This is a genomic window from Shewanella chilikensis, from assembly GCF_002836945.1.
In the GTDB taxonomy this organism is placed as follows: Bacteria; Pseudomonadota; Gammaproteobacteria; order Enterobacterales; family Shewanellaceae; genus Shewanella; species Shewanella chilikensis.
This window is the reverse complement of record NZ_NIJM01000002.1, coordinates 57,672-115,342: the sequence shown is the minus strand read 5'-3', so window position 1 is coordinate 115,342 and position 57,671 is coordinate 57,672. Positions and strand designations below refer to the sequence as shown.

The following is a 57,671-nucleotide window of genomic DNA, read 5'->3' as shown; positions in this document are numbered from 1 at the left end:
TGAATCACACTTTTCCGGGCCCGCTTGGCCTGGGTTCATTGACACAACCCGAGATTCGCAATGCGGCCAATACACAAGCTTTATCTCTATCCCAAGCCACAGTGGCTTGGGCGGGGATAATGACCTGAACTTCCCTCTCCTGTGAGCCATTGTGGCTTTGTTGTCAGGTTTCGTTACCGGTTATCCGGCTCTCTTGGGGCCCCCTCAAACCAAAACCCTGGGGACCCAGTACGAAAATGCTTGTTGAGAATGTAATAAAATGAAGAATAACAAAACCTTCGGTAGCATGCTGATCATTGCAGGCACCACGATAGGCGCCGGGATGCTGGCGCTACCGCTGGCTTCTGCCGGTCTGGGTTTCGGGGTCGCCTCGATACTGATGCTACTGCTCTGGGGATTGATGAGTTACACGGCGCTGTTAATGCTGGAAGTGCATCAACATGCCCCGGCTCATGCCACTCTGCACACCTTGGCACACAAACTGCTCGGCCGTAAAGGGCAGTTACTGGCCAGCCTGGCAATGATGTTTCTACTATATGCCCTGTGCGCCGCCTATATTGCCGGTGGTGGTGCCCAGCTCCACGATAAATTGGTTCGCTATGCCGATCTGGCGCTGCCGCCACAGGTCGGCGCCATTGGTTTTGCACTACTTATCGCCCTGGTGGTGGCCATAGGTACCCACTCGGTCGATATGATTAACAGGGTGTTATTTGCCTTGAAGATTATTGCCCTGGTCATCATGCTGACACTGCTGTTACCTCATGCCCAAGGGGGATACCTGTTGGAGCTGCCGTTGCAGCAAGGTTTGGTCATCTCGGCGCTGCCGGTAATCTTTACCTCTTTTGGTTTTCACGGCTCTATCCCCTCTGTAGTGCGCTATGTGGGACTGGATCTCAAGGCGCTGAAGAAGATCATGCTAGTCGGCTCGGCTATGCCCTTGTTGGTCTACCTGCTTTGGCAACTGGCCAGCCAGGGGGCCTTGAGCCAAAGTGAATTGATGGCTTCCAAAGAACTGCCCAAACTCATCAACAGCCTGGGACAACTGCTGCATAACCCCATGATAGGCCAGACAGTATCCATATTTGCCGATTTGGCACTGGCCACCTCCTTTTTAGGAGTCAGCCTGGGACTATTTGATTTTATGGGTGATATTCTGCGCCGCAACGACAGTACCCGTCACAGACTACAAACCGCGGCCATCACCTTTTTGCCGCCATTGGGATTTGCCCTCTTCTACCCTCAGGGCTTTATGGCCGCCCTGGGTTATGCGGCGATAGCCTTGGTGATACTGGCGGTATTCCTGCCTGTTGCCATGGTCTGGAAACAACGATGCCAACCTATGCCGGCGGGCAGCTACCGGGTCGCAGGGGGAAAACCCGCTCTGGTATTGGCGGCGCTGTGCGGGGTGGTGATCATCCTCAGCCAACTGCTGCAGATGGCCGGAATTCTAACCAAGGTCGGCTAACCAAGGGATTGTACGGAGTAGGCAAACTGGCCGCCGTCCATTCTTAAAGTAAAACGCAGCGCTCAGTCTGCGTTTTTTCTTGGTTCAACATTCAGTTGATTGGTTCCAGCGACACCCTAAAGCGACTGGCTGACAGCTGGGAAAAAACCAGGTCAAACCCTTCGGGGATCTCTTGCTCACTGATAACGACACGCTGATCCAGCTGCTGCTCCAGGGCCTGTTGGCGCCGTTGCTGTCTTAGCTGCATTGCGCTCCTGCCACTGATAAAACTGGCACCACCCAGCAAGACTCCAACCAGCACCAATATGTTGAGCACCATGGGATTGCCTATTTGCAGCGCACTGGCGTCATCCAGCAGCCACCAGAGAATGGAGGCACTCAGCAGTAATACCCCCAAGGCCAACTTGGCTATTGCGCTCAACGCATTATCTGTCGGCAATCTCAATTGAATATCGGCGGGTAAGTCAGCAAGGGTCACAGTCAGGAACGACGGCTCATCCTGTGCTGAGGCACTCTGGGTATCGGGCATAAATCATCCTTAATTTGAATGGAATAGGCTAAGCATGCGGGTCGGTATAGAACCAATTTAATGACATCCTGTCCTTATGTCAGTGAGCACTGAGGTTACAATGCGTCAATTCATTATACGTAAGCATAAATAAGCGCTGCAAACTCAATATATTATTAACTCAAACTCTGCTGAAGTTCTGTGCATTTTGTGACCCTCATAGTGCCAGCTGTACTCTTGACCCTGTCAGGGACCGCAGACACAATAGCGCCGGAGATCCATTTGACGGAGCCCGTGGTGAGCGGTCAGCAACAGATACCAGAGCTGAAATTGGGACTGGCCATGTGGTCCCATAACCAGTGGCAGCAAAGCCTTTATGGAAAGGGGACGCCTCAAGCCGAGCGTCTGGCGCGCTACGCCGAGGTTTTCAATACGGTGGAGGGCAACACCAGCTTTTATGCCACCCCGTCAGCAAACAGCGTCAGTAACTGGCGCGATGCCGTGGGTGAGGACTTTCGCTTTACCTTTAAACTGCCACAGGAGATCACTCACAAGTTGCAACTGAGGCACTGTAACGATGAACTCAGGCAGTTCCTGCAGGTGATGTCGCCACTGTTTGCCAAGACAGGTCTGTGGAAGATTCAGTTGCCCGGCTATTTTGGCCCAGAAGCCCTTGGGGCACTGGACGCCTTTCTTGGCAAACTGCCAACCGAGTTGCCTCTTGGGGTTGAGGTGCGCCACCCGGCCTTCTTTGCCAAAGGGGAAGCCGAGCGTCAACTCAACCGCTTGCTGCTGCGGCGCTCGGTCAACCGCATCATAATGGACACCCGACCGGTATTTGCCGCACCGCCAAACAGTGCCGCCGTCATCGACGCCCATGAAAAGAAACCCAAAGTACCGGTACATGCCATAGCCACCGGCCGCTATCCCACAGTGCGCTTTATCGGCCACCCTGAGCTTGAGGCCAATCAGGGCTTCTTCAAGCCTTGGCTGGACAAGCTATGCCAATGGCTGGAGGAGGAGCGCCAACCCTATCTGTTCATCCACACCCCGGATAATGCCCTGGCACCTGAGCTGGCCATCTGCTTATATCGTCTGCTCAGTGGCCGCTGGCAAGCCAAACACGGCCAACCTCTGCCGGTGTTACAGATGCCTCAAGATGCAAGGAATCACAACAAGCAACTGGGCCTGGAACTCTGAAAAGCAAATTTGTTATCCCATAAACATAAAAATGCCGTTCAATCAAAATGAACGGCATTCAACACCATAGGCATCATTTTCTGGCGCCGATCGGGATCATTATGTGGGCATAGGGTGTGCCCTTCCACATCACATAGGGACCACCTTGAGCCGGGTCGGTCGGCAAACTGTCGAGCATGGCGGGATCAGGCACCAGAATCATTAGGTGCGGGCCTTCGACTATCCATTGATTATCCGCGGTTTCCATTTCGGCGTAGGGGTCGATATTACTGGCCCCACCATCACCGGCCAACATGTAGGAAATACCGATCTCTTTTGCCTGAAAAGGTTTTTTCTCCATCCATGCATTAGCCCATTCCATCCAGGGACCGTCCATACACATGGGAGCCGTTCCCTTAAGCTGCGGTGGCGTAGGAAAGCAAGTGTAATTGCCATCCCCTTGTTGCAGCACGTTTTTATCCCAGTCGACAACGGTAACATTGGCGCGTATGGTGGGCGGCGCAGCACTCAGGGCGTCATCCAACATCACCTGCTGTGCTTCAGTGAGTGCGGCATGGGTGACGCTGGCGAAGGAAGATAGAGTCAAAGTTAACATTAGAGCTGAAGTTTTCATCAAACCAGCCTCCAGGTTGAACTCGGATACAACAACACCGAGATCTCCAGTATAGTTTCTGCAGAAAAAATCGATTTTGCCCCGTAAATTCAATATATTGGACTAAGATAAAATCAAAATCCCAGGAGGAGACAAGATGTTTTCTCTGTCCCAAACCTTATCTATCTTCGCCGCTTTACCGGATCCGGTATTTATTCTGACCCGCAGTGGCCGTTATGCCGCGGTACTGGGAGGTGCCGACAGTCGCTACTATCACGACGGCACAGCCTTGATAGGACAATACATCTCCCAAGTCATCCAACACCCCAAGTGCGAGTGGTTTCTGGGCCAAATAGCACAAGCCTTGTTGAGCCGCCGTCTCTGTGTTGTGGAATACAGCCTTGGCAGCAACGACGTCAAGGGACTCACAGATCATGGCCCCGCCGAGCCCATCTGGTTTGAAGGCCGGATCCAAGCATTGGATTTCCAAGTCGATGGTGAAGATGCCGTGGTATGGGTCGCCAGCAATATTACCCGCCGCCATCATTTGGAGCTGGAACTCAGGGAAAGATGCGAGCGCGATCCGCTTACCCGACTTTACAACCGCCGTAAATTACTCCAATTACTGACAGAAAATTTGGCCCGATTTCAACGTTACCGAACCCCGACCAGCATATTGATCTTCGATCTCGATAACCTCAAGAAACTCAACGACAGCTCGGGTCACCTAATGGGCGACAAGGCGATAGTTACTTTGGGAGAGGTCTGCCTGGCCGGTCTCAGAGCCCAAGATAGCGCCTCCCGTTACGGCGGCGATGAATTTGTCATTCTTATGCCCCACACTGCTGCCGAGCAGGCACAACCGATTGCTGAACGTTTGCGAAACGAATGTGCCCGGCGCCTCAGAGCCTTGGGAATTGCCGCTGAATGCGCCAGTATCAGCGGCGGCCTGAGCGAATTTCAGTGCAGTGATACCGATATAGATGCCGTGGTTTCCAGGGCCGATGGCGCCCTTTACCAAGCCAAAGCACAGGGCCGCAATCGGATTGTGTTGGCCAAGGGGCCAGAGTGCACTGAATCCCCCTAAAAAACATGGGCAAACAAAAAGCCGGCACTTGGCCGGCTTCTTCATTGCATAGACTCGTCTAATTCGAGCGACTGAACTTAAGCCTGTGGGCGCATGGCCGGGAACAGGATCACGTCACGAATGGTGTGAGTGTTGGTAAACAACATCACCAGACGGTCGATACCTATGCCCTGACCAGCTGTCGGTGGCAGGCCGTGCTCCAGCGCCGTGATATAGTCTGCGTCATAGAACATGGCTTCATCGTCACCGGCATCTTTGGCTTCAACCTGAGCCTTGAAGCGGTTGTCCTGATCTTCGGCGTCGTTAAGCTCGCTGAAGCCGTTAGCCACTTCACGACCACCGATGAAGAACTCGAAGCGGTCGGTGATGAAGTCGTTGTCATCGTTGCGACGAGCCAGTGGCGAGATGTCCGCTGGGTAGCCGGTGATGAAGGTAGGCTGCATCAGTTTAGGCTCGGCAGTTTCACCAAAGATCTCTTCCAGCAGTTGACCACAGGTCCAGAAAGATTCGATTTCCAGCCCTACGTCTTTGGCCAGCTTACGCATAAACTCAAGATCCTTGACCTCTTCATAGGTCATGGCCTGAATCGTGGCGTTGTCTGGGTTGTAGTGCTGAATCGCTTCCAGCATGCTCATGCGGGCGTAAGGGCCGCCAAAGTCTATGCTGTGCTCGCCGTAAGGCAGCTTGGTGTCACCCAGCAGATCCTGAGCGATGGAAGACAGCATCTCTTCGGTGAGATCCATCAGATCGCGGTAATCTGCGTAGGCCATATAGAATTCCATCATGGTGAATTCTGGGTTATGGCGTGGCGACAGACCTTCGTTACGGAAGTTACGGTTGATTTCGAACACTCGTTCAAAACCACCGACAACCAGACGCTTGAGGTACAGCTCAGGCGCAATACGCAGATACATGTCGATATCCAGCGCATTGTGGTGAGTGATAAATGGACGCGCGGATGCACCACCCGGGATGACATGCATCATAGGGGTTTCCACTTCCATAAACTCTTTTTTCACCATAAAGTTACGTATGGCTGAAACCACTTTGGAGCGCATGACGAAGGCGTCACGGGAATCCTGGTTGACGATCAGGTCAACATAACGCTGACGGTAACGGGTTTCCTGATCGGTCAGACCATGGAATTTCTCAGGCAGCGGGCGCAGCGCCTTGGTCAGCAGCTGATACTCCTCCATATTAACGTACAGGTCGCCCTTACCGGACAGGTGCAGAGTGCCTTTAACACCAACTATGTCGCCGATATCCAGGCCCTGATAGCGTTCTTTCAGATCAGCCTGTACTTCTTTGCCGGCATAGGCCTGAATGCGACCGGATACGTCCTGCAGAACCAGGAAGGGGCCACGCTTGGCCATGATCCGACCGGCAATGGCGGTCTTGAAGCCCAGAGACTCGAGCTCTTCTTTGCTCTTATCGGCGAACTGCGCCTGCAGCTCGGCAGCCTTGTGGCTGCGACGGAAAGTGTTAGGGTGACCATTGGCCGGGCAGCCCTGGCGTACATGTTCCAGCTTGGCGCGACGTTCCGCGATCAGCTTGTTCTCATCCAATACTTGTTCAGTCATTTTCCGCTTCTTCTCTGTTACAGCCCGGACTTCAGGCTGGCTTCAATAAATCTGTCCAGATCACCGTCCAACACGGCCTGGGTATTACGGGTTTCCACCCCGGTGCGCAGATCCTTGATGCGGGAATCATCCAGCACGTAGGAGCGGATCTGACTGCCCCAGCCGATATCCGACTTGGCATCTTCCGCGGCCTGCTTCTCGGCGTTTTGCTTTTGCATCTCCAACTCAAACAGCTTGGCTTTCAGCTGTTTCATTGCCGTGTCTTTGTTCTTGTGCTGTGAACGGTCGTTCTGGCACTGCACCACGGTATTGGTCGGAAGGTGGGTAATACGCACCGCAGATTCGGTTCTGTTAACGTGCTGACCACCGGCACCCGAGGCGCGGTACACGTCGATACGCAGATCGGCCGGATTGATGTCGATCTCGATGGAGTCGTCAATCTCAGGGTAAACAAACACAGAACAGAATGAGGTATGGCGACGGCCACCCGAGTCGAAGGGCGACTTACGTACCAGACGATGCACGCCGGTTTCGGTTCTCAGCCAGCCATAGGCATATTCACCGCTGAACTTGATGGTGGCACTCTTGATACCGGCCACATCGCCGTCTGAGACTTCGATAAGTTCAGGATTGAAGTCATGTTCTTCACCCCAGCGCAGATACATGCGCAGCACCATGTTGGCCCAGTCCTGAGCTTCGGTACCGCCGGAGCCGGACTGAATGTCCAGATAGCAGTCGGATGCGTCCTGTGGACCCGAGAACATACGGCGGAATTCCAGCTCTTCCAGGCGCTTTTCCAGATCGCCCAGTTCACTGTTGGCATCATTGAAGGTTTCTTCATCTTCCTCTTCAATGGCCAGCTCCAGCAGTCCCTCGACATCTTCGAGGCCCGCATCCATATCGTCTATGGTCTTAACCACAACTTCCAGCGCCGAGCGCTCTTTACCCAAGGCCTGAGCGCGCTCTGGCTCATTCCATACTTCGGAGCTTTCCAGCTCGCGGCTTACTTCTTCCAGACGCTCTTTCTTGGCGTCATAGTCAAAGATACCCCCTAAGGAGCATTGTGCGGTCGGCAAGCTCCTTGATTTTGTTTTTTACCGGATTGACTTCAAACATGCGATTTCAACTTTCTTTGGTGTTAAGGACGTAGCAAACGAGGGATTTTAACCCAAGCAGCCGCTGAAACCTATGCCACTGCGGGCAGAAGCTTGATTTTTTTTCGCCGGTACTGCATTCAGAGCCGGTTCCGGTAAAACATCTGACACACTCTAGCGAATTCCGCGGTGAAAAAACTGTGACAAAAAATCAAATATGCCAACTTAATCAACAAATGAATCAGGTGATCATGCCGAGCAGCAGCCTTCAATGACAAACGATACCTGCAGCCATCTATTTGAAATTTCCATTGTCAGGGAGTCAATGATTTTTCAGCAAAAACTAGGCCTTCGAGCCAATGATGCGTACCCTTTTCAAGAGCAAATCATCTCGAATCTGCTACCGGTATTCTTCATACCTCAACCAAATAGCAACATACTCCAGCGTGCTTTTCCCGACTGACGCATTGAAATCCCAAGCGACAACTTCACCTCAGTTTAGTGCGCAGATATCTGTCAGCAAGATCTCCTGCCGAGCCAGATCACACTGAGTAAAATCCATTTTTCAGACAAGTGCACAGACTCGCCAAGCTTTGTGAATTCCCCGGCAAAAGCCTGTTCCAGCTCAATGAAGCAACTCACTCGATCGATATACTGCATAGTTATCAGCTTAATTAGTCCCTACTTCACCGCCATCAAGGTGAGCAAATAACAAGGCTGCCCATGTTTGAGATCTATATCGACGGCCAGGCCGTCAGCGCCTTTGAGGGCGAGACCCTGTTGCAGGCGGCCCAGCGGGCCGGCATCGACATTCCTTGTCTGTGTCACCATACAGACGCCCACGCGGCTACCACAGAAGGCGCTGATGAACACCTGTGCCAACTGACCCGGCTCGACCAGATAATGGCCGACGGTGACAGACCGCTGCTGGCCTGCTCGACTCCGGCGATTGCCGGGATGCAGCTCAAGAATCATACCCAGGCAGTGCACAGCCATCGGCAGCAGACGCTGAAACGGATATTGAAAGATCACTTCGCCGATTGTGAAGCCCCCTGCCAGCAAGCCTGCCCGGCAGGCGTTGATGTGCAGTCTTACCTGTATCACATAGGTCAGGGCAACCATACAGAAGCGGTGCGGATCCTCAAGCAGACCCTGCCTTTGCCACTGTCTATCGGTCGGGTCTGCCCGGCATTTTGTGAAAGTGCCTGTCGCCGCGCCCTGATCGATGAGCCACTGGCGATACGTCAGCTAAAACGCCACGCCGCCGATCTGGACTTGGCCGATACCGAACCCTATCAGCCGCCCAAGGCCGCCCCCAGCGGTAAGAAGGTGGCCATAATCGGTGCAGGTCCCGCCGGGCTCAGTGCCGGTTTCTTCCTCGCCAATCAGGGCCATGAAGTGGACATCTTTGAGGCCGCTCCCAAGGCCGGTGGCTGGCTAAGATACGGCATTCCAGAATATCGCCTGCCCAAGGCGATACTCGATAAAGAGATAGCGCTGCTGGAGCGCAGCGGCATTCGCATTCACACCAACACAGCCATAGGCGAGCAGATACGGCTGCCGAAACTGGTCGAGGAGTATCATGCCCTCTGTCTGGCGATGGGCGCGCAAAAGGCTGTGCCACTCAACTATCCCGGCAGCGACCTTCCCGGCTGCTATCTCGGGGTCGACTACCTTAAAGATCTGGCAATGGATCACCAGTTGGTCACTGGTAAGAAGGTCGCCGTTGTCGGCGGCGGCAATACTGCTATCGATTGTGCCCGCAGCGCCAGACGCCTCGGCGCCGAGGTGACACTGATCTACCGGCGTACCAAAGAGGAGATGCCGGCCGAAGCCTTTGAAATTCATGAAGCTGAGCAGGAAGGTATCCACTTCCTGCTACTGACCAATCCTGTGGCCAACCATGCCGCCAGTGACGGCCGTCTTGCACGAGTCACGCTGGAAAAAATGTCTTTGGGTGAACCGGATGCCTCCGGCCGCCGCCGACCTCAGCCCAGCGGCGAAACCTTCGACTGCGAGTTTGATACCCTGATCGCCGCCGTGTCCCAATCACCGGATCTGGCCTTTCTGCAACAGGCCGAAAACCGTCTGCTGCAAGGTGCTCCGGCGCTCAGCCGCTGGAATACGATCAACGGCTGCGACATCAGCATGAGCACTGGGCTGGAAAAACTGTTTGTTATCGGTGATGTGCGCCGCGGCCCCGCCACTGCGGTGGAAGCGGTCGCTGATGGTCGCCGCGCCGCCGAGGCCATAGACGCCCTGTTCAATAAGGGGCTCAGTTGCCCACTGACGCCAGTGGAGTTCAATGCCAGCAAGGCGATAGGGCTCAAGTCCCAACAGGATTTACCCAAAGATCTTTTCCCCTCACAGGTGAAAAGTGCCAGAGTCAAGATGCCGGAACTGCCGGTGGCCGAGCGCCTGAGTAACTTTGCCGAAGTAGAGCTGGGACTGACGCCGCAAATGGCCGAAGCCGAGGCCAAACGCTGCCTCGAATGTGGCTGTCAGGCCAATATGGACTGTCGCCTGCGAGACTACGCCAGTGAATACAAGGTCAGCAGCCAGGGCTTGCTAGAGCAAGATAGCAGTGGCGAATCGGCACTGCTGGCCAGACACTTTGCCCAAGACTTGAGTGCGCCCTTTATCCGTTTCGACGCCAACCGCTGCATCAGCTGCGGTGCCTGCGTTGACATCTGCCACCGCCGCAGCGGCCACAAGGCGATCAGCTTTGAGGCCGACCAATTCTCGGCGCTGCCAGGAGGCAATAGCGAACGCCGGGCCCCCAGAGCCGGTTTCAGCGTCTCCATGGCCGACAGCGATTGTGTTCAGTGCGGCAACTGCCTGCAGGTATGCCCGACCGGCGCCTTGGTAGATGCCCGCCACAAGACCCAAGGACAAGCCCCCGACATCAAGGTGACCAGCACCATCTGCACCTATTGCGGCGTCGGTTGTCGCATCCGCTTCAAGGTAGACACTAGCCAGAATCGTATCCTTGCGGCCGAAGGTGATGTGCGCTCACCTGTGAACCAGGGCATGCTCTGCGTCAAGGGTCGCTTCGGCTTCGACTTTATCAACAGTAAAGAGCGCCTAACCCAGCCACTGATACGCCGTAACGGCAAGTTGGAACCCTGTAGCTGGCAAACGGCCATCAGCTATATTGCCGCCCACTGGCAAGAACAATTGGAACAGTTTGGCCCGAGTTCATTCGGCGCACTGGCATCCGCCAAGGCCACCAATGAAGAAAACTTCCTGCTGCAAAAGCTGTTCAGAGCCATTATCGGCAGCAACAACATAGATCACTGCGCCCGCCTGTGCCATGCCTCCACTGTGACCGGGCTCTACGATGCCCTCGGCAGCGGCGCCATGACCAATGACATTCCCGGCATAGAGGATTCAGATCTCATCTTTATCCTGGGCTCGGACACCGACTGTGCCCACCCCATCATTGCCTCGAGGATCAAGTCGGTCGTCAATCGCGGCAAGGCCAGACTCCTGGTCGCCGATCCCAAGCGGGTCAGCATAGCCGACAGCGCCGAGCTGTTTGTGCGTCATCGCCCCGGCACAGATGTGATGCTGCTCAACGCCATCATGCAGCAGATACTGCTCAACGACTGGCATGACAAGGCCTATATCCGCAGCCGCACCACAGGCTTTGAGGCCTTGCGCGAAGAGCTGTTGCGGCCGGATTACAGCCTGGAGCAGGCCGCCAGGGTGACAGGCGTCAGCAGCAGCGAAATAGCGGCTATGGCCGAAATGCTGGGCACCGCCAAAAAGACCGCCCTCTACTACGCCATGGGGATCACCCAGCACACCACTGGCCATGACAATGTCACCGCCATTGCCAATTTGCAGCTATTGCTGGGTAACCTCGGGCTCGACGGCGCCGGGATCAACCCTTTGCGCGGCCAGAGCAATGTCCAGGGTGCCTGTGATATGGGCGCCCTGCCCAACTATTTCAGTGGCTATCAACGTCTGGATGACGATGCTGCGCGGCTGAAACTGGCGCGGGCCTGGGGCACTGACAAGCTGAGCCCTGAGACAGGCATTCCGGCCTCTCATATGATGCAGGCGATTTTGGATGGCCGGCTGCAGAGCCTGTTTGTGATGGGCGAAAACCCGGTACTGAGCGACCCCGACCAGGCCCATGTGCTCAAGGCACTGAATAAGCTGCCATTTTTGGTAGTGCAGGATATATTTCTCACCGAAACTGCCGAAATGGCCGATGTGGTATTGCCGGCAGCAGCCTTTGCCGAAAAGCGCGGACATTTCACCAATACCGAGCGCCGGGTTCAAAGGTTGGAAGTCGCCTTGCAATCGCCAGGTAGTGCCCGCCCGGACTGGCAGATACTGCAACTGCTGGCCAATGCCATGGACGCCGACTGGCACTATGGCGATGAACAGGCAATTTGGCAGGAAGTCACGGCCCTGACTCCCAGCTACGCCGGGATCAGTTGGCACAGAACCACGGATAACCCAGCCGGGTTGCAATGGCCCTGTCCAGATGAGCTGCACCCGGGTACCCGGGTATTGCACCGCAACAGCTTTACCCATGGCAAAGGGCGACTGCAGCCGGTCAATTATCGTTTACCGGCTGAGCTGCCGGATGATGACTATCCCTTGATGCTGTCGACCGGACGCCTGCTGGAGCAGTTCCACACCGGCACCATGACCCGTAAAACCGCCGGACTGGACGAACTCGGCTCCCCCAGAGTGATGATCTCGGTTGAGGATGCCGAGCGTTTGGGCGTCGGCAAGGGCGACTGGCTCAAACTGGAAAGCCGCCGCGGTGAAATCTTGATTCAGGCCTTTGTCAGCCGCCGGGCACAACCTGGCGTCTTGTTCCTGCCGTTCCATTTCGTTGAGGCGGCAGCCAACAAGCTGACCATCAATGCGCTGGATCCCGTGGCTCACATTCCCGAGTTCAAGGTATGCGCCGTAAAGGCTGAGCGCGCCGAGGCGCCTTTGGCTTCCTAAACTTAAACTGAGTTCCATAAAAAACGGCGCCTGATTGGCGCCGTTTTATTTTTCTTTAGTTGCTCATTCCTGCAACTGAGCTCTCAAGCAAGATTAGACTCTGAACTGATTGACCAGTTGTCCCAGGTTATCGCCACTGTGGGACACTGTCTGGCTGACTCTGGCCGCTTCTTCGCTGGAATGCAACAGCTCGGCGACTATCTCCTGAATCGCATAAACGTTGCGGTTGATCTCCTCGGTCACCGAACTCTGCTCTGTGGCAGCGGTGGCAATTTGAGTACTCATATCATTGATGGAAGTCACCGAGCTGGTCACCGCCCCCAGACTTTCGGAAATCAGCCTGGAAGATTCGACACTGCGATGGCAGCTTTGCTGGCTCTCTTCCATGGCCGCCACCGCCTGACTCACCAGACGATGCAACTCACTGAGCATCTCGTTGATCTCCAACGTACTGGCCTGAGTGCGGCTCGCAAGACTTCTCACTTCATCGGCCACCACGGCAAAGCCGCGTCCTTGCTCACCGGCACGGGCCGCTTCAATGGCTGCATTGAGTGCCAACAGGTTGGTCTGTTCAGCGATGCCGCCTATCACAGACAGCACGCTATTAATTTTCTGCGACTGTTCATTAAGCGACTGAATATGATCGGCGGCGCTGTTGATCTCTGCCATCAAGGTGGAGATTTCGGTCAGCGAAGTATCGACACACTCCTGAGCCTTAGCCACTTCATCAGTAGCCGTGTGAGTCGCTTCTGCGACCTGAGTGGTGTTCATCGCCACTTCCTGAGCGGTGGAAGACATCTCGGTAATGGCGGTCACCACCTGATCGGTTTCATTGTTATGGTTGGCCAACTGCGCCGCTATCGCCTGAGTCTGGGAGTGAATCGAGCCAGCCGCATCCTGCACTTCATGAGTGGCCGTAGTGACATCACGAATGATACGTTGCAGCTTGTCGACAAAGCGATTAAATGCCTGCCCTAACTGGGCAATTTCATCTTCACCGCGCACCTGCAAACGCTTGGTCAGGTCCCCTTCCCCTTGAGCGATATCATTGAGGTTATCCAGCATGTTGCGAATAGGAGTCACTGTTCGCTGAGCAGCAAACAGAATAAGCATAGCTGTGATCAGAGTGATGACTATGACTATCATCAGCGTCAACCATAACTTTTCTTCCATATCTGCCAATGCCGTCTGCCGATACTCTGCTACAGAAGCCTCAATATCATCCACATAAGCGCCGGTACCGATAATCCAGTCAGTTCCGGGGATCATCGCGGCATAACCTATTTTTTCCACCAACTCATTGGTGCCGGGTTTTTGGTAGTAATAAGTAAGGATACCGTCACCATTGCGGGCTGCATTCAACAAACCCACTATGATCTTGGTGCCTTTGGGATCTGTCATGCCGATCTGATCTGTTCCTTCCAGATTAGGCAGTAAGGCATGAAACAAATTTTTGCCATTACCGTCGTAAACAAAGAAATAACCGGCGCTGCCAAAACGCACATCCCGTAAGGCCGCCTTATAGTCTCCGCCCTGACCGCGCTGAAAACTGACAATCTCTTTGGCGACTTCGGTCACATGCACCAACTCCTGACGCCGCTCGTTAAGCAGCTTTTCTCTGAAGTTGGTAATTTCGCTTTCCAGCGCATCCGATTCTACTGTCCAGGACGCCAGCATCAGCACAATGGAAACCGTCAATAATGGTAACAGGGCAAGTAAGAGTAACTTATTTCGTAAACTTAGACTGGACACTTAGGTTTTCCCCCAGGAAATGGAATCTCTACAAATTATAGTAACTTTGTTTACCTTAAGTTCAGACAAAAAAATGCCCGAGATCAAAATAAAACCATTTGTTTACATAGAGAGAGTCAAAACAGCGCCCATAGCCGCAAAGCCGAATACCAAAAATACCAAAGGTAAACGCCATAGCTTAAGCAACATAAAGCCGGTCAACACCATGGCGATATCAATCGGACGGGTCACGGCACTGGTAAATACCGGCTGATAGAGAGCGCTCACCAGCAGACCAACGACAGTGGCATTGATCCCCATCACCATGGCCGCCATTTTCGGGCGCTCGGCAATTCCCTGCCAGCCGCGGATCACCGCCAGCAACAACAGGAAACCGGGCAGAAAGATGGCTAAGGTTGCCACTAAAGCGCCAACAAGAGCATTTTGCGGCCACAATTCAGCCCCCAAATAAGCCGCCAAACTGAACATGGGGCCGGGAACAGCCTGTGCCAGTGCATAGCCGGTAAGGAACCTATCATGATCTATACTGTTTGCCAGCTGACTCTCAAGCAAAGGCAGTACCACATGGCCGCCGCCAAATACCATAGAGCCGGTCTGATAAAACTGTTTGAATAGTTCAGCCAGAGGATGAGCAAGTAAGGGACCTGTAAGCAGCAATAAAAATAGAAATATCAGTAAAGCACTCCAGTTAAGCTGCATGCTTCCCGGCTTGGCCGGCGCTGGTGCATCACGATTGAGCCAGAAAAATCCGACAATGGCACCGGCAAACAACAACAGCAACTGGGTCAAATTCCCTGGCCATAACAGCAGGATCACTGTACTCAACAAGGCCAACACCTGAGTGGTGCGGTTGCGACAAAATTGCTTGAACATCCCCCAGGCGGCATCGGCGACCACCACTACAGCCAATAACTTGAGCCCGGCAATAACCCCCTGAAATAAATCACTGGAGAGGTATTGATAGCTGCTGACAGCCAACAGAAACATCAATAGAAACGAAGGTAAGGTAAAGCCGATAAAGGCCAGTATCGCCCCGGGAAGGGCACCGCGGCGGTAACCTATGGCAAAACCGACCTGACTCGATCCCGGGCCGGGCAAAAACTGACTCAAAGCCACCAATGACGCATAATCTTTATCATCAAGCCAGCCTAACTCTTCGACAAAAGTCTTGCGAAAGTAACCTATGTGCGCCGCCGGGCCGCCAAAACTCACCAGTCCCAATGAAAAGAAACGAACAAAAATCTGCCACATCTGTGTTAGCTCTATACTTGTTTGATCTGGCTCCATTGTATGACATAAGTGTGACACTTATCTTATATTCATAGGCTTAGTCTGTAGGCGTACGGCAAGACAAACAAATGAACAGGCAACTGAGAATCAGTCATAGCCTCTCAACTAGCTGTAATTAAAACAAAATAGCGGTAAATCTTCCCTGAATCGCGACCTCCCAACACGTCGGCAAGTGTATCCGTTCAGAATCAACCACGTATCTTGGCTGTCTTAAGACCACCGCCAGGCGCAAACCCGCAACATAATTCAAACAATTAATATTTATTCAAAAGCGATTAACAAGGATTATGCCCATAAGCCCAAACCAACCAGGCTAAAAATAAACCACAACAAAAACAATCACCAATCAGAATGCTAACCAAAATACACCAACTGTCATTAAGCTGACTAGCAACACTTTTGACACTCGTCAATTTTAATCGCATAGATATTCACAAAAACATCAAATACAATCACCACAAAAGAACCAAAAACATAATACTTTTGTAGCATTTTGTAACTTGGTTAAATTTTTACAGACTTTTAACAAGTGTTTATTTAGATTCAATGAAAGTTCGCAGGAAGTAGAAGTAAGCTATGAAGCTTTGGTGGTACGCGATATTGATGCTTGGCCTTCAGTTGCACCTGACTGCAGCAGCTGAAGAAAATGCGACGGAAACTATCCCTGTGGATGAGTTCAGACTCGCCCTCGCCCTGGGATATGGTCGGCTGGACAATCCCAGAGTGCATGCCAAGCCGATAGAAACTTTCCTGCTACCATCCTGGAGCTACTACTCAAAACGCTTCTATCTGGAAAACTTTACACTGGGCTACAGCCTTCATGAGTCGGACAACTTGCTATTCGACCTGCAAACCAAGCTCAATGAGGATGGATTCTTTTTCGAGTTTGATGGGCTTAACAAGTTGTTTTTAAGCGACATCATAGGCTTCTCTCCCTACAAGGCGCAGGTCATACGCCCCAACAGTAACAGCGAACCTATCCTTAACGAAATCAAGCGTCACATCTCCTATCTGGGCGGAGTTTCCGTCACCTGGGTCACGCCCTACACAGATATCAATCTGGGCATGTTTCACGACATTTCCGGGGTACATGACGGCAACGAATTGCAGTTCAGATTAAGAAAGAGCCTGCTCTACTCATGGGGGGCTCTGGGATTTGAGCTGGGCGCGATTCGCAAGAGTGAATCCCTGGTGCGTTACTACTATCAGCTAAGACCTGAAGAAAGCGGCCCGCTGAGACTAAGCTATTCTCCCTCGGCCAGTATCAATTATCACGCCCGCCTGCTGGTTAATCTGCCACTGTGGCAGGATATTAACCTGGTAGCGGTAACCGAATACACCTGGCTTGACTCGGGGATCACCGACAGTCCCATGATAGACAAGGATGGCTATCTCTCAGGTTTCATCGGTTTGAGTTATCGGTTTTGAGGCTTCTATGAATCGATGGTTACTGTGGTTACTCATGCTGATAAGTCCCTGGGCAAGCGCCTTGGGGGAAGATCTTTGGCTGGCGCCGGATACCTGCGCCATGACCAATCAGGAATCCGAGTGCAAACTGCAACTGCAACTCGAGTTTCACAGCCAACAGCCTCGCTCTCTGTGCCTGTGGCTGGCCCACAGCGCAGCACCTTTGACCTGTTTTCATCAACGCCGAGACTTCAGTTATAAACTGCAGCTAAGCCTGGCCCGGGATACACTTATCGAGCTCAGGGATCAGCAAAACCGTACCGTTGCCAGCCGTTTGCTCAGAGTGGCTATCTATGAGCCCGCCAGCCGCAGACGGCGGGGCCTGAGTTGGGATCTGCTATGAAAGAAAAAATACTCCTGATCGAGGATGATCTGCCACTGGCAGAGCTGATCTGCACCTATCTGACCAACGAAAATTTCGAGCTGGTTCATCTGGACAATGCCGAAGCCGCACTCGCCCGTCAGGACAGTGACAGTTTCAGCCTGATCCTTTGTGATGTAATGCTGCCCGGTGAAGATGGCTTTTGCATCTACCCTCGTTTGGCGGCCTGTTATCCCTGCCCACTTATCTTCCTCACCGCCCGCGACAGTGAGGGCGATCAGATCCTTGGGTTGGAGCTCGGCGCCTGTGATTACCTGCTCAAACCTGTGGTGCCTCCCTTGCTGCTGGCACGAATACGTACTCAACTTCGTAACCGCCAACAGCTGCCAGGACGTAAAGCTTTGTGTCTGCACGATCTACAGCTTGACCCTAACCAGCAGCAGGTGTTTCTGGCGGGCTCGGCGCTGACCTTTACTACCAAGGAGTTTGAACTTCTGTGGGTGTTTGTTATCAACGCCGGACGAATATTATCGCGGGAGTACCTGTTTGAGCAGTTTATTGGCCGTACCTATGATGGCTTGGACAGGGCCATAGATTTGAAGGTCAGCAGGCTGCGTAAACGCCTGGATGAACTAAAGATAAGCGGTCTGCAGATCACCACAGTGCATGGCAAGGGCTACCTGTTCAACTACCAGCCCAATCAGGCCATGACCAGGGCTCGGGCATGAAATTTCAGTTCTATCGGCTGTTCGGTTTTCTGCTACTGTCCTGCTCCCTGCTGCTGTGGAGTTTTGACCAGTTGACAGAACAATACCGCAGCGAAGAAGCCAGTTATTTAATCTCGGTGGACGACTTATTGCAGACCCGGGGTCAAGGCGCGCATCTGTCGACTCTTACCGCCGGCAGCCTGGCACTACCCACTAGCCTGAGGCAGTTACTCAATGAGGGACAAACCCTGGCACTGCGTCACTCCAGCGGTGAGCTCTACTACTACAAGCAAGGCTCAGGCACTGAGCTACTCAGGTTTGGCCCGGTAACAGAGAAGCAAGATAAAGAGGATACCACCAGTTTGATCTTGCTCGGTTTCTACTCCAGTCTGGCTCTGGTTGCCATCTTGCTTATCTGGCCTGTGTTTCGCGATCTCCATACCCTGCAACAAAGCGCCATTCGCTTTGGCCATCAACCTTCGCTGCAACCGCTAACCATACGTAAAAGCTCGGCTATCTTTCCGCTGGCTCAGGCGCTTTATAGCATGAGCCACCAGATAGTGAGTTTTGTCCAGATGCATAAAGAGTTATCCCATACCATCTCCCACGAAGTACGCACTCCGCTCGCGCGGATGCGCTTTGCCCTTGAGCTGAGCAAGCAGCAGATGGAGCCTCAATACGCAGCGCGCCTGGCCCAGGACATAGACGAGATAGAACAGTTGGCTGCCAACTATCTCTCTTTTGCCCGCCTGGAGCATAAACAGGGAGAGCTGTGTCATGTATCACAATCCATCGCAGACTTTATGCAGACTCTAGAGCAAAAATACAGCCTCTATGGCCGTGACTTTCAGATAGGATTCCACTCTGTGCCGGGCCAGGCACAATTCGATAAGACGGCAATGAATGTGGCCTGCCAGAACCTGATCCAAAATGCCATGCGTTTCGCCGAAAAAGAGATACAGGTGAGTTTCGAGCAAAGCGAAAGCCATAACTGCCTCAGAGTCGAGGATGATGGCCCGGGCTTTGAAGACAAAGGGAAAAAACTACTGGCGGCCTTTGCCAGAGATGCCAAACAGAGTGATGGCAGCGGCTTTGGCCTGGGGCTTTATATAGTGCGCAAGATTGCCATCTGGCACGGCGGCCGACTGGAGCTGAGCCACTCGCAAACTCTGGGCGGCGCCGCCATCAGCCTGTATTGGCCAAGAGAATAGACGCCACTGTCTTAGTCACGGCTCAGCAACACCAATACCTCATAATGATCCGTGTGCGGGAACATATCGAACAGCTGCACCTTGCGCACACGATAACCACTGATGGCCGCCAGATCTTTGGCCAAAGATTCAGGGTTGCAGCTGGAATAGAGCAGATGCGGCGGCGCAAAGGTCGAAATGGCCTGGCAAAGCTCGGCCCCTATACCACGTCTCGGCGGATTGACTATCATAAGTTCCGGTACTTGGCCTGCCGACTGCGCCACAGCAAAACTGCCCGAATCCAGCGCCTTGAAGTCCACCCGCTCAAGCCCCAACTTTTCGGCGGATAACTTGGCGCAGGCGATGGCTTCGGCCTCGATTTCGATACCTGTAAGCTCTGTGTCTTTGCTGGCGCAGTGCAGCCCAAAACCGCCGACACCACAGAAGAGATCCCAAATCGACTCAGGCTTCAGCTCACTGACCCAGTCTTTGGCGCTCTGATAGAGGGCCGCCGCTACTTGTGGGTTGGTTTGAAAGAAGCTCTTGGGGCGGATATAAAGAGGCACGCCATTGAAGGACTCCTCCAGACGCTGCGCCTCGGTGAGAAAAATCTCCTGCTCACCTTCGAGCCTGGCCATATGAACCGGCTGCAGATTCACAGATACCAGCTTGATGGCAGGAAACTCGGCCAGCAGCTTTGGCAGTTCACGCTCTATCCGTTCGATGGATTGCCTGGAGCGCAACACAAACCTGAGCATAAAGTCGCCGCTGATTTCGGCGCGGGTCAACAACACAAACTTGAGTTCGCCCTTGGCCTTATCTACCCGATAGGGTGGGATCCCGGCCTGACGCACAAACAGCTCAAGCCGATGCAGCAGGGCCTGCATATCGGCAGGATAAAGAGGACAATCGCACAGGCTCACGGCCTCACCACTCGGGGAAACTATCCCCAGAATGGGTTGATGGGCGGCCCCGAGTGCCACCATCTTGGCCTTGTTGCGAAAACCCAGGGACGGCCCGCTGACCGGGGCTAAGAGTTCAAAGGGGGTAAAGGGGCTGAGCAACTGCGCCAACTGCTCACTCTTGGCGGCCAGTTGTTGCACCATTGGCGTTGCTATGTGAGTACAGGAGCGGCACTTGCCCTGCGCAAAAAAGTCACATCTCACTCTAATATATCCCAAGTTTCCAATTCAGCCCGGCGGCAAAAGCGGCACACTTTAGCCTGTTTCACCCTAAAAATCATCCCAGCATCAGCTTGTCGACATCCGCTTTGGGGCTGCGTTTGCCAAGCACCTTGCTTATCTCTGCCGTCACCGCTTTGGCAGTGGCACGAAAGGTGGTTAACTTACCGCCGTAGAGCGTCAGCAATCTGGGATGGGAATAACGCTGGTACAACTGTACCTCCCGCGGCCGACCAAAGGCATCGCCATCACCCTTAGGCAGCACCCGCATGCCACTGAAATGCGCCAATACCTTGGCTTCAAGCGCCTCTGTAGTGACAGCACCCGTGAAACTGCCAGAGCCTCCAAAATAGTGCCGATAGATCCCCAGCAGATAAGCTATCTCCTCTCGGGTGATCTGCGGAACCGGTCCCTGGCAGAGGGTTTCCGTGGTGCCTATCAGCGTCTTGCCGTACCAAGGCATCACGAATACCACCCGCTCATCGAAGCAGGACTCCAGATAGAGCACCCCGGGCGGCGCAGGAATATCCAGAAGCAAATGACTCCCCTGTACCCAGTCTATTGCCGTCTGGGCTATGGGCGGTGTCACCCGCGCCAGCAGTTCGTTGACAAAGGCGCCGGCGGCGTTGACCAGAAAGCGGCAGTGCAGCATTTTGTCGCCATCCGCATCCCGGTAACTCAGCTTACATCCCTGAGGCTTATGCTCTATTGTCAAACACTCGGCGCCCTCGCGGATATCGGCACCGAGCAACCTGGCGCTGTCGGCCACCGCCTTGGTCAGCAAGGCATCATCCGTCTGGGCATCCCAGTATTGGAACATATGGGTCATTCCGGCCAGCTTGAGTCCGGGAAAGCTCCCCCAAGCCCTGGCAGGCAGGCTACGAAAACGGCCCAGGCGGTCAAACTCGCTCAGCAAGCCGTAGAGGCTGAGGCCGGCCCTGAGGGTCAAGGCGCCGCGGCGACTGTCACGATAAACCGGGATAAAGAAAGGGACGGCCTTGACCAAGGTTGGCGCCAGACGCAATAACTCACGCCGGGCCCGCAGCGATTCACGCACCAGATCCAGTTGCCCGGACTCGAGATAACGTAAGCCGCCATGGATCAGTTTGCTGGACTGGGAGGAGGTGCCTGCCGCCAGAGTGGACTTTTCCAGTAGCACCACGGAATAACCGGCCGCCGCCGCGCACTGCGCCACCGCCACGCCGGAGATGCCACCACCTATGATTGCCAGATCGACCTGTTCCATCAGCCTCTTTCCGTTAACGTTCCAATTGCTGCCACAGGGTGTCACACAAGCTTTTCAGTTGTTGCAGCTCCGCCCGCGGCATGGCGCTGCGACACAGCATCTGCTCGGGCACATCGGCGGCGCGCGCTTGCAAAGCCTGGCCGGCATCAGTGAGCGTCAATACCCGCACCCGCTCGTCCTGTTCACTGCGGCCTCTTAACAGCAAACCTTTAGATTCCAGGCGTTTGAGCAAGGGCGTCAAAGTGCCTGAATCCAGATGCAAACGCTCACCCAGCGCCTTGACACTGATGCCCTTGTGTTGCCAAAGCACCAGCATAGCCAGATATTGCGGATAGGTAAGATCCAGGGCATCCAGCACAGGCCGGTAGGCCCGCACCATAGCATTGGCGGCGCTGTATAGCGAAAAGCAGACCTGGTTTTCCAGGCACAGGGGTTCGTTTGACATATGCAAACCCTAAACACAATTTAATTGCGCACAATATACTTGCTTCCGGAACAAATATCGATCTATCATTGCCAGCAATTAGGTTGTACACAATTTAAATTAAGGAAACTACTATGCTCTATCACACTCAAGCCACAGCCAAAGCCGGCCGCAACGGCGAAGTAGTCACCCATGACGGTGCCTTGTCATTGACCCTAAGCTATCCCAAGGAGATGGGCGGGACAGGAACCGGAGCCAATCCGGAACAGTTGTTTGCCGCCGGATACGCCGCCTGTTTCTCCAACGCCATTTTACATGTGGCGCGCCTGGACAAAATCAAGCTTGCCAGCGCTCCTGTCACCGCAGATGTCGGCTTGATCAGTCAAGATGGCGGGTTTGCGCTGCAGGTATCTCTGGCTGTCACTCTGCCGCTTGCACAAGCTGAGGCTGAAGCCTTGGTGCTCAAGGCCCACAATGTTTGCCCCTACTCCAATGCCACCCGCAACAATCTTAATGTAGGGCTCACAGTGAATGATATTAAGATCAACTGAAGCTCTGATATTATTCAGTCAATTACTTGGCAAGATATAAATAGATGTCGCAGTAATTAACCTTTTATTTCCTGCGACATTTTTCCGTCACCTACTCTGTATTCTGACGCTACAATTCAGAAAAAACTGATATTCATATAAAATTGATTTCCTCTGAACAATCGATTAAATTTGCGCCTCAAAAGTGGACAAGATCAATAATAAAGTCATAGTCAAAGGAGAATGATATGCGTGCCCTGATTCTGGGGTTACTGCTGTTTACCGGCGCGACCCAAGCCACCTGCGATAAAAGCGTCCTGCTTGGCAATGTCGATTATGCCAAGAACAGCTCTTATTTCAGTAGTCGGGATTCTTTGCAACTGGATAAAATTGTTGCTGATAATAGCGACAATTCAAGCGGCTATCTGTTATTGGAATTCAATATGGATAAGTCTATCGGCGATGAAGAGTTACAAAAATATAATATGTGGCTTGCCAATAGACGAATTGAAAGGGTTAAAGAATATTTAACCGCAGCACACTTCTCTCGCCCCATAGTCACTCGTATCCGCACAGCAACCCATAAAGACAATCGCGAAGTGAGTCTGCACTGGTGTAATAACCAACAGATGATGGCGACGATTGAAAAGCCAAGCGCCGCCGAATAACTAAGTACTTTCAAGATCCACAAATGTATGCCCCTTAGGGAAGGTGCGAAGTGGCTTACAGGCCCGTAAGCCGATGCAAGCACACATGGGACTTGTTCGCACCCTCCTTAGGCATTGCGCTAGAGTTTAAAACGGCCGACTTCACGGCGCAGCGAATCTGACAACTTTGCCAACTCCTGCGCTTTGACTGTGGCGCTGTTGGCCTCCTGTGACAGGGTTTGAGAAACCTCACGAATCGACTCGGTATTACGGTTGATTTCGCTGGTGACAGAGGTTTGCTCTTCGGCCGCTGTAGCTATCTGGCTGGCCATATCGGATATCTGGGTAATTGCTTGGCTTATCTGCGCCAGACTGGCACTGGCCGATTCGGCATCCATCACACTGGTTTCGGCCATCTGATGACTCTGAGCCATGGAGTTCACTGCCTTGGAAGCGGTTTTTTGCAAGGTCTCAATCATGGTCTGGATCTCTTGTGTCGACGCATGAGTGCGCTGCGACAACACCCTGACTTCATCAGCCACCACGGCAAAGCCACGCCCCTGCTCACCGGCTCTGGCAGCTTCGATGGCGGCGTTCAAAGCCAACAGATTGGTCTGCTCGGCAATACCGCTGATGGTCAACAAAATGCTGTTGATCTTCTGCGAGTGCTCGTTGAGCTCACCGATGATCTGACTGGCGGTATCCACTTCCTGCGCCAGGCTACGAATCGACTCCTGGCTCTGCAGCACCTGCTGTTGTCCACTGCCGGCCAGACCAACCGCCGACTGCGCAGTCTGTGCCGTCAGCTCGGCATTACTGGCGATCTCCTCGGTGGCGCTGGCCATTTCGGTTACAGCGGTTGCCACCATAGTGACTTCGTCCTGCTGCACTTCGATGCTCTGGCTGTTACTCTCGGCCGAATGGCGGGTCTCCTGTGCCTGACCTCCCAACTGCTGGGCTATGTCACTCATACGAGAAATCATGCCGTGCAAGCGTTCAACAAAACGATTAAAGCCGGCAGCGAGCATGCCTATCTCATCGTGCTGATTACGGGTCTCGATGCGGACTGTGAGGTCCCCTTCCCCTTCAGCAATATCGTTGAGCGCCTTGGCCAGACGTTCCAGATCGCGGAACTGGCTCTTGAATACCAATACCAGCAACAGACCAAAACCTACCAAAAACAACACGCCCACCGCAGACATCCACCATGCCAGCTCGGTGGCCTCGGCCATGATGCTTGCCTTGTCCATCACAAACATCAGTGCCCAATCTGTATGAGGCACCGCCGCCACGTAAAACAGCTTGCTGCTGCCGTCGAATGCCATCTCATCCAGGGTATTGGCGCTGATCCTGGCGCTGAGCCACTGAGGATTGAAGGCGCTGCCAAGACGGCTGAACTGCTGACCATTCAGCTCCTTGTCCGGATGGCTGATAATCAAGCCTGAGCGCTCAAGCATCACGGCATAGCCGTCACCCGGCACCTTGAGGGTTCGCACCGCATCTGTCAGTTGATCTATGGTGAGGTTAGCCGCTGCCACGCCCTGCAAACGGCCGTTATTCATTACTGGCTCGGCTATAGTGACCACCAGCTTTTGCAATGTGGCACTGACATAAGGCGCCGTCATTATCATGGCTCCTTCCCGCTTGGCATCCTGATACCAAGGGCGAACCCGGGGATCATAGCCAGCCGTATTCAGGCTGGGATCCTGACGGTACATATTACCCCGCTCATCGCCGTAGTAGGTCAAAGCAAAACCACTGGCCTCATGGGCCTGCATCAGAAAAGGGGTAATATTAATCTCAGGATTCCGCTGCAGAGTGCCCTTGAGACTGCTGACCGCCTTTTGTCTGTCATACATCCACAGCCCTATGCCGCCGGCAAAGGTGGTCGCCAGCTGATCGACCTCATGCTGGGTTCTCTGCATGGCATTATCACGAATAGAGAAGGAAGAAAGGCCAACCAGGGCGGCAACCGTAAGCAAAACTGCGCCCAAACTGACCAGCAGTAAGCGGGTTTTAAGCGTGAATTGCATAAGAAGTCCTATAGAAAATGTTGTGGGCAATAAAAGTGTAGCGGCAAAAATATAAATTACTGAAGTTGTTAAGCGCGTTGACACTGTTCGAATGCACTTTCATTACTCAAAGCTTAACAAATATCCATGTGTCTCACTTTAGGGACTTTTTCGAGTCTGCTAACAGTTTTGATGCTGCTTTTTCATGAATACCAAAGCTTTGGAGTAAAGTATTCGTAGGGCACTTGTAGCCTGAACCGGGCTATGGGTCATTCAGATACAATTTAATCCCTCTTACACAGGTAAGCTTATGTTAAGAACCTTCTTTCTCTGCCTGTTACTGAGTTTCAGCGCAGGCCTTACCGCAACCGAATATTCGGCGTCGCAGATCCAGTGGCAACAGGAGGATCAGCAAGGGCAGATCAAAATTCCTTTATATTTTGTCTGGTCCAAGACCTGCCCCCACTGCGCTGAAGCGCATCCATTCATTGACTCTCTGCCGAAGCGCTATCCCTGGATAGAGCTGCACTCTGTGATGGTGGGCGCCGAAGGCACTCAAGAGCTGTGGCAGCAGTTGGCCACAGAGACAGGAACAGAAGCCCGTTCTGTGCCCTATATGGCTACCTGTGGCAAGGCGATAGTCGGTTATTCCAGTGAAGAGGTAACAGGTCAATTCCTGCTCAACCGCCTCAAGAACTGCTACTTGCAGGCGGGCGGCCAGTTGAGCCCGGAAGATATGCCGGGACAAGCAAGTACTCAGGCAAGCACGAGCTCAACCCAGGCGCCGTTGTTTGGCACCTGCGCCAATGATGGTGGTGACGGCACTTGTGATGCCACGGCTCTGGCGGCAGAGCCGGAAGTGCAGCCAGTAGAGTTGCCTCTGGTTGGGGTGGTGACACCTGAAACCATGTCACTGCCAATCCTGACACTGGTACTGGCCGGTGTCGATGCCTTTAACCCCTGCGCCTTCTTTGTGCTCTTGTTCCTGTTGTCCATCATGGTCAATGCCAAGAGCCGCAGCCGTATGCTACTGGTTGGTGGCATCTTCGTGTTCTTCTCTGGCTTTATTTACTTCCTGTTTATGACCGCCTGGCTCAATATCTTCCAGCTATTAGGCGCCGGCAGTGATGGCGGGATGATTATTCTGGCGGCGGGGATCCTGGCGCTGATAGCAGGCACTATCAACATCAAAGACTACTTTTTTACCAAGGGGGAAGTGACCCTCTCCATGTCGGCGGAAAACCGCAGCGGACTTATCAAGCGCATGGGCAAGCTATCCAGCGCCTCCAGCCTGGCGACCATGATAGCCGGCACCACAGTGCTGGCGATTCTGGCCAACGCCTATGAGCTCTTGTGTACTGCCGGTTTCCCTATGATCTACACCAGTGTGCTCTCCATGCATAACCTGCCGAGCTTTGAGCGCTATATGTACCTGGTGCTGTACAACATTGTCTATGTGATCCCACTGGCCATCATAGTGATCGCTTTCAGCATGACGCTCGGTAAACGTAAGTTAACCGAGAAAGAGGGCCAGACCCTGAAGCTAATGTCCGGCATCATGATGCTTGGCTTGGGCGGCACCCTGGCGGTCAACCCGGCGGCGCTGCAGAGCGTAACCCTGGCATTGGGGCTGATTATCGGTGCCATAGTCATCACTATCCTGATTGTCAGCAGTAGAAAACTATTGGAGCGCCGCCGTAAGGCCGCTTGATGGCTCACGACTTGAAGTGCAGAGCCGCAGCAAGAAGCCGAGTCGCCCACTGGCGGCTTGGCTGCTTTGCCGGACAAGCGGGATTTAGGCTAAAGTTAAGGCTATTGATGCCGATAACAGTATCATGCCCGAGTCCCGACGTGACTCATTAACCCAGAGGAAAGCCATGACAGTTTCTCTCAACTCCCAGCCACTGCCGGTCAATATGGATACCGGCGCTGTCGGTGTTAAAGTCGCGCAACTGGCCAAGCAGCAACAAGAAGCCGAAGGCGAAATCGCGCTGCAACTTATTCAAGCCGCCACACCGGCACAAGAACCTGCCGGCCCGGTTGGTAACATAGGCCACAATATCAATACCACAGCCTGATCTTCCCAAGGTCCTGGCGATAAAATCAAAAAAACCGGCAACGCCGGTTTTTTATTGTGCTGGACTATTGCCCATCAAGCCGCTGCCGATTCATCCTCTGAATGGCGGATCAGGTAGTCAAAGGCTCCCAGAGAAGCGGTTGCACCGCTACCCATGGCGATGATGATCTGCTTATATGCCGAGTTGGTCACGTCACCGGCGGCAAACACCCCAGGCAGTGAAGTCTGACCGCGTTCATCGACAATGATCTCACCGCGCGGAGTCAACTCCACAGTACCGCGCAGCCATTCAGTGTTGGGCACCAGACCTATCTGCACAAAGATACCTGCCAGCGCAATATTATGCTGCTCGCCACTGGCTCTGTCTGTGTAGTTGAGCCCGATAACCCGACTGCCATCACCAAGGACTTCAGTCGTTTGCGCCTGGGTGATGATGGTGATGTTACCCATAGATTTAGCCTTGCGCTGCAGCACGTCATCGGCGCGCAATTTGCTGTCAAACTCGAGTACAGTCACATGCTCGACTATGTTGGCCAGATCGATAGCCGCCTCGATACCCGAGTTACCACCGCCGATCACCGCAACCCGTTTACCCTTGAACAGCGGGCCATCACAGTGAGGGCAATAAGCCACACCGCGGCCGCGATATTCCTGCTCACCGGGGACATTCATTTCCCGCCAGCGAGCCCCTGTAGCCAACAGGACAGTACGGCTCTTGAGTACGGCACCATTTTCCAGTTCTACTTCATAGAGACCATTGCTGCCAAGACGAACCGCCTTCTGGTTATCCATCACATCCACTTCATAGTCGCGAACATGCTCTTCCAGATTTGCCACCAACTTGGGGCCTTCAGTCGCCTTGACCGAAATAAAGTTTTCAATGCCTACGGTTTCGCTGACCTGACCACCGAACTTGTCGGCCAACAGCCCAGTGCGCAGTCCCTTACGGGCGGCATAGATGGCGGCTGATGCACCTGCAGGCCCGGCGCCAACCACCAGTACTTCGTAGGGCTTACGCTGGTTAAGGCTCTCGGCCTGGCGGGCAGAGGCATTGGTATCCAATTTACTGAGTATCTCTTTCAGGCTGATGCGGCCGGCAGAGAAAGGCTCGCCGTTCAGATAAACCGAAGGCACGGCCATGATGTTGCGCTGCTCAACCTCATCCTGGAACAGGGCACCATCTATCATGGTATTGCTGATCCGCGGGTTGATCGCCGCCATCATATTGAGCGCCTGCACCACATCCGGGCAGTTCTGGCAGCTCAGAGAAACAAAAGTTTCAAAATGATATTCCCCTGGCAGGCTGCGGATCTGCTCGATCAGCTCGGCCTCCAGCTTGATGGGATGCCCACCTGTGTGCAGCAGAGCCAGCACAAGTGAGGTAAATTCGTGCCCCATGGGCAAACCGGCAAAGCGTATGTCAGAACCCTTGATTGAGGTAACCTGCATCGCCGGGGTACGGGACAGTGACTGCTCGGTCACACTGACCAGGGAAGAGAGCGAGGCAATATCCTGTGCCAGAGCCAACAGCTCTTTGGACTTTGGGCTTTCATCTGCAGATACGACAAGTTCAACTGGTTGCTTGAGGTTCTGCAGATAGGTTTGCAGTTGATTTTTCAGATTCGCATCCAACATGATGACTCCAGAATCAGACTAAAGGAAAACAGAAACAGTGCGGGGAAAGAGGCTCCGAACCCTTGCAGGGGGAGGTTCGGAGCCTTCTGGGTCAGACTGGCAGTTTAGATTTTGCCAACCAGGTCCAGAGAAGGAGCCAGAGTTTCGTCGCCTGGCTGCCACTTGGCAGGGCAAACTTCGCCGTCGTGAGTGGCAACATATTGAGCAGCTTGGATCTTACGAACCAACTCGCTGGCGCTACGTCCGATACCCAGGTCATGGATTTCAGCGACTTTGATTTCACCTTCAGGGTTGCTGACGAAAGTACCGCGCAGGGCAACACCGTCTTCCTCAACCAGCACGCCGAAGTTACGGCTGATTTCACCGGTTGGGTCACCTATCATTGGGAATTGGATCTTATTGATGGTGTCGGAAGTATCGTGCCATGCCTTGTGAGTGAAGTGCTTGTCGGTAGACACAGAGTAAACTTCAACGCCCATGGCTTGCAGTTTTTCGTAGTGGTCAGCCATATCACCCAGTTCAGTTGGGCAAACGAAGGTAAAGTCGGCTGGATAGAAGAAAACTACAGACCACTTGCCCAGCAGATCCTGTTCGGTCAGCTCAACGAATTCACCTTTGTGGAAGGCGGTAGCTTTAAAGGGTTTGATTACAGAGTTGATGATTGACTGAGTCATTGTATGCTCCCATTTTCAGTTTGAATTGTCCGGGTCAACTTCATTGTTGCCCCTCGATGGAAGTCATATTAACCAAAGGGTTTAAAATAAGATAACGGATAAAAGCTGTTGCCTTAATCGGTTTTTCAGAGGAACTAGTGTCGGGAGCGAAAAAAGCGATTACCCTTCGCTCCCGGGCAAGTTATTGATCTATTGGTTCTCGCTGAACTTATGCTGTTCCAACCAATGGCTCAGCAGGCGTACACCATAACCGGTAGCACCGGCCGGAGCCAGTTGAGTGTCGCTCCTGACCAGGGCATTACCGGCAATGTCCAGATGAGCCCAGGGTTGATCACCGGCAAAACGCTTGAGAAACATCGCCGCCGAAGAAGCCCCGGCGCTACCTTCACGGCCTGTGTTGGTTAAGTCCGCTATGCTGGAATGCAGCTCTTCGCCGTAGGCCGGATCCAGCGGCAGGCGCCACAGCTTTTCCCCCACCTGCTGTCCCGCATAGGTCAGTTGCTGCACCAAAGGTTCCGAGTCACTGAACAGGCCGGCATATTCCACCCCTAGGGCACGCACCTTGGACCCTGTGAGGGTCGCCACATCCACTATCACTTGTGGTTGGTATTGCTCGCGGGCATACCAAAGACCGTCGGCCAGCACCAGGCGTCCTTCAGCGTCGGTATTGAGGACTTCAACCGTCAGCCCCTGGGCAGTCTTGATCACATCCCCCGGGATCATTGCACGACCCGAGACCATGTTTTCCGCCAGCGGCATAATACCCACCAGATTAACCGGCGCCTTGGAGGCGGCCATCGCCTTGACCGTTCCCAACACTGTGGCGGCGCCGGCCATATCTGACTTCATCCGCGCAATCGAAGTGCCGGTCGCCTTGATGTTATAGCCGCCTGAGTCAAAGGTAATCCCCTTACCCACCAGCGCAACCGCAGCATCCTCGCTGCCCTGCCAGTGCGCGACTACCAGTCTTGAGCCTCGCTCGCTGCCTTTGCCCACGGCCAGCAACGCGCCCATATTGAGTTTGGCCAAGTCTTTGGGTTCCAACACCTTAACCTTGACGCCAAGACGCTTGAGTTCCTTGGCCGCATCGGCAAAGGACTCGGGATAGAGTTCGGCGGCCGGTTTGTTGGTCAGATCCCGCGCCAGCGCCACTCCATCGGCAATCGCTGCCGACTTGAGGTGATTGGTCTTAGCTACCTTGGGCTCGGCGACCGCAAAATGGTACTGTTTTTCGGTGCGCGGCTTGGCCGTGAAGTCACGATAGCGGTAGCTGGCCAGGGAGATCCCCTGGGTCAATTCGGCGATAAACCCCTGGCTATTTGGGATATCAGCGGCCCATACCGCCACCTTGGGTTGTTTGACGGCTTCCAGGTGATTTGACAGCTTGCCCCCCAGCAAGGCTGTCTTCCCCGGCGTCAGTTCAGCATCCCCAAGCCCGAGCAGCAGCAGGCGATCTGCTTGGGTACCAATGGGGGCCAGCAATTCAAGCAGCTCGCCCTCCTGGCCTTTGAAGTTGGCTGCCGTAATGGCGCGCTGCAGTTGTTTGCGGGTATCCGCCTGCAATCCGGCGGCCGAGTAAAGGGTGCCATCCTGATGCTGGAACATCACCAAGGTGTTGGCCGGGGCGACTTGAGTGGCAAACTCATACTGTTCGGCCTGTGTCGTCCCAGCGCCCATAAGGCAGGATAGGGTCAGAAGTTTTACTGCTAATCTTTTGTTTTTATTCATTTGTACTGCTTATCATTATTGAGGGGCAGACAAATATAACATCAGGGCTTTTACGGACTAGTGCCCTTAACAATCCCTTACAAATTAGCCTACTGCCAGAGTTCGAAGCGACTGAGAGAGCGGCCTAGATCGCAGTCCAGCACAGCAGACAAGCCGGCGGCGCCCTGCTTGAGCCCGGCACTGGTAAAGTTTTTCGGTGTCCTTGAGGCAAACACTACCCAGTTGCCGCCCCCCGTGAGGCAGGCCCGCACATCGGGGAAATGTTGCTGCAGGCGAGCCAGCAGGCCTCTGTCCTGACTGTGCTCTTTCCAGCAGTTGAGCACCAGCAAACCTTCACTCTTGAGCAGCGCCAAGCTCTGCTCGATAAAGGTTTGGCGCAGTTGACCGGCATCCACGCCTTCAGAGCCGTAGAGATCGGCGAAGATAATATCTACCTTCTTGTGCTCGGCACTGGCCAGAAACTGATTGGCATCCTGATTGATAAGGTTCAGCTTTTTCGACAGTGGCAGTTGAAAATGGCTCTTGGCCAACTCAAGCACCAGGGGGCGCAACTCGACCGCTGTAAGCTTGATAGCGGCATCAAAATGCCTCAGCGCATGCACCAAAGCGCCGCCGCCCAGCCCCAAAATGATGGCGCTCTTGGGTTTGAGGTACAAAAGCGCCAGCAGCATGGCCTGCACATAGGTGTGCTGCGGCACATGGGGGGCCTTTTTCAACAGTTTGCTCTGCTCATCATGTTCGCCGAAGGCCAAGATCCGACAGTCGCCATCATCGAGGACAGCGACGCTGCCCCATTCATCCTGTTGCTGCACTAAGGTGCGATAATCTGCCATGCTTGAATAATTCTCGGTTGGGGAGTTTATCCCCTGTGACAAAGTCGCTAGTATGCCAGCAAATGCCTTATTTCTCACAGAAGCATACGCCATATGACTCACAATATTCTGATTGCCTGCCTCTATCTCGGGGTGTTTTTCTTTCTGCAGCGGGCGCTGAAAAATGCGGTGCAAACCCTGGCGGACAAGAAACAGGTCAGCGCCGCCCGTACCAGCCTGGTGACCCGCTTTATCAGCTATCTGTTGTTCTTTGTCACTCTGTCGTTGATGGCCGTTTCTCTGGGACTCGGCTATCAGGAGGTTTCACTGTTCGTGTCTTCGGCATTTGCCGTGCTGGGGGTGGCTTTGGTGGCCCAGTGGTCGATACTGAGTAACCTCACCGCCGGGGTGCTGATCTTTTTTGTGTTTCCCTACAAAGTCGGTGAGCGGATCAAAGTCGTCGACAAGGATGAAGATATTACCGGGGTATTGTTGGAAGTGGGGCTGTTCCACGTGCTTATCCGCCGCGACAACGGCGATACTGTTACCTACCCCAACAACCTGATACTGCAAAAAGCCGTGCTGAAGCTGGCACCCGGCAATGCCTCGGCACCGCAGGCACAAGAGACAACACCGGAGCAGTTACCCAAGCAGGATTAATTGAGCCTGCGCTGAAACAGCGCCAGCGCCTGCTGATACATCTGCAACGCCAATGCCGGGTCATAACGGGGATCGCCATCCCTCATAAAGGCGTGCTGGGCATTGAGCTCCTGCCAGCTGTATAAGGTCTGGCATTGCTCCAGCCTTTGCTGGATGAGACGGCGCCCTTCACTCGGCACATGGGGGTCCTGCTTGCCCCAGATCATCACCAACTCGGCGCGAATATCCCGGCAGCGGCTCAGAGAGTCATTCCCCGGCGCACTCGGGATAGCGCCGCTGTGAATATCTGTGGCATAGAGACAAAATGCCGCTGCTATGTCGGGGTTAAGGGCGGCGCGAAATGCCAGGTGACCGCCAACGCAGACGCCCATGGCACCTATCCGGCCACGGCTCCAGGGCTGAGCCCGAATAAAATCCACCAACGCCTGAGTATCATCATCGTGGGCTTCCAATGGCTTGCTCAGCTTATCGCTGTTGCCTTTGTCCTTGCCACTGTCATCATAGCCAAGCACAGTGCCCGGCGGATTGAGCTCGTGGAAAATCTCCGGCACCAATACCACAAAGCCGTGACCGGCCAGCATACAAGCCATGCGGCTTATAGGTGCGGTTTCCTGAAAGATTTCCGAGTAAAAAATGATGGCGGGAAAACAACCCTCGCTATCGGGACGATAGACCCGGGTTTGCATGCTGCCGCTTGCCGTCGGCAGTTGATGAAGACTCTGTGTAACCAGCATGACACCTCCCTATGAGCATCTCCCCGATGCGATTATCTCAATCTAGCAATCGGGGAGTCAGGTGTCAGTATTTATCTTTAGGGAATTCTTGCAAAGGACTAAGGCCATTTGCTACGAACCACGCCTTGCATCCAGGCCTGTAAGCCGACGCAGAGCACACATGGGACTTGTTCGCACCTTCCTTAGAAAAGCTCGTTACCCGAACGCTCACCGCTGAGGAGTTTCTGCACATTGGACAGTGTGGTGTGGGCGATGGCGCCCAAGGCCTCTTCGGTCAAAAACGCCTGGTGACCGGTAAAGATCACGTTGTGGCAAGCCGATAAACGCCGGAATACATCGTCCTGGATCACTTCGTTGGACTTATCTTCAAAGAACAGCTCTTTCTCGTTCTCATACACATCCAACCCCAACGAACCTATCTGTCCGAGCTTGAGCGCTTCCATGGCATCTATGGCGTTGAGCAAGCCGCCACGACTGGTGTTAATCACCATCATCCCCGGCTTCATCTTGGCAAAGCTGTCTGCGTTGAGCAGATGACGGTTTTCCACCGTCAGCGGGCAATGAAGACTGATGATATCGCTCTGTTGGTACATCTCATCCAGAGTGACATAACGAGCACCCAGCGCCTCTACTTGCGGGTTGGGATAAGGGTCAAACGCCAATACTTTGCAGCCAAAGCCCAGCAAGACCTTGATGGTAGCGATACCGATTTTCCCTGTGCCGACCACGCCCACAGTCTTACCGAACATGTTGAAACCCACTAACCCTTCGAGAGAGAAGTTGGCATCCCGGGTGCGTTGATACGCCTTATGGATCTTGCGGTTCAGGGTCAATATCAGGGCGACCGTATGCTCGGCCACAGACTCGGGAGAATAAGCAGGGACATTGACAACATTCATTCCCAGACGTTTGGCCGCATCCAGGTCGACATTATTAAAGCCGGCGCAACGCATGGCGATAATCCGGGTGCCGTTGGCAGCCAATTCTGTCAACACATCGTCATTGAGTTCATCGTTGACGAAGGCGCAGATCACTTCGAATCCGTAAGCCAGTTTCACTGTTTGCATGCATAGGCGCACATCAAAGTACTCAATTTGCGCCCCGAAGGCCTCGTTGGTACGGTTGAAATGCTGCATGTCGTAACGCTTGGCGCTGAAAAAACCTATCTTCATGCTGTTTATGACCCGGTAATTGGAATGGTAGCTAAAAGTGTAAGTGAATTACCTAAACTTGTCTTTGCCTGGCACAGACAATCTCACCGGAAACATGATGCAGCGCAATAAAAAGAAAAAAGCGGACTCCTGACAGTCCGCTTTTTTATAGGGGCTCAAACGCCCCGACTCCGTGCTATCGGAGAATTAGCTTGGCCTAGTGCTCTTTAGCGTACTTGGCAGCTTCAGCACCGGCGATACGACCGAAGGTTACGATATCAGAGATAGCGTTACCACCCAGACGGTTGGCACCGTGAACACCACCAGTGGCTTCACCGGCAGCATACATACCTTGGATCAGATGACCGTCTTTGGCTTTAACCTCAGTCTTGGTATCGATCTTCACGCCACCCATGCTGTGGTGTACAGCTGGCTTAACTTCGATGGCATAGTAAGGAGCAGTACCCAATTCACGAGGCAGGTTAGGACGCTCGAATTGAGTGTCTTTGCCAGATTTCACGAAACCGTTGTAGGTAGCGATAGTCTTGGCCAGCTCGGCACCTGGAACACCAATCTTCTTGGCCAGTTCTTCAGGAGTCTTACCTTCGTCAACAATGCCCAGGTGGACATAGTTTTCAATCTTCTTCAAGCTCTTACGAACTGAGTCATCGAATACCAAGAAGGCGCTGGCACCTTTCTGTTTCAGGATGGCTGCAGAAGCCTTGTCACGAGTAGTGATTTCGTTGACGAAACGGTCACCTTCGCGGTTAACCAGGATAGCACCGTTACCACGTACGGCTTCAGTTACCATCACACCACCACGTGGAGACAGAGTTGGGTGAGCCTGTACCCATTCCAGATCGCGGGTATCAGCACCGGCTTGCATGGCAACATCCAGACCGTCACCGGTTGCACCTGGGTGGTTGGTAGCAGCAAAGCCTTTCAGTTTAGGATCGTACTTGGCAACGCGGTCGTTGTTTCTGGCAAAACCACCGGTAGCCATAACCACGGCATCAGCCTTGATCACATAGTAACCAGTGTACTTACCTTCAACCAGAACGCCGGTCACTTTACCTGAATCATCTTTCAGTACGCGAACAACGCGGCTGTTCAGACGGATATCGGTACCGCGCTTAACAGCGTTGTCCCACAGAACCTGAGCTACGTGAGCACCCACACCGGCACCACCAGTTGGACGGTGGCTACGGTTTACACTGGCACCACCCATACGACCTACGTCATTCATGTCGGCGCCCATAGCGGTCAACCAGTCGATAGAGTCGGAAGAGTTATTGGCCAGTACTTTAACCAGCTCAGGATCGTTGATGTTACGGCCACCTTTCATGGTGTCCTCAATCATGATCTCTTTCTTGTCTTTAATGCCCAGAGCCGCTTGAGGCTTGGTTTCAGCAGCGTTCATACCACCGGCAGCCAGCTTGGTGTTACCACCAGCAACAGGTTCTTTTTCCAACAGAATCACTTTGGCACCGTTGTCGCGGGCAGATACTGCAGCGGCCAGACCGGCACCACCAGAACCTATGATAACCACGTCAGTGGTTTCACGAGGACCAGCTGCGATGGCTTTGTCTTGAGCATCTTTCTGCACGTCGATAGGAACGAACTTACGCTCCCACTTACCGCCGAATGGCATATCGAAGCCGAAGCTATGGCAAGCGTCACAGTATGCCACTGATTTTTCATGGCCTATGTGGCAAGAAGTACAAGCGATTTCACCGATAAGGTGAGACTTGTGTGGAGAAATCTTCAGATCTTTTTCACCGGCAGCAATCTCATTCAGATCACCGTGGCAGCTAACGCATTGCGCGTTCTCATGGGTCAGGTTGTCATCGGTTGGACCTTTCTCGGAAACGTGGCAAGTATCGCAACCGCCCATCTCACCATGAAAATCCGCCAATACATCTGCGCCGGCATAAGCTGTACCGGCCATCATGCCGGAAATCAGAGCAGCCAGTGCTGTTTTTTTAAGTGCTCCCGTGAACATAGAGTGTTCCTCCACCATATTATTTCACATACTCATATATAGCTATTTCGTACTACAGTGCTTTTTAGTTTTTTATACCAATTACCAAGGCTGTAGCACGTCATATCTCCCACGGCAGAAGATATCACTACCCCTTTAGGCATATATTTAACTGAGTCACAAAAAATTTCCTGTTGCAGACAGCTATCTGCATTTCTGTGCACTTTTGCAGGTTAGCCGGTCACATATTGATACAAATCACGGTCAGCGTACCGTATAGCTGACGAGGTTAACGTTTTGAGGTTCTGTATTTCCATGTGAGAAGACTCGACAAATACAGGATCAAGCATAGTCGCCAATTGGCGAATGCTGCTAAGCTAACGGAAAATTTGTATTCTGGATCACAGATATCATCGCCATGACTAAAACACAGATGTCTGAAAAGCAGTTTTGGCTGCAACGCCTTTGTAAGACCAGCCTCAGAGCCCTGCACATTTTGGGAATAGTCGGTGCCGGTGGCGGTATTTTGCTATCTGTCCCCAGAGAAAGCTGGCAACTCTACTGGATAATGGCCATGGCCAGCGGCAGTTGCCTGATGCTGTGGGAGATAGTCCGGGATTGGCGCTGGCTTATTCAACTGAAAGGGGTATTGACCCTGGTGAAGCTGCTGTTGCTCCTGTTGTTTATCCCCCTGGCAGCCTACAAGAGCGAGTTGCTTGTGACTGTGGTTTTACTTTCGGTCATAGTGTCACACGGGCCCGCGGGCTTGCGGCATTACTCTATAGTTCACAGACGCAGAATCGACAGTCGCAAGGAGATCAAGGGATGAAGACCGCAGAACTGATCACAGCCTTTGACCGACACCCAGAGATAACACCTGAGCTCAGGGTGCTGGACCTGGCCTGCGGCTCAGGGCGCAATGGCTATTGGTTTGCCAAACAGGGGGCCGAGGTCACCTTCATCGACCGTAACCCCGAGAGCTTTGATGAACTCTGGCGCCAGTTTCCTCACTGCCAATTCCTGGAATGGAACCTTGAGCAGGGTGAAAAGCCCGATCTGCTCCCTTTCGACGTGGTATTGGTGTTCAACTATCTACATCGCCCTTCGCTGCCCTGGATTGCCAAACAACTCAAGCCAGGAGGCTTGCTGTTTTACGAAACCTTTACTCGAGAACAGGCCAAGTTCGGCCGTCCCAGCAACCCGGACTTTTTATTGAATGAAGGTGAGCTAGAACACAGATTTGCCAAATTCGAGACTTTACATTACTTTGAAGGCCATATGCCCGGCGGAGAAACGGGAATGCTGCAAGCCAAGGCACAATTGATTGCCAGAGCCGTCCGCTGATCCGCCTCCATTCAGCTGTATCAAGGACCTGCAATGTTTCCCTATCCCGAGCAGTATCGGCTTGCCCTGCCCCCGTTGATCACCGCCTTTATGGTGCTCTGGTCACTGTTGACCCGGCCTCTGCTGGGAGATTCCAGCCCATTCGCCCTTTATCCCTTGTTGTTACTGTTCCCTCTGGTGCTTGGGCTGCACCTGCACCTTATCTGGCAAGCAGCCGGCTTACGTCGCCTGGATCAGGCTTTCTACGCTTTGGTACACGGTATTCTGGCTTTTGTGGTCTGGACCTTTTGCATCATGCATGTGGGCGGTCACAGCTTCTCCTAAGCTTCCTGGTGAATAAAAAGGGGCACGGTTTACACCGTGCCCCTTTGGCTTGGAAAGGGAGAGTTATTTGTCCTTAGGGTCGAGCAAGCTTGATTCTTCGGACGCAAGAACCAAGTTTAAAAACAGGTAGTACACCAATACAAAAGCGCTCAGTGAACCGACCAAATAGAGAGTTACCTGTAACATGATGGCCTCCACTGACGGTTATAGATTGATGGACTCATCGGGGATCTTGTAAATCACACACTCTGGATACGGCTCACACAGAGATGGCGTATTGACTTCATCCTTGCCCTTGGTGGGTGTCGACGCCAGCAGTAGCGGTAAAGCAAACAGAGTAGAAAGCAATGCAAATCCAATCGCATTTTTCACAAACTGATTCAAACTTTTCATCATCTTTTCTCCTGCTGGGAAGGGGTGGGCGCAAGCTGCGCCCGAGATTGCTTCGACCTTTTTGCCTGGTACTCAGAGTAAAAACCAAGCACTTTAAAAGTCAGGCAATCAAGCTTGCCCCTAAAGCTATCTCAGACAGAGAAAAGCACCATAATGAAAAAGTGATGGAAAGGTGATGTCTTATAAATCAGTTAATTACTTCGACTATATCTGTATTGGCGGGCCCCAATAACGCCAGCGAGATCTGGCCGTCATCTGTCACCGACAGCAATCTTGGGGAAACTTTCTCCATCGGAATGTCACGTCCTTCTCTCTTGCCCGTATGGAGATCTATCTTGAGAATGCCCATAGCATTGTCGTTGGGCCGCAACAACCAAAGTGCCTCGGCAGCCAGTTGCCAACTGCTACCGAAGTGAGGAGTATACTGGTCATAAAAGAGTTCTTCGACGCCCTGCTTCAGACGCCAAATCCCTTTCTTGTACAGGCGGGTAAAATAAAGAGTACCGTCGGCGGCGTACTTGGCAGAAAAGCCATCTGTCAACAAAGGCTGCTGCTCGCCACTGTCTAACATCAGGCTGTTTATCTGCCAGCGACCATCGACACTGACGGCTGCCAGCAGTTCATTGCTACTGCGCCCCCAACTGACATTACGGACATTGCCCAGCTGAGGGAAAAACTTGAGTTCACCGTTTTCAGGGTTAAAGACAAACACCTGTTGGTTGAGACTACCGGCCACCAGCTTGTCATCGGCTGAATAACTGAGTTCATCTATATGAGAAAAAGTGCTCAGGCGACTCAGTTGTTTCTCCGTGCCCTGTTCGTCCCGACGCCATAATTGTGGCAAGCCGCTGCGATTGGAAACAAAGATCAACTCCTTGCCATCGTGGCGCAAGGTACCGGCGGTATCACGGCGACTGGACGCCACAAAGCGCTGCGGCTTGGAAGCCTCATCAAAGGGCGAGGACCAGAACCAGATCTCCTCTTCAAACAGTTCGCCGACAACCGCCGCCATGCGTCCGGCACTATTGGCCGAGGGAGAATTGATTTCCTGCAACACGCTCGTCAGTCGGGTTAACTTACGGGGTTTGAGTTGCAAACGGTGAAGTTGCCCCTCCTCTCCTCGGTATACCAAGGCGTTGCCGCCTTTATCCCAGGCAATACTGCGCAGTGGATACCCCACACGCTGCAGGTTTTGCCAATCACCGGATTCGATATCGAACAGCAAGATCTGAGTGTCGAACCAGTTGATACTACGCAGCACCGCCAGACTGTGACCGTCGGGAGACAAGGCCAGTGCATAGTCGCCGCGTCCCACCACATGAGGTTGACTCAATTGCTGGCGCCGGCCGTCGCTGAGACTGAGCAGAAAAACGCGCTTGAAACCTTCGACCCCTTCGGCATCCACATAAAACAGCGAGCGGTTCGAGGGACTCCAGGCGATGCTGGTCGACTGTGTTGTCTGATGGCACTGGCTGACTATGCGGCTTCGCATCCCTTCTTCCGTCAGCTCTGTCACCATGATACGGCAGCCCTGAGTCTCACTGAATGCCAAATAAGCCAAGGCCTTGCCATCGTGGCGCCAGGCCGGGTAGCGCAGACTGTAATCATCCACAACAGGAATGGTTTTGATGACTCTGTCGCCGAGCGACATCAGCTCAATATGCCACTTATCGGCGTTCAGTTCCCGATAGGAAAATGCCAGCATGCTGCCATCGGGGGACAGGCTGGGGTCCACCTCCTGACCATTGAGCGAAGTCAGTGGAGTCAAACGCCGGATGGCCACATCTGTCAACTCAAGCTGGGGGTTTTCCTGGGCAGGAGCCAGATAGAGCCAACTGGCAATACCCGCCGCCAGCACGCCGAAGGCGCCGCCCAAATAGCCCCACTTGCTGCCGCCTGCTGCTATCTTTTGCTCAGTCTCGGCGTCTAACTGTGTTATTGGTAGAGGATTGTCCGGCGAATCGTCGTCGAGTGTCGTCTCGCGTACTTTCGCTATCAACACATAGCCCTGCTTGGGCACTGTCTTGATAAAACGTGGCTCTCTGGGATTATCCTGCAAATACTGACGCAGCAAACCGATAATGCGGTTGATGGCGTTATCCGTGATAATACCGCCGTGCCAAACCTCCTGGATCAACATCTCTCGGGTCACCAGGGTGTTGGCATGATGGATAAGGCACAGCAATACCTGCATCACCCTGAGCTCGAGCCGTACTTGAGCCTCTTCGCGGCTCAGCGTACTCATCTGAGGGTCAACCAACCAATCTTCCAACAGGTAACCTGAGCGCCTTCCCATACCAATCCATTTCCAATTCAAACACTAAGATACTAATTGCCGCGGTTGTAAAAGAGAAGTAAAGCACTCAAATTAACCCAGGGAAGATAGGGACAAGTTCCATGATACTCTGCGTTGGCTTACGGACCTGGGTGTAACAACGCCCAAGAGCTTGCATCTACCTGCAGCCGCGGTTATCTTTGCCGTCCATTTTCATTGAGGCCATGACATGTCAGATTTTGTCTACAATCCACCAACCGAGCCTTGGCTGGATATTCTTTACCAGGACAAGGACATCATAGTCATCAATAAACCTTCGGGACTGCTCTCGGTTCCCGGACGAGATCCGGCCCATCACGACAGCGCTTATGCCAGAGTGTTGGCCGAACATCCGCAGGCACAAGTGGTTCACCGCCTCGACATGGCCACCTCGGGCGTGCTCTTATTGGCACTGAGGCGCAGTGCCGAGCGTGAACTGAAACGCCAGTTTCGAGACAGGGAAACCCAAAAGAGTTACTACGCCAGAGTCGCCGGTTATATCAAGGCCACTCAAGGCAGTATAGAACTGCCACTCATCTGCGACTGGCCCAACAGGCCCAGACAGAAAGTTGACCATCAAGTGGGTAAGCCGTCATTGACTCATTATGAGGTGATCAGCAAGGGGCGTTATTCAACTCTGGTCAAGCTGATCCCCATCACAGGACGCTCACACCAACTCAGGGTGCATATGATGGCATTGGGTCATCCCATTCTGGGCGATGGTTTCTACGCCGACTCCTGGGCAAAAAGATTGGCTCCCAGATTGCTGCTGCATGCCGCCAGCCTCAGCATCAAGCACCCCTACTCGGGTGACCCCATGAGCTTCAGTGCACCTGTGCCTTTTCTCGAGCCCGAAGGCGGGCAATAGCGACTAACATCACCCTAGATGTTAAGCCAAAAGTCGCCTTAAGACTGGCAATTTTACAATAAAACACGTAAATTCATGCCTGATTATAAGCAATTTAGGCGTGATGCTGTGGATACATCATTTCAAAGAGATCAACTGGACAATCAGATCCTGGAAGCCCTGATGCAGGATGCACGAACTCCTTTTGCCGAGCTGGCCAAACGCTTCAGCGTCAGCGCAGGCACGATTCATGTCAGGGTAGAAAAGATGAAACAGGCAGGTATTATCACCGGGGCCCAAATAACGGTAAACCCCAAAGCTCTGGGCTATGATGTCTGCTGTTTTATCGGCATCAATCTCAAAAGTGCCGGTGACTATCCCGCCGCCATCTCCAAGCTCAATGAGCTGGAAGAAGTAGTCGAGGCCTACTACACCACAGGCAACTACAGTGTGTTTGTCAAAGTGATGTGTCAGTCCATCGATGCCCTGCAGCACGTATTGATTAACCGCATCCAGTCGATAGACGAAATTCAGTCCACCGAAACCCTGATAAGCCTGCAGAACCCAATTGTCAGGGCGGTAAAACCCTGACAACAGATAAAGAAAAGGCTGCCAAATTGGCAGCCTTTTTCAGTTTAAGACTTAGGAAAGGAGTAAAGGACTATGGCCATTTGCTGCGAACCACGCCTTGCGTCCAGGCCTGTAAGCCAACGCAGAGCACACATAAGACTTGTTTCGCACCTTCCTTAGCTCGATTTTCTGCGCAGCCACCCCAAAGGCAGCAACAACAGTGACAACCACCCCAGCGAACCACCACTGTCATGCTCCCAGTCAAACACCACTATGCTGACCGTTTCCGTAGTGCTGTTACCCTTGGAGTCACTCACCTTCAGATTGAAAGTCAGCAAATCGCCAGAACCACCCACTTCAGGCGCTGTCAGATCCAGCTTGGCCGCCGAGCTGTCAAACTTCAGCGGCGCACCGGCGATCTGAGTCCAATGATAGCTGACCGAATCACCATTGGGATCGGCCGAGGCAGATGCATCGATAACAAAGCTATTACGCTCTGCCACTCGGTCGGGTGCATTAACTTTAATAACTGGAGCACCTTCTTTGACATCAAACAGATACTCCTGAGTCAATACCTCGGCGGTATCATTGACAACGGTATTGCTCAGTATCAGCTTATTACCCAGCCCCTGTTTACGCGGGATAAACTTGAAACTCAGTGTCTTGGCCGGTTCACCAGTTTGCATCACATGAGTCCAACTCAATACTCCTTGAGCCAGTTCCCCTTTGTCGCTGATAGCTGTGACTTCATGTCCTTCCGGCACCATGGCCTTGATTTGATACTCCCGAGCCTCTGGGGAAGTATTGGCAGCGATAGTTACAGTCATGGTTACTGGCAGCCCAGGGGTCATCTCACCACTGAGTATACTGGCCTCAGGCATCTGCACATCATCAACGACTCGGCTGAAAGCAACCGGCAGGTTCTTGGCAGCGACATTGGTATCACTGGACGTCAGAGTTACTACGGCATAACCCAGGTCGCTGGCGTCAAAATTATCCTTCCAGGCAAATTTCAGTGAGAAGTCCTCATTGTCACCCGTCTTGGTCAGAGTAAAGTTGTCCTGAGCCGGACCGGCCTCTACCACAGAGGTTTTCAAGGTGAAGGGATCTTCGGCATTGGCGGCCGAGGCCTCATAGTTTTGCACAAAAATATAATAGTCACCGACTTCTGGATTACTGATACTGACAGATTCATCAGAACCGGCTCTGGCCGATTGGCCGACAAGGGCATCCAACGACCCGTCACTATCTCTGTCTATCGCCACATAGAGATCCAAATCCGGGGAATTGGTGGCAGTAATAGTGGTATTGAATAGCTTTGCCCCCTCTTCAACCCTGTAGGCGACGAAGGCGACACCATCGGTAATGTCGTCCAGGAAGCTACCAACATTCGAATCTTGCTTCAGCACGCCTTCAAAACTGTCGGCCAGAGCCAAGACAGATACTTCTGCATCCAGTCCAGTCATATCCAGCGATTTCAGCTCGCTGAAAGTCAGCTCGTCGGCATCTCGTCCCGCTCTGATGGTTAAACTGTCCGGCAAATTGTCACGGGCAGCTTTAACCGCCACAGGCATGGCCGCATCAGGGTGGTTACTCGAGGTCAACAGCAGGTTACCAAACGCCCAATCACTTGAGTTCACTCCTGTGATATCGGCAGTGACAGTCACCAGCTGCGACTGCCCCTTGGTCAGAGTAAAGTTTTCAGGCGAAACAGTTATTTTCAGCCCTTCAGTCGTCGCCACCCCGGCAGCGCTCCATACGCCGTCTTTGGTAGCCGTGACTTTTCGAGTCCAACTGCAACTGTTAACACATCGGCTAGTAGACATGCTGGGAAGATTCAAACGTCTGGGATCACCACCGAGTTCTGGATTGGCAAACTCATAATTGTCCGCCAACTCATCCATGATAAGCCCTGTCTTGGCGGCCAAATCAACCCGGATCCGGCCGGCACCCACATCAAACGGATCCGCGGTAGTCTTGCCATCGGCTTTGGTCATAGCACTGGCTGTTGTTGCCGTCAGCATCAAGGCTGAACGGATATTATCCGGCGTCCACTCAGGATGAGCCGACTTCAGCAGCGCCCCGGCGCCCGCCACATGAGGACTGGACATAGAAGTACCGGACATCAGAGTATAATCGGCAGGATCTGTCCCTGTTACTTCATGGCCATACTGCTCATCAGCATAAGCGGCATAGATATCCACACCCGGTGCTGAAATCGAAGGCGCAATCACATCTAAGTAACGGTTTGGTCCAAGTAGAGAGAAACTTCCCAACACATCGGTCTGACGCTCAACGGCCGATGGAGTGGCATTGATTTTGGCCACCAAGCCTGGCGTAGCCGCCAGCGCATCCACGACGGCCAAACCGTCAATATTGCCGATGAAAACAGAGGGGATACTGGTGTTGCCAAGTCCGGACATCTTGCTTCTAACGTTGCCTTCACCGTCTTTGTTAAAGACGATAACCCCTACTGCTCCCGCATCTTTGGCATTATTGACTTTGTCGGCGAAATTACAGCCGCCGCGCTTAATCAACGCCAACTGCTCCTTGAACGCATCGGCGGCAAAGGCGTTGCAACCTTCGAAATTATCAGCTGCCAAGTCACCGGCATACACCAAAGGTGCGCTGATGTCTGCAGTCATTACCGGCCCGGTTCCCTGAGTGTAATCCAGCAGGTCACCGTTGAACTCCAGAGTGGAGCGCACTTCCCGGTTGTGGGTTGATGCCGCAACTGAGGTATACCAAGGCGCATTCTTGGGTGAAGAAAAGGGAACTTGGCCAACCGATGCAGAAGTATTCCCGGCCGATACGGCAGAGAAGATGCCGGCATTACGGGCTGCCAGGAAGCTCATTTCAGTAGAACTTGCCCAAGGGAAACCACCGCCGCTGATGGAATAGTTGATCACATCCACTCCGTCGGCAATAGCATCATCCAAAGCCTTGAGAATCGCCGATGTGGGGCAACCTGAGTATCTATCGCCATTGTTGCCCGGACGGCAGATCTGATAGGCGACAATATTGGCATGGGGAGCTACCCCGGATATTTGTGTAAACTCGAGACCGGTCTCTATGCCATCCCCCCGAGCTTCACCGACTTCACCGGCAACATAGGGGACATTCTTAAGGATATTGCCCGCTGCAGTACCGGCAGTGTGAGAACCATGACCACCATAATCCTCACCATTCTTGGCAGGAGGCGTTGGACCAAAGACCTCCTCATCATCATAACTATCGGTAATCTCTGGATAACTTCTGACTCCGATTAGCTTATCGTTACACATGTCAGAGAACTCTACCGCACAGTCACCAACGTAAACACCTTGTCCCCAGGGATTGGTATGGTCATAACCATCTCCCCCAATGTCGGCAAAGGATGGATGATCACTGTTGATCCCCGAATCGATCACCCCGACTATAACCCCTTCTCCCATAGCCCGAGTCCCTGTAGCACTGCCGTCCCACACTTTGGGAGAACCTATCATGCTCTGGCTGCTGTCGGTATCCATTGAATAGAGGCTTTCCCGCTCAATGAAAGCCACTTCGGGTAGCTTGGATAGGGCTTCTGCCTGCTGCTGATCCATGGTGACCGCCAGACCATTAAAGGCATAGTGATACCTGGCCTTAGCCTGTAACTGAACCCCTTGTGCCGCGGCACTCATTAAAAAGTTCTGTTGCTTGGCATTCAAATACTTCACGTAGGACTTCACCGCCACACTGGCGGTATTCAGCTTGGGAGACTTTTGAGACGCCAGCCCTTGGCTTCTCTGTGGACTGGTGGCTTCAAGCCCGGCAATACCACCGGCATAATTCGCCACAGAGGGATCTTTCAAGCGCACTATATAAGTGTATTTCCCCTCAGCAAGTCCAGGCTCTTTGACAAACTTATGTTGCCCCACCCCTTGCTGTTGCCCTTTGCGGCCGCTTGACGCACTAAGCAGATCCGAAGAAATAAATGGATCTGATACGCTCAACGGCGCGGCTTGGGTATGGCATGACATGGATAACAGTGCTGCTGATACAGCTATTGCAACTTGACTCTTCAATTGTCTACTCCCATTAAGACTGTTTATTGTTGTTTTATGCTTCCGTTTTAAAACACCCTAAAAACAAGGGCGCCCAACACTTGTAACATCGACAGATACAAATTAAAAACAAATACACAAAAAATTACAATTTATCAGCCATTTACAGAATAGTAGACGTTAAAATCAAGTTCACACCGGGATTTAACTTAATCAAAAAGAGTAAAGTAGTTGGTCATCACCTTGTAGAGCTCAGTTCCCTGGTGCACAGACGCCGAGGCAAAATGTAGCACGGGGATCACATCCTCATTAAGCGAGAGCCTGGTGACTTCAGTACCGGCATCGACTCGGTCGAGCCTGAGCATATTGACCAGAGGCGCGCCGGCGGACAAAGGCACCCCCGGCTTGGCCAGATATTCCACCATACCGGCCATAGGTGCATGAAACTTTCGATAGTCTTTCAGCAAACAAGCAAAACGCGGCATCACCTCGGGTTGTACGCTCTGGGCTATCACCTCTCTATAGCTCAGATAACTTAATATCCCTTCGGCATCGCGACTGGCATCGGCAAGATCGATACGCTCCTGACTGCCAAGCTCCAAGGTAAAGGCCGATACTGCGACTTTCAGCTCTCGCCCGCGACTCTTGGCATAGTCGCTAAGTTGCCACCAGGGATTGAAGGCCGCTTCATCCATGGCGCCGCCAAAGCCTTTGGGCATCACCAAGGTGTAGGGAATATGAAAGTAACCTGCAGCGGACAGCTCATACTCGGGGCAATAGAGGTGTTTACAGGACTTGGGACCAGTGTGCAGATCCAGCACTATGTCAGCACTGTGCGCCAGTTTCTGCAGATTGAGTGCCAATCTCTGGCCGGTCGTCACTCCCCAAGGATTGGCCAATGCCTGTTCACAGTTGGCAATGAGAAGCTGACGAAAAGCGTCAAACAGTGCTTGCTCCGGCAACTCACTGTGCTGTAGATACCAATCATCCAGCTGGACGGCCTGATCCAGATAAGCTCGGTTCCAGTTAATACCTGTGATGGGATCGAAACGGCCCAAGGTAAACTCACCGCTTTTCTGGTTAATCCCCAAGGGGTTGGCCAGAGGCACCAGGGTGATATCTCCCAGAGGCGGATAATCTCTGAAGTACTGCAGCAGCTGCAAAATCACCGCATTGCCCTGCACCTCGGCGCCATGCACATTAGCCTGAATATAGACGCTGGGTGCCTTATGACTGGTGCCTTTGAAGCGATAAACGGGTATGGTCAGAGGCTGACCTGCGGCCAGCTCCCCAACCGGCAGGTGTTCAAGCTGCATCCTGAGCACCTTCAAACAGGTTGCGATGCAAAGCGGCTACCACATCACCGGCTTCGGCTTCCGACACCAAGACACAAAGATTGTGCGGACTGGCACCCTGACAGATCATTCGGACATTATGGGGTTCAAGCACTTCAAATACCCGGCGACAGATCCCGGCGGTAGTGGCTATCTTGTTGCCTATGATGGCCACCAGAGCCAGCTTGTCTTCCACCCGCACACGGCAGTTCTGCGATAACTCTTGCAGCAGTGCTTCGGTCAGAAGCCCCTTGCCGGCCGAATCTGAGCCCGTTTTATCCAGGGTCAGCGACACATTCACCTCTGAGGTGGTAATGAGGTCAACACTGATCTTGTGCCGCGCCAACACAGCAAAGGTCTCTGCCAAAAAGCCTTGGGCATGCAACATCTGCAAACTGTGCAAGTTAAGCAGAGTCTGATCTCGTCTCACCGCAACAGCCCTGAATACCGGCTCATCTTCCACTTGGTGACGGATCCAGGTACCGCCTTTTTCCGGTGCCCGACTGGAGCCGACAAACACCTGGATCTGTTGACGCACCGCCGGCAAGATGGTGGCAGGGTGCAGCACCTTGGCACCAAAGGTGGCCATCTCTGCCGCCTCGTTAAAACTGATTTCTGCGATAGGCCTGGCGTTGGGAGCCAGTCTGGGATCTGTGGTGTAAATTCCTTCTACATCGGTCCAGATCTCGACCGCATCGGCTTCCAAAGCTTCTGCCAACAGAGCCGCGGAATAATCACTGCCGCCACGTCCAAGTGTAGTGGTTCGGCCATCGGCATCGGCGCCGATAAAGCCCTGGGTCACCAGCAGTTGCTGCTCAAGCAAGGGTTTTAATTTCTCTGTCGCCAGTCGCTTTAGCTCGGCGATTTGTGGTTCGGCCTTACCGAAATGGCTATCAGTACGCATCACCTGACGCACATCAAAGGCGCTGGCCTTGGCACCGCGTTCTCTCAAAACCGCGGCAAACAGCGCTGAAGAGCATTGCTCACCAAGGGACAGGATCTCATCCACCATAGCATGACTCGGCGCCTGCAACAGCTTGGCACTGAGCGTTGCCATGCGGCTGAGCAAAGCATCCAGCGCTGCGGCAACATCGGCAGGTCTGCCAAGTTTGTCCAGAATTGCATATTGAATGGTGGCAATATCTTTCAGTAGTTTGAGACGACGCTCATCTCCCATGTCTGCCTGAGATAGCTCCACCAACAGATTGGTTACACCACTGGATGCACTCACCACAACCAAACGGGTGGCTGAATTTGCAAGCACTATGTCGGCACAGCGATTCATCGCCTGATAATCGGCAACTGAGGTACCGCCAAACTTGGCAACAACAAGAGACATCAGCGCATTCCCCCACAGGCAGGTGACAGGGAAAGGTCGATAACGAGAATAAACTTCATGAGTTAAGCTCCGAACAGATAACGTTCGAAGAGCCTGGTGCTGAGATAACGCACCCCAAAGTAGGGAAAAAGCGATCGTCACCAGAAGCTCTCCACCAAAACCAGGTGACAGCCGCCAGGATTCAGCCTGACCAACCGACCGGAGAGCATTACCAATGCGCATCCCGACCTCGGCGTTAATCTCCCTCATGAGCCGTCATTGGAAATTGGCTTCCTCTGACTCACTACCTAGTTAACGCACCTCTTCTGTTCCTTTCTTGCGAAAGGGATGAAAAAATTAGCAATAAAGCCCTTATGAAGTCAATGCTAATTTGCATCTGATGAAATATCCTCAACTCATTTATCACTAAGTTCAGGTAATTCATTGACCAAACGAGCTCGGTTTGCAAATAATCCAAGCTCTATTTCATGCTCACCTTTATGGCAGGGCACTAAGGTCAGCAAGCCTTTATCCACATAATAAAGTGCATTCTGACGGTACTTGAATGCTAGCTCGATTGCCGCAGCCTTATCCAAAAAAAGGGCCCAACTTTTTTCCATATGACTGAGATCATCGGCCGCACCTATAATAGCCCGATAGGGTATGCCCAGCTTATCAATATCACCTTGTAATTGCCGATCGAGAAGACGGTTTTGGCAGGAAGTCAGTTTTTGCCCTAGGGGATTATGGGCGGTGACAATGGCAAAAGGAACAGCGGAAGAAAACGACTGAGTCAAAAAAAAGCATGCGCTCTGGTAGTACTGCCAGAGACTTTCAAATGCAGCATCCATTGTAGTATCTGTCTCTAATGAACCGGAGTTATTCTAGCAAAGGCTTACGAAATCCCCTAGCCCCGTGAGCAAGCTCACAGTAAGGCAAAACACAAAATGCTTAAGTTTCAATATCTAACATAAAAACCTGTGACATAGATCATAGTTAAACATTAATTTGTTAACATTTCATTTGTTAACAAATGCCTAATCCTAGTACAATGGATTGTATCGACTGAGGCCTAGAGTTAAGCGTGTGACCAGGCTAGCGCCATTACGCGACAGCATAAGTCTCTATCGATAACGACTCTGTACCAAATGTAATCTGGTTTTAAGATCGCATTTTCTGGATTTTCCATGTCTTTCAGGAACTAAATCCCGCCACTGGGAATCCTAGAGAGTACAGTTCGCGCCTCTCCGGGTGGAGAGCATACTTTTTGCTAATCATGAAGTGTGTTGCCGTTTCATTTCAGTTTTGAACAGCACTTACGTGAACCCTGTGAATGTTGGCGTTTTAGAGAGTATAGCGGAGCGTCACCCGCGCTCATGGTTAGATAAACTGATTTAATTAGGTAAATAACATGCAAAACCCGCACATTCTGATCGTTGAAGATGAAGCCGTTACCCGTAACACGCTGAGAAGTATTTTCGAGGCAGAAGGTTATGTGGTAACCGAAGCCAATGATGGCGCAGAGATGCACAAAGCCTTGCAGGAAAACAAGGTGAACCTGGTAGTTATGGATATCAACCTGCCGGGTAAGAATGGTTTGCTGTTGGCGCGGGAGTTGCGCGAAATCAACAATATCGGTCTCATCTTCCTTACCGGTCGTGACAACGAAGTAGACAAGATCTTGGGCTTGGAAATCGGTGCTGATGATTACATCACCAAACCGTTCAACCCTCGTGAGTTGACTATTCGTGCCCGCAACCTGCTGACTCGCGTCAACAGCTCAGGTGCTGAAATTGAAGAAAAGGCCGCCGTGGAACATTATCGTTTCAATGGCTGGAGCCTGGAAATCAACAGCCGTTCACTGGTCAGCCCACAGGGTGAATCTTACAAGCTGCCGCGTAGCGAATTCCGCGCCATGCTGCACTTCGTGGAAAACCCAGGCAAGATCCTCAGCCGCGCCGAGCTGCTGATGAAGATGACCGGCCGTGAACTCAAGCCACATGACCGTACTGTTGACGTGACTATCCGCCGTATCCGTAAGCATTTCGAAAGTGTGCCTGATACACCGGAAATCATCGCCACCATCCACGGCGAAGGCTACCGTTTCTGTGGTAACCTGGAAGACTGATAAAACTTATCAGTCAATACAAAGCCAGCTTATCAAGCTGGCTTTTGTTTATCTGCCCTTATCACCTGTTCCTGCCCCCTATCTCTCTGGCTTCCTCAAGGTCAATCTCAGCTTCTTCACCGTAGGTCCTATGCCATATGCCACTTTCGGAAACAGTTGCCATACGGTAATTATCCCCTTTTTAACTGTAGTTAAAAGTCGAGGTTAAGCGACCACTGATATTTATCGGCATCCGCCGAGCTGAGTGCAAATTTGATTCTGCCGACTTCGCGGCACAAGATATTCGCCTATAAAAAAACCCGCCATCAAGGCGGGTTTTATCAGGATAATTAATCCTTATTTCTTGGCTGCGTTACGAGCCTTGGTTTCTGCAATAACAGTCTCAGCCACGTTGGCAGGACATGGAGCATAGTGAGAGAACTCCATGGAGAACTGACCACGACCAGAAGTCATGGTACGCAGGTGACCGATGTAACCGAACATTTCTGCCAGTGGCACGTCAGCCTTAACGCGTACGCCAGTCAGACCAGCTTCCTGATCCTTGATCATGCCGCGACGACGGTTCAGGTCACCGATAACGTCACCAACGTGATCGTCTGGAGTGAACACGTCAACCTTCATCACAGGCTCAAGCAACTGAGGCTTGGCTTTAGGCATAGATTGACGGAATGCGCCCTTGGCAGCGATTTCAAACGCGATCGCAGAGGAGTCAACTGCGTGGTAACCACCGTCGAACAGTTCAACTTCAACGTCCAGTACAGGGAAGCCAGCCAGAGGACCTTCGTTCATCATTTCTTCGAAGCCGCTTTCAACTGCTGGCCAGAATTCACGAGGTACGTTACCACCAACAACGCTGGAGGTGAACTTGAAGCCGCTACCAGCTTCGCCTGGACGGATGCGGTAGTCAATCTTACCGAACTGACCAGAACCACCAGACTGCTTCTTGTGAGTGTAGCTGTCTTCAACGGCTTGAGTGATGGTTTCACGGTAAGCTACCTGTGGAGCACCAACAGTCAGTTCAACACCGTGAGTACGCTTCAGGATGTCTACTTTGATGTCCAGGTGCAATTCACCCATACCCTTAAGAATGGTTTCACCGGTTTCCTGGTCAGTTTCAACCTGGAATGATGGATCTTCTGCAACCATCTTACCCAGAGCAACACCCAGCTTCTCAGAAGCGCCTTTGTCCTTAGGAGTTACAGCGATAGAGATTACTGGATCAGGGAAGATCATAGGTTCAAGAGTACATTCGTGCTTAGGATCACACAGAGTGTGACCAGTCTGAACGTTCTTCATGCCCACAACGGCAATGATGTCACCGGCTTGAGCAGAGTCGATCTCTTTACGATCGTTTGCATGCATCTCAACCATGCGGCCGATACGCTCAGTTTTACCTGTAGCACTATTCAGTACAGTGTCACCTTTCTTCAGCTTACCTGAGTAAACACGGATAAAGGTCAGGGCACCGAAACGGTCATCCATGATCTTAAACGCCAGCGCGCGCAGTGGCTCGTCAGCAGATACTGTAGCTACTTCACCGGTTTCTTCACCAGTTTCTGGGTCAGTCAGAGGCTGAGGCTCAACTTCTGTTGGAGATGGCAGGTAATCAACAACCGCATCCAGAACCATCTGCATACCCTTGTTACGGTAAGCAGAACCACAGTAAGTGGGGAAGAAGGACAGGTTGATGGTACCCTTACGAATACAACGCTTCAGGTCTTCGATAGAAGGTTCTTCACCTTCCATGTAAGCTTCCATCAGGTCGTCGTCCTGCTCAACAGCAGTCTCAACCAGGTGCTCACGGTACTCTTCAACCAGGTCAACCATGTCTTCTGGGATTGCTTCTTCAGAATAGTTTTCTGGCAGACCAGAATCATCCCATACGTAAGCTTTACGGTTCAGAACGTCAACAACGCCCTTGAACTCGTCTTCAACGCCGATAGGCAGAGTCATAACTAGTGGAGTCGCAGCCAAAACGCGCTTGATCTGACCTACAACACGCAGGAAGTCGGCACCCATACGGTCCAACTTGTTTACGAAGATGATACGAGCAACTTCGGATTCGTTAGCATAACGCCAGTTGGTTTCGGACTGAGGCTCAACACCACCTGAACCACAGAATACGCCGATACCGCCGTCCAGAACTTTCAGAGAACGATATACTTCAACTGTGAAGTCAACGTGTCCGGGTGTGTCGATGACGTTGAAACGGTGATCTTTCCAGAAGCAACTTACCGCAGCAGACTGAATGGTAATACCGCGCTCGGCTTCCTGCTCCATGAAGTCAGTAGTAGTGGTACCGTCGTGGCTGTCACCCATCTTGTGGATTTTGCCGGTCAGTTTCAGGATACGTTCTGTGGTAGTGGTTTTACCCGCGTCAACGTGAGCAAAAATACCAATGTTTCTGTATTTTGATAAGTCAGTCATGATTCAACTTCAAATGATTAGTTAATAGGAGACGGAGTATGCCACTTCAAAGCTGCGACAGACGGAACCCCATAAATAAGGCGCGTATTATAACACCGAAACCCCCATAGGCTGCAATCAGCAGTTTCAATTTTCACCAGTTTGTCACCGCTAACGAATTAAAAAAATAAAGCCCTATAAATTCAACACGTTGAGTGCACATACTTTCACTATTCGGGTCATAAACACAGAAATTGACTTCATAAAAGTGCCGCTCTAACCTCAAACCGATGAATTTGGCCCGATTTTATTGGCTCGCTCGTATTCAGGATCGCAGCAAATTCTGTTACGGCCTTCCGACTTGGCCCGATACAAAGCCTGGTCAGCCCGATCAAATGCGCTCCATATAGACTCTCCGGGTTTCAGCTCTGTCAGCCCAAAACTACAGCTAAGGCGAACACCGGCAGAAAAAGGATAGACAGTCATCGCCGATGCCAAGCGCTCGCACAGATGCCTTGCCTGAACACAATCAGTATCCGGGCAAACAATCATAAACTCTTCACCGCCCCAACGGGCCACTAGGTCGATTTCGCGGGCTCCCTCCATGAGCAGAGAAGCCAGATCACTGAGTATAGAGTCACCCACGCTGTGGCCATGGCGATCATTGATATCTTTGAAGAAATCTATATCTATCACTATCAGTGATGTATGCCCTTGCATAGCGTCACTTCGATGTTCAGGCGCAAAGTGTCGATGAAAGTAGTGGCGGTTATACAACTTGGTTAAAGGGTCATGGGTCGAAATAAACTCAAGTTCCCTATTGGTTTCCAATAGCTGATTACGCAGTTTCTCCAACTGTTGATTCTTGGCTGTCAGCTCCCGGTTATATTTACTAATCCAGCGGTAGCGCGCCAGTAAAGCGCCGAAGACCAGTGTTACCACAACCAAAAGCTGCCAAGTCAGCCCTCTATCCGTTTGCTTCAATACCGCTATATTACTCCACTGGCGATACAGCCTGGCCCTGTAGTCGTCAGAAATCTGCGCCAACAAACGATTTAACTCGGGCAGCATCCACTTGCTATTCTCAGTCACCGCCATCCGGAACTGCTCCTCTGGCCCGGCCCAAGCGGCGATTTTGAGATTGAACAACCCACTCTGCTGAATACGGGCATTGATGGAATACATAGAACCGATAAACAGATCCGCCTCACCGCTGGAGACCATCTCCAATCCCTGCTGCTCTGTCTCGGCCAGAATAATGCGGATCTTGGGATAGTTCTGGCGCACATAATCCAGCAAGCGGTAGCCTCTGGGGATCGCCAGGCTTCTATCACCGACCTGCTCCATATTCTGCAAAAAAGGTTGCTCGCGGCGTGAAACCAACACATTGGGAGAACGGCTATAGATATCGCTGAAATATAAGAACTCAGCGCGCCTGGGAGTGTAGTTAAGCATGGTGGTGAATACACAGCGTTGCTGCTTCAAGTAGGCTAATGTCTGTTGCCAGCTGTCTGTGGGCACCAGCTGAAACTGCCAATCAGTCTGCTCTTCAATAAGTTCAAGAAAGCCGGATGAGATCCCTACGTGCTTGCCTTGGTCTATGCCTTCATAAGGCATCCAGTCGGGGTCGACACAATAGGGAATCGTGACTGCATTAACTGCGGCCGTTGCCAGTAAAAGGCTGCCAAACAATATGGGCCGCAAAAACCTCAGCAAAGTATTTACTCTCCGGCGAGTCAGAATACATAGAATTTTAGTCCATAAACTATGCTCTCTCACTGGGGATCACTCTGCTGCCATCGGGCGGTTCCCGCTTGAGTTGCTCAAGCGGCCTAATATATAGGGCTAATAGAATATATAGGACACCCTAAACACTTTCCGAAGGAATATACAGGACATCCAAAACACTTTCCCTATCTTCGGCCAACGGCGGCTGTGGCTAAGCCGTCAAGGAAGCTCAGCCCATGAGCATACAATGAGTATGTGATAGGGGGAGCCGACGCAGCCAATAACGCCACGGTCGTCAACAAAAAATAAAGCACTGACAAAGCCGCCGAGTAGCTTTAGTTCCTGAGCAAATGCACCTATTTCAAACTGTTTGCGGCTGTGGCTAAGCCGTCAAGGAAGCTCAGCCCATGAGCATACAATGAGTATGTGATTGGGTGAGCCGACGCAGACAATAACGCCACGGTCGCAAACAGGAAGAAATAGAAGAAATATCAGTAGTCGAAACCAGGCTGCGCTTTAACCCCCGCCTCAAACGCATGCTTCACGCTATTCACCTCACTGACAGTATCTGCCAATTCAATCAGTTGCCTGTGGCAATTGCGGCCGGTGATGATCACATGCTGCATGGGGGGACGATTTTGCAACGCATCTATCACTCGCTGCAGATCCAGATAGTGGTAACTGACCATGTAGGTGAGTTCATCGAGCAGGAGTATGTCTATGCTGGCATCCTGAAGCCATTTTTCGGCGGCCGTCCAGGCCTTTTCGGCGGCGGCGATATCCTTGGCTTTGTCCTGGGTGTCCCAGGTAAAGCCTGTGCCCATGACTTCGAACTTGACCCCGGCGCCTTCCAGTAGCTTGCGCTCACCGCACTCCCAGGTGCCCTTGATAAACTGCACCACGGCACCCTGCTTGCCATGACCGACCGCACGGGCCAGAGTGCCAAAGCCGGAGGTGGACTTGCCCTTGCCGTTACCTGTCACGACCAGGAGTATGCCCTTCTCTTCGGTGGCGGCCGCGATTTTGGCATCCACCGCCGCTTTTACTTTCTGCTGCCGCTGTTTATGACGCTCTGCCTTGATATCGGTTTGATTATTATCGGTCACCCGGGTCTTCCTCTTTGAATATGTTGATTATTTTATTGAAATCCAGATGTTGCTCCAGCACATCGGCCAAACGATCCAGCTGTTGTTGCCGCTGCTGATTGATATCCACGGCATGGCCCTGTGGCGCCGTCATCCCGGCCCAGGCGAGCAGCAGTTCACAGGCTTCAGGGCTGTCAAACAGGCCATGCAAATAACTGCCGAGAATTTGATTATCCTCCGACAGCAGACCTTCGTTGCGGGGTGCTGTGGTTTTTGCAGGCTCAGTGATTTTTGCAAGCTTAGTGGTTTTTGCGGGCTCAGTGATTTTTGCCGGCTCAGTAGCACTGGCACAGTTGGCGTCACTGCCTCGCTCATTAAGCAACAGTGGCTGGGTGCATTGGTCCGGGATCCGCGACACTCCGCAGTGGATCTCATAGCCGGAGACTGACGCCGATGATTGCCCAAGCCTCAGGGTACCGCTGACATTGAGCAGCTGTTTTTCGGCTTGCAGCTCGGTAGTGAGCGGCAGATATCCCAGCCCTTGGCTGGTACCGGGCAAGTCTTCCAGCCCCAAGGGGTCGGCAATGCTATGCCCCAGCATCTGAAAGCCGCCGCAGATACCGATAAGCTTGCCGCCATAGCGCAGATGGCGAGCTATGCCCTTATCCCAGCCCTGTTGGCGGATAAAAGCCAGGTCGGCGCGCACATTCTTGCTGCCGGGTAACAGCAGGAGATCCAGCCCTGGAAGTTCGCCCTGATGAGTCGGCCCTATATAACAAAACTCGATATCCGGATGCAGCCGCAGCGGGTCAAAGTCGGTATGGTTGCTGATCCTGGGGTACACCAAGACGCCGACCCGCAGTCGCGTCCCAGTTCTTTCAGATTGAGTTGTTTCAGATTGAGCTCGTGCTGATTGAGCTGTTACCGGCTGCTCGGTAGCAGCCCCCTGAGACTGAGCAGTTGTTTGCACCAGCGCATCTTCGGCGTCCAGATGCAGGGCATCGAGGTAGGGCAATACGCCCAATACCGGCTTGCCGGTGTGAGCCTCAAGCCAATCCAGCCCGGACTGCAACAATGAGATATCACCGCGAAAACGATTGATCACAAAGCCCTTTACCCTAGCTTGCTCACTCTCGGA

General features: G+C 52.7%; 46 protein-coding genes and 1 riboswitch (1 of these 47 only partly in view). Of the genes, 19 read left to right on the top strand and 27 right to left on the bottom strand.

Translation table 11 applies throughout. The features are described from left to right. Positions 1–259 precede the first annotated feature (259 nt). Positions 260–1,465, top strand: coding sequence for an aromatic amino acid transport family protein (locus CX651_RS01265; protein WP_101052856.1), 1,206 nt, complete (start codon positions 260–262; stop codon positions 1,463–1,465). Between the two features lie 91 nt (positions 1,466–1,556). Here CX651_RS01265 and CX651_RS01260 read toward each other — a convergent pair whose 3' ends face one another. Next, positions 1,557–1,994 (bottom strand): hypothetical protein, encoded by a 438-nt coding sequence (locus tag CX651_RS01260; RefSeq protein WP_101052854.1) that lies wholly within the window; start codon positions 1,992–1,994, stop codon positions 1,557–1,559. 321 nt (positions 1,995–2,315) lie between these two features. Here CX651_RS01260 and CX651_RS01255 point away from each other — a divergent pair, with 321 nt between their 5' ends. Further along, positions 2,316–3,173 carry a DUF72 domain-containing protein gene (locus CX651_RS01255; RefSeq protein WP_101052905.1) on the top strand — a complete coding sequence of 286 codons (858 nt, stop codon included), beginning with the start codon at positions 2,316–2,318 and terminating at the stop codon, positions 3,171–3,173. 73 nt (positions 3,174–3,246) lie between these two features. Here the strand turns inward: CX651_RS01255 and CX651_RS01250 are convergent, their stop codons facing one another. Further along, positions 3,247–3,786: a hypothetical protein gene (locus CX651_RS01250; protein WP_101052852.1), complete on the bottom strand. Its 540-nt coding sequence runs from the start codon at positions 3,784–3,786 to the stop codon at positions 3,247–3,249. 136 nt (positions 3,787–3,922) lie between these two features. On the opposite strand from CX651_RS01250, the gene CX651_RS01245 reads away from it, so the two are divergent. Next, positions 3,923–4,852, top strand: coding sequence for a GGDEF domain-containing protein (locus tag CX651_RS01245; RefSeq protein ID WP_101052850.1), 930 nt, complete (start codon positions 3,923–3,925; stop codon positions 4,850–4,852). Positions 4,853–4,929: 77 nt separating this feature from the next. Here the strand turns inward: CX651_RS01245 and lysS are convergent, their stop codons facing one another. Next, the gene (gene lysS / locus CX651_RS01240) at positions 4,930–6,432 is read right to left on the bottom strand and encodes a lysine--tRNA ligase (protein WP_028779438.1); all 1,503 of its coding nucleotides are present in this window, start codon (positions 6,430–6,432) and stop codon (positions 4,930–4,932) included. A gap of 17 nt (positions 6,433–6,449) precedes the next feature. Beyond that, positions 6,450–7,548 (bottom strand): peptide chain release factor 2 gene (prfB, locus tag CX651_RS01235; protein ID WP_162173410.1). Its coding sequence is split into 2 segments (ribosomal slippage): positions 6,450–7,472 and positions 7,474–7,548, totalling 1,098 coding nucleotides; the frame shifts between segments, so codons are not numbered across the junction. Positions 7,549–8,249: 701 nt separating this feature from the next. On the opposite strand from prfB, the gene fdhF reads away from it, so the two are divergent. Then, complete coding sequence (fdhF, locus tag CX651_RS01225; protein ID WP_101052846.1) at positions 8,250–12,497, top strand: formate dehydrogenase subunit alpha; 4,248 nt, start codon at positions 8,250–8,252, stop codon at positions 12,495–12,497. A gap of 93 nt (positions 12,498–12,590) precedes the next feature. Here fdhF and CX651_RS01220 read toward each other — a convergent pair whose 3' ends face one another. Continuing rightward, positions 12,591–14,249, bottom strand: coding sequence for a methyl-accepting chemotaxis protein (locus tag CX651_RS01220; protein WP_101052844.1), 1,659 nt, complete (start codon positions 14,247–14,249; stop codon positions 12,591–12,593). Positions 14,250–14,351: 102 nt separating this feature from the next. After that, positions 14,352–15,500: a chromate efflux transporter gene (chrA, locus tag CX651_RS01215; protein WP_101052842.1), complete on the bottom strand. Its 1,149-nt coding sequence runs from the start codon at positions 15,498–15,500 to the stop codon at positions 14,352–14,354. A gap of 615 nt (positions 15,501–16,115) precedes the next feature. Between chrA and CX651_RS01210 the strand changes: the two genes are divergently transcribed. Genes CX651_RS01210 through CX651_RS01195 form a run of 4 tightly spaced genes read left to right on the top strand, consistent with a single transcriptional unit; the run spans position 16,116 to position 19,246 of the window. Next, positions 16,116–16,967 carry a MipA/OmpV family protein gene (locus CX651_RS01210; RefSeq protein ID WP_101052840.1) on the top strand — a complete coding sequence of 284 codons (852 nt, stop codon included), beginning with the start codon at positions 16,116–16,118 and terminating at the stop codon, positions 16,965–16,967. 7 nt (positions 16,968–16,974) lie between these two features. After that, positions 16,975–17,349 (top strand): DUF3019 domain-containing protein, encoded by a 375-nt coding sequence (locus CX651_RS01205; protein ID WP_101052838.1) that lies wholly within the window; start codon positions 16,975–16,977, stop codon positions 17,347–17,349. Continuing rightward, positions 17,346–18,056, top strand: a complete 711-nt coding sequence (locus CX651_RS01200; RefSeq protein ID WP_101052836.1) for a response regulator transcription factor — start codon at positions 17,346–17,348, stop codon at positions 18,054–18,056. Before CX651_RS01205 ends, CX651_RS01200 begins: the two co-directional genes overlap by 4 nt. Continuing rightward, positions 18,053–19,246, top strand: coding sequence for an ATP-binding protein (locus CX651_RS01195; RefSeq protein ID WP_101052834.1), 1,194 nt, complete (start codon positions 18,053–18,055; stop codon positions 19,244–19,246). The genes CX651_RS01200 and CX651_RS01195 overlap by 4 nt, the downstream gene beginning before the upstream one ends. Positions 19,247–19,257: 11 nt before the next feature. Here the strand turns inward: CX651_RS01195 and rlmC are convergent, their stop codons facing one another. The 3 genes from rlmC to CX651_RS01180 all read right to left on the bottom strand — a co-directional run bounded on the left by rlmC (position 19,258) and on the right by CX651_RS01180 (position 22,097). After that, positions 19,258–20,391 carry a 23S rRNA (uracil(747)-C(5))-methyltransferase RlmC gene (gene rlmC, locus CX651_RS01190; protein WP_101052832.1) on the bottom strand — a complete coding sequence of 378 codons (1,134 nt, stop codon included), beginning with the start codon at positions 20,389–20,391 and terminating at the stop codon, positions 19,258–19,260. A gap of 73 nt (positions 20,392–20,464) precedes the next feature. After that, positions 20,465–21,652, bottom strand: coding sequence for an FAD-dependent oxidoreductase (locus CX651_RS01185; RefSeq protein WP_101052830.1), 1,188 nt, complete (start codon positions 21,650–21,652; stop codon positions 20,465–20,467). Between the two features lie 13 nt (positions 21,653–21,665). After that, complete coding sequence (locus CX651_RS01180) at positions 21,666–22,097, bottom strand: MarR family winged helix-turn-helix transcriptional regulator (RefSeq protein WP_101052828.1); 432 nt, start codon at positions 22,095–22,097, stop codon at positions 21,666–21,668. Between the two features lie 113 nt (positions 22,098–22,210). Here CX651_RS01180 and CX651_RS01175 point away from each other — a divergent pair, with 113 nt between their 5' ends. Further along, the gene (locus CX651_RS01175; RefSeq protein ID WP_101052826.1) at positions 22,211–22,627 is read left to right on the top strand and encodes an organic hydroperoxide resistance protein; all 417 of its coding nucleotides are present in this window, start codon (positions 22,211–22,213) and stop codon (positions 22,625–22,627) included. A 227-nt stretch (positions 22,628–22,854) separates the two neighbouring features. After that, positions 22,855–23,274 (top strand): OmpA family protein, encoded by a 420-nt coding sequence (locus CX651_RS01170; protein WP_101052824.1) that lies wholly within the window; start codon positions 22,855–22,857, stop codon positions 23,272–23,274. Between the two features lie 119 nt (positions 23,275–23,393). Here CX651_RS01170 and CX651_RS01165 read toward each other — a convergent pair whose 3' ends face one another. Beyond that, on the bottom strand, positions 23,394–25,286 hold the full coding sequence (locus CX651_RS01165; protein WP_101052822.1) for a methyl-accepting chemotaxis protein: 1,893 nt from the start codon (positions 25,284–25,286) through the stop codon (positions 23,394–23,396). A 289-nt stretch (positions 25,287–25,575) separates the two neighbouring features. Between CX651_RS01165 and CX651_RS01160 the strand changes: the two genes are divergently transcribed. Together CX651_RS01160 and CX651_RS01155 are read left to right on the top strand one after the other, a co-directional pair. Further along, positions 25,576–26,976: a cytochrome C biosynthesis protein gene (locus CX651_RS01160; RefSeq protein ID WP_101052820.1), complete on the top strand. Its 1,401-nt coding sequence runs from the start codon at positions 25,576–25,578 to the stop codon at positions 26,974–26,976. 166 nt (positions 26,977–27,142) lie between these two features. Next, the gene (locus tag CX651_RS01155; protein ID WP_101052819.1) at positions 27,143–27,343 is read left to right on the top strand and encodes a cytoplasmic protein; all 201 of its coding nucleotides are present in this window, start codon (positions 27,143–27,145) and stop codon (positions 27,341–27,343) included. A gap of 74 nt (positions 27,344–27,417) precedes the next feature. Here the strand turns inward: CX651_RS01155 and ahpF are convergent, their stop codons facing one another. The 4 genes from ahpF to CX651_RS01135 all read right to left on the bottom strand — a co-directional run bounded on the left by ahpF (position 27,418) and on the right by CX651_RS01135 (position 32,212). Next, positions 27,418–28,977: an alkyl hydroperoxide reductase subunit F gene (ahpF, locus tag CX651_RS01150; protein ID WP_071238453.1), complete on the bottom strand. Its 1,560-nt coding sequence runs from the start codon at positions 28,975–28,977 to the stop codon at positions 27,418–27,420. Positions 28,978–29,081: 104 nt separating this feature from the next. After that, on the bottom strand, positions 29,082–29,651 hold the full coding sequence (ahpC, locus tag CX651_RS01145) for an alkyl hydroperoxide reductase subunit C (protein WP_028779456.1): 570 nt from the start codon (positions 29,649–29,651) through the stop codon (positions 29,082–29,084). 189 nt (positions 29,652–29,840) lie between these two features. Continuing rightward, the gene (locus CX651_RS01140; RefSeq protein ID WP_101052817.1) at positions 29,841–31,379 is read right to left on the bottom strand and encodes a leucyl aminopeptidase; all 1,539 of its coding nucleotides are present in this window, start codon (positions 31,377–31,379) and stop codon (positions 29,841–29,843) included. Positions 31,380–31,468: 89 nt separating this feature from the next. Further along, entirely contained in the window at positions 31,469–32,212 is a 744-nt protein-coding gene (locus CX651_RS01135; RefSeq protein WP_101052815.1) for a spermidine synthase, read from the bottom strand. Positions 32,213–32,305: 93 nt separating this feature from the next. Here CX651_RS01135 and CX651_RS01130 point away from each other — a divergent pair, with 93 nt between their 5' ends. Continuing rightward, positions 32,306–32,851: a mechanosensitive ion channel family protein gene (locus tag CX651_RS01130; RefSeq protein ID WP_039035050.1), complete on the top strand. Its 546-nt coding sequence runs from the start codon at positions 32,306–32,308 to the stop codon at positions 32,849–32,851. On the opposite strand, the gene CX651_RS01125 is transcribed toward CX651_RS01130, so the two are convergent. The 3 genes from CX651_RS01125 to fccA form a co-directional block, all read right to left on the bottom strand. Next, positions 32,848–33,585, bottom strand: coding sequence for a dienelactone hydrolase family protein (locus CX651_RS01125; RefSeq protein ID WP_025888680.1), 738 nt, complete (start codon positions 33,583–33,585; stop codon positions 32,848–32,850). The genes CX651_RS01130 and CX651_RS01125 overlap by 4 nt on opposite strands. A 182-nt stretch (positions 33,586–33,767) precedes the next feature. Continuing rightward, positions 33,768–34,757 carry a 2-hydroxyacid dehydrogenase gene (locus CX651_RS01120; RefSeq protein WP_101052813.1) on the bottom strand — a complete coding sequence of 330 codons (990 nt, stop codon included), beginning with the start codon at positions 34,755–34,757 and terminating at the stop codon, positions 33,768–33,770. A gap of 196 nt (positions 34,758–34,953) precedes the next feature. Continuing rightward, the gene (fccA, locus tag CX651_RS01115; RefSeq protein WP_101052811.1) at positions 34,954–36,738 is read right to left on the bottom strand and encodes a fumarate reductase flavoprotein subunit FccA; all 1,785 of its coding nucleotides are present in this window, start codon (positions 36,736–36,738) and stop codon (positions 34,954–34,956) included. A 397-nt stretch (positions 36,739–37,135) separates the two neighbouring features. Here fccA and CX651_RS01110 point away from each other — a divergent pair, with 397 nt between their 5' ends. From CX651_RS01110 to CX651_RS01100, 3 genes are read left to right on the top strand one after another with little or no spacing between them, the layout of a single operon-like run. Beyond that, entirely contained in the window at positions 37,136–37,546 is a 411-nt protein-coding gene (locus CX651_RS01110; RefSeq protein ID WP_101052809.1) for a hypothetical protein, read from the top strand. After that, a complete protein-coding gene (locus tag CX651_RS01105; protein WP_101052807.1) occupies positions 37,543–38,061 on the top strand; it encodes a class I SAM-dependent methyltransferase in 519 nt (172 codons plus the stop codon). Before CX651_RS01110 ends, CX651_RS01105 begins: the two co-directional genes overlap by 4 nt. A 33-nt stretch (positions 38,062–38,094) precedes the next feature. Then, positions 38,095–38,385 (top strand): hypothetical protein, encoded by a 291-nt coding sequence (locus CX651_RS01100; protein WP_101052805.1) that lies wholly within the window; start codon positions 38,095–38,097, stop codon positions 38,383–38,385. 204 nt (positions 38,386–38,589) lie between these two features. Here the strand turns inward: CX651_RS01100 and CX651_RS01095 are convergent, their stop codons facing one another. Next, positions 38,590–38,781: a hypothetical protein gene (locus tag CX651_RS01095; protein WP_039035056.1), complete on the bottom strand. Its 192-nt coding sequence runs from the start codon at positions 38,779–38,781 to the stop codon at positions 38,590–38,592. A gap of 184 nt (positions 38,782–38,965) precedes the next feature. Then, complete coding sequence (locus CX651_RS01090) at positions 38,966–41,074, bottom strand: winged helix-turn-helix domain-containing protein (protein ID WP_101052803.1); 2,109 nt, start codon at positions 41,072–41,074, stop codon at positions 38,966–38,968. A gap of 208 nt (positions 41,075–41,282) precedes the next feature. Here CX651_RS01090 and rluA point away from each other — a divergent pair, with 208 nt between their 5' ends. Together rluA and asnC are read left to right on the top strand one after the other, a co-directional pair. Further along, positions 41,283–41,960: a bifunctional tRNA pseudouridine(32) synthase/23S rRNA pseudouridine(746) synthase RluA gene (rluA, locus tag CX651_RS01085; protein WP_101052801.1), complete on the top strand. Its 678-nt coding sequence runs from the start codon at positions 41,283–41,285 to the stop codon at positions 41,958–41,960. A 108-nt stretch (positions 41,961–42,068) separates the two neighbouring features. Continuing rightward, positions 42,069–42,530 carry a transcriptional regulator AsnC gene (gene asnC / locus CX651_RS01080; protein WP_025888669.1) on the top strand — a complete coding sequence of 154 codons (462 nt, stop codon included), beginning with the start codon at positions 42,069–42,071 and terminating at the stop codon, positions 42,528–42,530. 155 nt (positions 42,531–42,685) lie between these two features. Here the strand turns inward: asnC and CX651_RS20220 are convergent, their stop codons facing one another. From CX651_RS20220 to CX651_RS01060, 4 genes are all read right to left on the bottom strand, one after another. Next, positions 42,686–46,555, bottom strand: coding sequence for a S8 family serine peptidase (locus tag CX651_RS20220; RefSeq protein ID WP_101052799.1), 3,870 nt, complete (start codon positions 46,553–46,555; stop codon positions 42,686–42,688). 188 nt (positions 46,556–46,743) lie between these two features. Beyond that, positions 46,744–47,850 carry a succinylglutamate desuccinylase/aspartoacylase family protein gene (locus tag CX651_RS01070; RefSeq protein WP_101052797.1) on the bottom strand — a complete coding sequence of 369 codons (1,107 nt, stop codon included), beginning with the start codon at positions 47,848–47,850 and terminating at the stop codon, positions 46,744–46,746. Next, a complete protein-coding gene (gene lysC, locus CX651_RS01065) occupies positions 47,840–49,207 on the bottom strand; it encodes a lysine-sensitive aspartokinase 3 (RefSeq protein ID WP_101052795.1) in 1,368 nt (455 codons plus the stop codon). The genes CX651_RS01070 and lysC overlap by 11 nt, the downstream gene beginning before the upstream one ends. Positions 49,208–49,343: 136 nt before the next feature. Continuing rightward, a riboswitch (Lysine riboswitch) is annotated at positions 49,344–49,520 on the bottom strand. A gap of 82 nt (positions 49,521–49,602) precedes the next feature. Then, positions 49,603–50,037, bottom strand: coding sequence for a DUF3293 domain-containing protein (locus CX651_RS01060; RefSeq protein WP_101052793.1), 435 nt, complete (start codon positions 50,035–50,037; stop codon positions 49,603–49,605). A gap of 560 nt (positions 50,038–50,597) precedes the next feature. Here CX651_RS01060 and arcA point away from each other — a divergent pair. Next, entirely contained in the window at positions 50,598–51,314 is a 717-nt protein-coding gene (gene arcA / locus CX651_RS01055; protein WP_039035539.1) for a two-component system response regulator ArcA, read from the top strand. Between the two features lie 336 nt (positions 51,315–51,650). Here the strand turns inward: arcA and fusA are convergent, their stop codons facing one another. The 4 genes from fusA to CX651_RS01035 form a co-directional block, all read right to left on the bottom strand. Beyond that, positions 51,651–53,741 (bottom strand): elongation factor G, encoded by a 2,091-nt coding sequence (gene fusA, locus CX651_RS01050; RefSeq protein WP_101052791.1) that lies wholly within the window; start codon positions 53,739–53,741, stop codon positions 51,651–51,653. Positions 53,742–54,002: 261 nt separating this feature from the next. Continuing rightward, positions 54,003–55,436: a diguanylate cyclase gene (locus CX651_RS01045; protein ID WP_146225972.1), complete on the bottom strand. Its 1,434-nt coding sequence runs from the start codon at positions 55,434–55,436 to the stop codon at positions 54,003–54,005. Positions 55,437–55,939: 503 nt separating this feature from the next. Beyond that, positions 55,940–56,554, bottom strand: coding sequence for a cob(I)yrinic acid a,c-diamide adenosyltransferase (gene cobO, locus CX651_RS01040; protein ID WP_101052787.1), 615 nt, complete (start codon positions 56,552–56,554; stop codon positions 55,940–55,942). Next, positions 56,544–57,671, bottom strand: the 3' portion of a protein-coding gene (locus CX651_RS01035; protein ID WP_101052903.1) for a cobyric acid synthase. Its footprint extends 546 nt past the window's final position; 1,128 of the gene's 1,674 nt are visible here — the last part of the coding sequence; the start codon falls outside the window, past its right edge; its stop codon occupies positions 56,544–56,546. Before CX651_RS01035 ends, cobO begins: the two co-directional genes overlap by 11 nt.

Bases quoted from the DNA above. Each gene is read 5' to 3' on its own strand.
- CX651_RS01265 (WP_101052856.1), top strand. From the start codon at position 260: ATGAAGAATAACAAAACCTTCGGTAGCATGCTGATCATTGCAGGCACC.
- CX651_RS01260 (WP_101052854.1), bottom strand. From the start codon at position 1,994: ATGCCCGATACCCAGAGTGCCTCAGCACAGGATGAGCCGTCGTTCCTG.
- CX651_RS01255 (WP_101052905.1), top strand. From the start codon at position 2,316: ATGTGGTCCCATAACCAGTGGCAGCAAAGCCTTTATGGAAAGGGGACG.
- CX651_RS01250 (WP_101052852.1), bottom strand. From the start codon at position 3,786: ATGAAAACTTCAGCTCTAATGTTAACTTTGACTCTATCTTCCTTCGCC.
- CX651_RS01245 (WP_101052850.1), top strand. From the start codon at position 3,923: ATGTTTTCTCTGTCCCAAACCTTATCTATCTTCGCCGCTTTACCGGAT.
- lysS (WP_028779438.1), bottom strand. From the start codon at position 6,432: ATGACTGAACAAGTATTGGATGAGAACAAGCTGATCGCGGAACGTCGC.
- fdhF (WP_101052846.1), top strand. From the start codon at position 8,250: ATGTTTGAGATCTATATCGACGGCCAGGCCGTCAGCGCCTTTGAGGGC.
- chrA (WP_101052842.1), bottom strand. From the start codon at position 15,500: ATGTGGCAGATTTTTGTTCGTTTCTTTTCATTGGGACTGGTGAGTTTT.
- CX651_RS01210 (WP_101052840.1), top strand. From the start codon at position 16,116: ATGAAGCTTTGGTGGTACGCGATATTGATGCTTGGCCTTCAGTTGCAC.
- CX651_RS01205 (WP_101052838.1), top strand. From the start codon at position 16,975: ATGAATCGATGGTTACTGTGGTTACTCATGCTGATAAGTCCCTGGGCA.
- CX651_RS01200 (WP_101052836.1), top strand. From the start codon at position 17,346: ATGAAAGAAAAAATACTCCTGATCGAGGATGATCTGCCACTGGCAGAG.
- CX651_RS01195 (WP_101052834.1), top strand. From the start codon at position 18,053: ATGAAATTTCAGTTCTATCGGCTGTTCGGTTTTCTGCTACTGTCCTGC.
- CX651_RS01185 (WP_101052830.1), bottom strand. From the start codon at position 21,652: ATGGAACAGGTCGATCTGGCAATCATAGGTGGTGGCATCTCCGGCGTG.
- CX651_RS01180 (WP_101052828.1), bottom strand. From the start codon at position 22,097: ATGTCAAACGAACCCCTGTGCCTGGAAAACCAGGTCTGCTTTTCGCTA.
- CX651_RS01175 (WP_101052826.1), top strand. From the start codon at position 22,211: ATGCTCTATCACACTCAAGCCACAGCCAAAGCCGGCCGCAACGGCGAA.
- CX651_RS01170 (WP_101052824.1), top strand. From the start codon at position 22,855: ATGCGTGCCCTGATTCTGGGGTTACTGCTGTTTACCGGCGCGACCCAA.
- CX651_RS01165 (WP_101052822.1), bottom strand. From the start codon at position 25,286: ATGCAATTCACGCTTAAAACCCGCTTACTGCTGGTCAGTTTGGGCGCA.
- CX651_RS01160 (WP_101052820.1), top strand. From the start codon at position 25,576: ATGTTAAGAACCTTCTTTCTCTGCCTGTTACTGAGTTTCAGCGCAGGC.
- CX651_RS01155 (WP_101052819.1), top strand. From the start codon at position 27,143: ATGACAGTTTCTCTCAACTCCCAGCCACTGCCGGTCAATATGGATACC.
- ahpF (WP_071238453.1), bottom strand. From the start codon at position 28,977: ATGTTGGATGCGAATCTGAAAAATCAACTGCAAACCTATCTGCAGAAC.
- ahpC (WP_028779456.1), bottom strand. From the start codon at position 29,651: ATGACTCAGTCAATCATCAACTCTGTAATCAAACCCTTTAAAGCTACC.
- CX651_RS01140 (WP_101052817.1), bottom strand. From the start codon at position 31,379: ATGAATAAAAACAAAAGATTAGCAGTAAAACTTCTGACCCTATCCTGC.
- CX651_RS01135 (WP_101052815.1), bottom strand. From the start codon at position 32,212: ATGGCAGATTATCGCACCTTAGTGCAGCAACAGGATGAATGGGGCAGC.
- CX651_RS01130 (WP_039035050.1), top strand. From the start codon at position 32,306: ATGACTCACAATATTCTGATTGCCTGCCTCTATCTCGGGGTGTTTTTC.
- CX651_RS01125 (WP_025888680.1), bottom strand. From the start codon at position 33,585: ATGCTGGTTACACAGAGTCTTCATCAACTGCCGACGGCAAGCGGCAGC.
- CX651_RS01120 (WP_101052813.1), bottom strand. From the start codon at position 34,757: ATGAAGATAGGTTTTTTCAGCGCCAAGCGTTACGACATGCAGCATTTC.
- fccA (WP_101052811.1), bottom strand. From the start codon at position 36,738: ATGTTCACGGGAGCACTTAAAAAAACAGCACTGGCTGCTCTGATTTCC.
- CX651_RS01110 (WP_101052809.1), top strand. From the start codon at position 37,136: ATGACTAAAACACAGATGTCTGAAAAGCAGTTTTGGCTGCAACGCCTT.
- CX651_RS01105 (WP_101052807.1), top strand. From the start codon at position 37,543: ATGAAGACCGCAGAACTGATCACAGCCTTTGACCGACACCCAGAGATA.
- CX651_RS01100 (WP_101052805.1), top strand. From the start codon at position 38,095: ATGTTTCCCTATCCCGAGCAGTATCGGCTTGCCCTGCCCCCGTTGATC.
- CX651_RS01095 (WP_039035056.1), bottom strand. From the start codon at position 38,781: ATGATGAAAAGTTTGAATCAGTTTGTGAAAAATGCGATTGGATTTGCA.
- CX651_RS01090 (WP_101052803.1), bottom strand. From the start codon at position 41,074: ATGGGAAGGCGCTCAGGTTACCTGTTGGAAGATTGGTTGGTTGACCCT.
- rluA (WP_101052801.1), top strand. From the start codon at position 41,283: ATGTCAGATTTTGTCTACAATCCACCAACCGAGCCTTGGCTGGATATT.
- CX651_RS01070 (WP_101052797.1), bottom strand. From the start codon at position 47,850: ATGCAGCTTGAACACCTGCCGGTTGGGGAGCTGGCCGCAGGTCAGCCT.
- lysC (WP_101052795.1), bottom strand. From the start codon at position 49,207: ATGTCTCTTGTTGTTGCCAAGTTTGGCGGTACCTCAGTTGCCGATTAT.
- CX651_RS01060 (WP_101052793.1), bottom strand. From the start codon at position 50,037: ATGGATGCTGCATTTGAAAGTCTCTGGCAGTACTACCAGAGCGCATGC.
- arcA (WP_039035539.1), top strand. From the start codon at position 50,598: ATGCAAAACCCGCACATTCTGATCGTTGAAGATGAAGCCGTTACCCGT.
- fusA (WP_101052791.1), bottom strand. From the start codon at position 53,741: ATGACTGACTTATCAAAATACAGAAACATTGGTATTTTTGCTCACGTT.